This window comes from Noviherbaspirillum malthae (assembly GCF_015352985.1).
Lineage (GTDB): Bacteria > Pseudomonadota > Gammaproteobacteria > Burkholderiales > Burkholderiaceae_D > Noviherbaspirillum > Noviherbaspirillum malthae.
The window spans coordinates 54,656-111,951 of record NZ_JACYXF010000001.1; the positions used below are offsets into that span (position 1 = coordinate 54,656).

The window sequence follows — 57,296 nt, forward strand, 5'->3', positions numbered from 1 at the left end:
TCAATGCGGATTCAATGAGGGTCCCGTAAGGAAGCAATGAAAAACGCAACGAAAGGCGCAATGAGCAAAGCAGGGGAGAAACAATAAAAGTGCGACGCCTCGTGATATGGTTACTGGCGGCGATCGTCAGCATGGCGCTGACGGTCATCGTGTTTTGTCCGGCGTCTTGGATGAGCTTGCTGCTGGAAAGGCAGACCAACGGCCGGCTGACGCTGGGCGACGCCCAGGGCACGCTGTGGAACGGCTCCGGTTTCGTCGGCGGCGCGCCCAGCCGCTCCGATCCGGTGACGCCGCTGCTGCCGGGGCGGTTCTCCTGGCGACTGTCGCCGCTGGTGCTGCTGGGCCAGGTGGATATTGCATTGGAGAACAAGGAAGCGCTGACCCAGCCGGTGCGCATTACCGGCAGCTGGAACCAGTGGCAGGTATCGCCGGGAGGCATGCACCTGCCGGCCGAGCGACTGGCCGGGCTGGGCGCACCGCTCAACACCATCCAGCCCGCCGGCCGCATGCTGCTGAGCTGGACGCCGCTGCAGCTGGCGCGCAAAGGCAATGCCGTCGAAGTCAGCGGCACGACGACGCTGCAGATGGACGACATCGCCTCGCGTCTGTCACCGATCAAACCGCTGGGAGCTTACCAACTGATAATGGATTGGCGCGGCCAGCAGGCACAGCTGGCCCTGACAAGCAAAAGTGGTCCGCTGCTGCTGAGCGGCACAGGTTCGCTGGCCAACGGGAGACTGCGGTTTTCCGGCAAGGCCGAAGCAGAAGAAGGGCAGGAAGAAAGGCTGGCAAATCTCTTGAATTTGCTGGGACAACGCCGACGAGAAAACGGCAAAGATGTTATCGCGCTAGAGTTCAAATGAAAAAAAATCGATCAGCAGAAACATTCCAGAAAACGTCCGGGAAGACCGCGGCAGGCCTGACTGCACCGTGGCGCCGCATCAGCGCTGCCGCATTGTTGCTGTGTGCCATGGCAGGCATGCCGAACGTCAATGCGCAGGACCCGAATTCCAACCAGGCGACGCTCAATTTCGTCGGCGCCGACATCGAATCGGTGGTCAAGGCCATCGGGCACTACACGCGTACCACCTTCATCATCGATCCGCGCGTCAAGGGCACCATCAACCTGGTGTCGGAAAAGCCGGTGAGCAAGCAGCAGGCGCTGCAGATGCTGGCTTCCTCGCTGCGGCTGCAGGGCTTCGCGATGGTCAGGAGCGACGGCGTCACCAAGGTGGTGCCGGAAGCCGACGCCAAGCTGCAGGCCGGCCCCATCCAGTCCACCGGCGACGTGCGCGGCGACCAGATCGCCACGCAGATTTTCCGTCTCAACTATGAGTCGGCCGCCAACCTGGTCCAGGTGCTGCGTCCGCTGATTTCGCCCAACAACACCATCAACGTCAATCCCGGCAACAACAGCATCGTCATCACCGACTATGCCGACAACCTCAAGCGCCTCTCGCGCATCATTGCCGCGCTGGATTCGCCGGCCGTGGGCGACCTCGACGTGGTCCCGGTGCGCAATGCGGTCGCCACCGACGTGGCGGTGATGGTCAACCGCCTGCTCGAACAGAGCGGTCCGGCCGCCGGCGGCGACGCCGGCCGGGTCTCCGTGCTGGCCGATACCCGCACCAATTCGCTGATCGTGCGCGCGCCGTCGGTGGCGCGCGCCAACCTGGCCAAGTCGCTGATCGCCAAGCTCGACCAGCAGACTTCGCAGCCCGGCAACGTGCATGTGGTCTACCTGCGCAATGCCGATGCCGTGCGGCTGGCGCAGACGCTGCGGGCGGTGGTCGCCTCCGACCCGAATGCCCAGGCCAACCTCGGCAGCCAGCAGCAGCCGCAGCAGCTTCAGCAGCAGCCGCAGCAGGTTTCGCCCGGCTCCCAGACCCAGCTCGGCCAGGGCGCGCTGAACCAGAACTCGCAGTCGACCAACCCCTTGCCGACAGGCGGCGCAGGCGGCTTCATCCAGGCCGATCCGGCAACCAACGCCCTCATCATTACCGCCAGCGAAGCGGTCTACCGCAACCTGCGCGCGGTGATCGACCAGCTCGATGCGCGCCGCGCGCAGATCTATGTGGAAACCCTGATCGTCGAAGTCAGCGCCGACCGCGCCGCCGAACTCGGCATCCAGTGGGCCGGCCTGTCGGGCGACGCCAGCAGCAGCTACCGGGTCGGCGGAGCGACAGGGTTTACCACCCAAGGCTCCGGCACCAACCTGATCAGCCAGGCCATCTCGCAAGTAACCAACGGCACGCCGCTGCCTCCGGGCAACGGTTTGAACCTCGGCATCTTCCGCCAGATCGGCGGTTCGCTGACCTTGGGCGTGCTGGCCCGGGCGCTGGAATCCGAAGGCAATGCCAACATCCTGTCGATGCCCAACCTGATCACGCTCGACAACGAGGAAGCCCGCATCATCGTCGGCCAGAACGTGCCTTTCGTGACCGGCCAGTTCACCACGGCGGCCTCCGGCGGCGCTGCCGGCGTCAACCCCTTCCAGACCATCGAACGCAAGGACGTGGGCCTGTCGCTGCGCGTGCGGCCGCAGGTCTCCGAAGGCGGCACGGTCAAGATGGCGATCTACCAGGAGACGTCGAACATCCAGCCGACCAGCAATGCGTCCGACATCATCACCAACAAGCGCTCGATCGAAACCAACGTGCTGGTCGATGACGGTCAGATCATCGTGCTCGGCGGCCTGATCGAGGACCGCGTCACCGACGGCGTCGAGCAGGTGCCCGGACTGGGCAACCTGCCGGTCGTCGGCAACCTGTTCAAGTACCGCAACCGCTCGGGCCGCAAGACCAACCTGATGGTCTTCCTGAAGCCGACGGTCCTGCGCACCAATGATCAAAGCATCAACCTTGCAGCGGACCGCTACGACTACATACGGAACGTCCAGGGCAATGCACAGTCAACCCATCCTCTGCTGCTGCGCGACGTCAACACCCCGGTCGTGCCGCCGCTGCAGAACGGCCGCGCGGTAGGCGGCGGTCTGGTCAATATCGACCCCCGTGCGGAAACTCCCGCCGGCACCGTCGACAACCCGCCGCCCCTGTCGCCCAACCGTGCGCCGCCCGCTCCGCCCGAGCCGATGCCTGCGCCGTCGCAGGGACCGGTGCCGACACCTTCTCCGGTGCCGGGGACCAGCCAGCAGCAGGGCGCCCCCGCAACCAACAGACAATAGACAGTAGGAATGCAGTAATGAGTACAGTTCTCACCGATGCCCGTCTTCTCCCGTACGCCTTTGCCCGCGACCATGCGCTGCTCGCGCGCCGCAGCGAGGCCGCCGGCAATGCCGTCGAAGTTTGGGTATCGGATGCCACCGTGCCCTCGGCAATCGCCGAAGTCAGCCGCCGTTTCGGCCGCGTCAAGCTGAAGTCGCTGCCGCGGGAAGACCTCGAAGCGGCCATTGCCAAGGCCTATGCCGGCTCCGGCAACGATGCCGCGCAGGTGGTCGACGAAGTCGAATCCGATCTCGACCTCGCCAAGCTGATGCTCGACATGCCGGCCATCGAGGACTTGCTGGAATCGGCCGACGACGCGCCGGTCATCCGCATGATCAATGCGCTGCTCACGCAGGCGCTGCGCGAAGAGGCGTCGGATATCCACATCGAGCCCTTTGAACAGATCTCGGTGGTGCGCTTCCGCGTCGATGGCGCGCTGCGCGACATCGTGCGGCCGAAGAAGGCGATCCACGCGTCGCTGATTTCCCGCATCAAGATCATGGCCCAGCTCGACATCGCCGAGAAGCGCCTGCCGCAGGACGGCCGCATCACGCTGCGCGTCGGCGGCAAGCCGGTCGATGTCCGCGTTTCCACGCTGCCCACCGGCCACGGCGAACGCGCGGTGCTGCGTCTGCTCGACAAGGAAGGCGGCCGCATGGACTTGAGCCATCTCGGCATGAGCCCGGACGTCATGCAGCAGTTCGACCACCTGATCAGCCAGCCGCACGGCATCGTGCTGGTCACCGGTCCGACCGGTTCCGGTAAGACCACCACGCTGTATGCGGCGCTGACCAGGCTGAACGCGCCGGCCACCAACATCCTGACGGTGGAAGATCCGATCGAATACGAACTCCCCGGCGTCGGTCAGACCCAGGTCAATGCCCGCATCGACATGACCTTCGCCAAGGCCTTGCGCGCCATCCTGCGCCAGGATCCGGACATCATCATGATCGGCGAGATCCGCGACCTGGAAACCGCGCAGATCGCGGTGCAGGCGTCATTGACTGGCCACCTGGTGCTGGCGACCCTGCACACCAACGATTCGGCCTCGGCCGTGACCCGTCTGCTCGACATGGGCATCGAACCCTTCCTGCTGTCGTCCTCGCTGCTCGGCGTGGTCGCCCAGCGCCTGGTACGCAAGCTGTGTCCGGTGTGCCGCCAGTACGACGGCCAGGAATGGCATGCGGTCGGCTGCGACAAATGCGGCCAGACCGGCTATCAGGGCCGCGTCGGCGTCTACGAATTGCTGACCACCACCGACCAGATCCGCAAGCAGATCCATGACCAGGCGCCGGAAGCCGAAATCCGTGCCACCGCCCAGCGCGACGGCATGAAGACCATGCGCGAGGACGGCGAACGCTGGCTGGCCGACGGCACCACCACGCAAGCGGAACTGCTGCGCGTGACCAAGGACTGAGGCCATGCCCGCATTTCGTTACGAAGCCGTCGATGCCGCGGGTGCCACCCGCAAGGGCGTCGTCAATGCCGACAGCGCCCGCGCGGCGCGCTCGGACCTGCGCGCGCAGGGGCTGGTGCCCATCGTGGTCGATGCCATCGCGGCTCAGGTCGACGAACTCGGCCAGGCCCGCAGCCGCGCCTTCGGCGACAAGCTGTCGACCACCGAGCTGGCGCTGTTCACGCGCCAGCTGGCCAGTTTGCTGGAGGCCAGCCTGCCGCTGGAGCAGGCCTTCACCGCCTTGCTGGAACAGGCCGAGCGCACCTACGTGCGCGACCTGGTGGCTTCGATCCGCGCCGAAGTGATGGGCGGTTCCTCGCTGTCGGATGCGCTGTCCAAGCATCCGCGCGACTTCGCCGACATCTACCGCGCGCTGGTGGCCTCGGGTGAACAGATCGGCCAGCTGTCGCGCGTGCTGTCGCGGCTGGCCGACTACATCGAGCGCCGCAATGCACTGGTGCAGAAGGTGAGGCTGGCCTTCACCTATCCGGCCATCGTCACCGTGGTCGCGTTCGCGATCGTGATCTTCCTGCTGGCCTATGTCGTGCCGCAGATCGTCTCGGTGTTCGCCAACACCAAGCAGAAGCTGCCGCTGCTGACCGTCATCATGCTCGCCATTTCCGACTTCGTGCGCAGCTACGGCTGGATCGTCGCGCTGGTGCTGGTCGGCGCCTACCTGGTGTGGCGCAATGCGCTGAAGAACCCCGCGGTGAAGTACCGCTGGCACAGCTGGCTGCTCACGGCGCCGCTCTATGGCAAGTTCGAGCGCAGCCTCAACACCGCGCGTTTCGCCAGCACGCTGGCCATCACCACCGGTTCCGGCGTGCCTATCCTGCGCGCGCTGCAGACCAGCCGCGATACCTTGTCCAACGTGGCCATGCGCGAGCAGGTCGAGGAAGCAACCACCAGCGTGCGCGAAGGCGTAGGCCTGGCGCGTGCACTGTCTGCGCACAAGCATTTTCCGCCGATGCTGATCCACATGATCCGCGCCGGTGAAGTCACCGGCGAACTGCCCGCCATGCTGGAGCGCGCTTCCAATGCGCAGGAGCAGGACCTGGAGCGGCGTGCGCTGACCATTGCCGGCCTGCTGGAACCCGCGCTGATCCTGGTGATGGGCGTGGTGGTGCTGCTGATCGTGCTGGCCGTGCTCATGCCGATCATCGAGATCAACCAGCTGGTGCGCTGACACCAGTGCCGCGACAGGAACGCCGGGAGGTGCCGAAAATGATAATTAGAACGAGAAAAGGAATGAGATGAAGCGCTTGCCGCTCGCCATCAGTTTTGTGCTGTTCATCCTGCTGTGCGCATCGATCGCATACTGGGGCATGCAGATGTTCAAACCGCCGCTGCGGCCGGTGGCAGCGCCGCCGCGCGCCGCAGCGCCGGAAGTGCGGCCGGAAGGCGCCACGGCGCTGTTCGGCGGACGCACCGCGCCGGCTGCGGTTGCCAGCAACTATCAGCTGCGCGGCGTGATCTTTTCCGGAAATGCCCGCGACAGCGTGGCCATCATCAGCGCCGACGGCAAGCCGCCGCAGGCCATTCGGGTCGACAGTGAAGTGGTGCCCGGCGTCACGATCAAGGAAGTGCATCCCGGGTATGTGGTCCTGCTGGAAAACGGCGCGACCAAGCGGGTGGAGCTGCCGGAAACCGGCAGGGACGCCGGCATTACATCGACCGCAGCGCCGCGTCCGGGAAACCAGCCCACGCCTCCCACGCCCGCAGGACGCGGCATGGCTACCCGTCCGGCACCTGCCGCACCGAACCAGCAGCAGGCAACGCCTGCCGCACAACAGCAGGCGCCTCAGCAGCCGGCATTCGCCGCGCCGCAGCCTGCCGCAGCGCCGCCGGCTGCGACAACCGCACCTGCTGCACCGGCAGCAACACCGCAGGCGCCGGTGACCAATGCGCCGCCGACCGTGGTCGTCAATCCGGCGCCGCAAGCCGGCAACACAGGTGCTGCCCCGGCCGCACCGCCGGCGGGCGCATTGACTCCCACGCCGCAGCCTGCCACACCGGGCTCGATCGGCTCCAGCGGCAGATCTACGGTGCCCGGTTCGCCGCCGCTGCAAAGCCGGTAGGGCCGGACGCTGCGGCTTCAGTATGAATACCGGTCCCGTGCAGCAATCGGGCCGGATCAGGTTCTCGCTTCTTACTTCTCTTCTTCGGAAGATCCTGCAAGCTTGCCGAACAGGCGGGCATGCAGGCTGAGCCCGCCCCCATGCTTGGCGCCGGTGCCGGCGAGCGCCTTGCGCTTGGCTCCGGCCACGACGGCATTGCGGGCCTTCAGAGGCTGTTGCGAGGGTTCGACGCGAATCGTCATCTTCTGCCGTTTCGCGAGCGCCTTGTTTGCCATTGCAGTGTCCTGAGTATCATTCCATGCGCCGGGTCCTTTACATGAGCAGGGGAATTCAGGTCATGCAAAGGGCCGGGATGGTTCTTGAGACAGTTTTTACAGCACGTAGCGCGACAAGTCTTCGTTGATCGCCAGCGCGCCGAGCTTTTCATCGACATAGGCGGCATCGACCGTCACCGTCTTGCCGGTGGACTCGCTGGCCGAATAGGAAATCTCTTCGAGCAGCTTTTCCATCACGGTGTACAGGCGGCGCGCGCCAATGTTTTCCGTCTTCTCATTGACCGAGAAGGCAATCTCCGCCAGCCGCTTGATGCCGTCGCCGGTGAAGTCCAGCTTCACGTCTTCGGTGTTGAGCAGGGCTTCGTACTGCCGGGTCAGGCAGGCATCCGTGCTGGTCAGGATGCGTTCGAAATCGGCAATGGCCAGCGACTCCAGTTCGACGCGGATCGGGAAGCGGCCCTGCAGTTCCGGAATGAGGTCCGAAGGCTTGGCCAGGTGGAACGCGCCCGAGGCGATGAACAGGATGTGATCGGTGCGGATCATGCCGTACTTGGTGTTGACCGTGGTGCCCTCGACCAGCGGCAGCAGGTCGCGCTGCACGCCGGCGCGCGATACGTCGGCGCCGCCGACTTCGGAGCGGGTCGCGATCTTGTCGATCTCGTCGAGAAACACGATGCCGTTCTGTTCGACATTGGCAATCGCCTTCTGCTTCAGCTCGTCTTCATTGACCAGCTTCGCGGCTTCTTCGTCGAGCAGGAGCTTCATCGCCTCGCGGATCTTGACCTTGCGCTTTTTCTTGCGCCCGCCGCCGAGGCCGGAAAACATCGACTTGATCTGCTCGGTCATTTCCTCCATGCCGGGCGGAGCCATGATTTCCATGTGCGCCGGCGCCTCGGCCACTTCGATTTCGACTTCGCGGTCGTCGAGCGCGCCTTCGCGCAGGCGCTTGCGGAAGGTCTGGCGGGTGGCATTGCTGCCGTCGCCTTCGGCTGGCGCGTTGGGCGTGGAACTGAAGCCGAAGTCGCGTGCCGGCGGCAGCAGGATGTCGAGAATGCGGTCTTCCGCGGCATCCTGCGCATGCGAGCGCACCTTGCGCATTTCCGATTCGCGGGTCTGCTTGATGCCGATGTCGATCAGGTCGCGGATGATGGTGTCGACATCGCGGCCCACATAGCCCACTTCAGTGAACTTTGTGGCTTCGATCTTGATGAAGGGCGCGTCGGCCAGCTTGGCCAGGCGGCGCGCGATCTCGGTCTTGCCGACGCCGGTGGGCCCGATCATCAGGATGTTCTTCGGCGTGATTTCATGCCGCAGCGGATCGGCGACCTGCTGGCGCCGCCAGCGGTTGCGCAATGCAATCGCGACCGCGCGCTTGGCGCGCGCCTGGCCGACCACGTGTTTGTCGAGTTCGGAAACGATCTCTTGAGGTGTCATGTTCATGATGGTGTGCGTGACGCGGCGGACGCGTTAATCCAGGGTTTCGATGGTGTGCGACAGATTGGTATAGATGCAGAGTTCGCCGGCGATGGTGAGCGCCTTCTTGACGATCTCCGCGGGCGGCAGGTCGGTGTTTTCCTGCAGCGCCTTGGCGGCCGACTGCGCATAGACGCCGCCGGAACCGATGGCGCCGACGCCGGCTTCGGGTTCCAGCACATCGCCGTTGCCGGTGATGATCAGGGTCGCTTCGCGGTCCGCCACCAGCAGCATCGCCTCCAGGCGGCGCAGGATGCGGTCGGTGCGCCAGTCCTTGGCAAGTTCGACCGAGGCGCGCATCAGGTTGCCCTGGTGCTTTTCCAGCTTGGCTTCGAAGCGCTCGATCAGCGTGAAGGCATCGGCGGTGCCGCCGGCAAATCCGGCCAGTACCTTGCCCTGGTAGAGCTTGCGCACCTTGCGTGCGGTGCCTTTCATGACGACATTGCCGAGCGTTACCTGACCGTCTCCGCCGAGCGCGACGGTGCTGCCGCGGCGTACGGAAAGGATGGTGGTGCCGTGAAATTGTTCCATGGAGAATGCCTCGGATGCTGATAATTGTCCGCAGATGAGGGCAGGACATCAGAATACAAGTGTAAACCCTGGGGGAGGATATGCAGTCTGTGCTGGGCGGAAGTGTGAATCAGTTTTTGCGGGGAATGATGCGGATGATTTCGTTCAGGCCGATTACCATCAGCAGTACGCTGACCAGATGATTGACGTGATGGAATTCGACGACCTTGCCGCTGCCGCAGAAAGGGCTGAGGCCGGTAAGGAAGCGGCTTGCGGCATTGAAATCCATGCGTTCGAGGCATGAACAGTCGATGACGGCGGGATCGTGCTCGTCGGAATAGGCTGCGATCGCGAGTATGAGTTCGTCGACCTGGCCGGAGACGACGGCCGGCATCATGAAATGTTCCGGCGCTTCGGATGTTTCGGAGCGCACCGGCGCCGGCGTTTCGGCCGGTGCCGTCACGATGCTCATCGGGGGTGCGGCGAAGGCTGGCGGCGATACCTCGAACGTCACGCAGTAGTCGATGCTCAGTTCCTCGAATTCGGTTTCACGGTTCAGCAGCTGCAGCACTTCGAGCAGCAGCAGCCAGCAATCCTCGGTGTCGTCGCGGCGCCCGACTTCGATGATGGCGCGAATCCGTTCGGCCAGTTCCGATGCGCCGACAAGGACGAGTTCATGGCCGCTCTTCTGCAGCTTGCGCAGGGCAGCAAGCAGCAGCCGGCAGCCGGCGGGATCGACCTCGGTAACTTTCGCAAATTCCAGGCGCAGGGTACGGTGATGCTCCGCCAGGTTGCGGATGCGTTCCACCTGCTTCTCGCAGCCGACGTCGAGCTTGCCGGAGAAGGGCACCGCCGGCGTGACCGACGCGGGCGCCTGTATCTGCGGCTTGCTGCGCGGCTGTCTGGACGTCCAGGCGGGCGGCGAGGTTTCGAACCGGCTCGCATACTCGATCGCGAGTTCCTCGAACTCGGCCTGCCTGCCGCCCATCTGGTGCAGGTCCAGCAGCATCAGCCAGGCCGTCTGCGGCAATTCGCCGAACTCGTCGGAGGCGATGGCCGCCTGCAGCATCTGGGTCGTGAGCGCCGCCTGGCCGTTGGCATACATGATGGCCGCTTCCTCGACCACGGCGGCCACCTCGGAGGAGGGGGCGGCGATCTTGCTGATGGCAGTCTGGCCGTCGAGCAGGAATTCCGTGGTGCTTCCCGCTTCCGGTCCGAGCGGCTGCAGTGTCGCCGCTGCCGCCTGCGCGGACGGTTTCTCCTGCAGCTGCGGCTTTTTCGCTGCGGGAGGCTCGCCTTGGGGCTTGGCCGGCGCGGCATCGGGAGGAGGGGATTTCGAACGGGAGCGCTGCTTCAGGGGCAGGTTGACGTACTCGATGGACATTTCCGATTCGATCGCATCGATCTTCAATGCGGTCTGGATCGCGGTGTTCGCATCGCGTTTCGCCGTCGCGCCCTTGCCCGTGCTGCGGGAAGCGGCGGAAGACGATGAGGAGGATGAGGAAGAAGATGCCGGCGGGCGCTTTGTGCGGGAAGCATCCCTGTCAGCCGGCTTGGCCGGCTGGCGGTCCTTCTTCCCGAAAAGCGAAAAAATACCCACGTTGTCCCTGGCTGGAAAATGGCGCTTTCAACTCTTCCATTGCCCGCACAGTTGGACCGTCGGGGCGGCTGGAGGAAAATTACAAGTGTGTAAAGGTAACACATCCCCAAGCCGAGTTGTCACGGGGAAGCGGCAAGTGATGACTTTTTGTCACATTTTTGCCGCTTCGCGGTTGCAGCGCTCGCCGCCTGCTCGCGTCAGAAACGGCTGCGCACGCCGACAATCAGGTTGCGGCCCGGCTGCGGCGCGACGTCCTTCAGGATCGAAGTGGAATAGCGGATCTCCTTGTCGAGCAGGTTGCGCACGAGCGCGAACCAGGTCCACTGCACGCCGCCGCCGCGCACCGTATAGGACAGGTCGGCGTTGACCAGGGTGTAGGAGGGCGTCGCCGTGGATTCGAACGCCGCCAGCCGGTCCTGCCGCAGCGCCCGCAGCAGTGACACGCCGCCGCGCCAGGCTGCCTGCCGGTAGCCGGCTTCGGCGCTGAAGCGCGTCGCCGGCTGCAGCGGCAGATTGCCTTCGCCGTCCAGCTTGCCGCGCGACGTATCCGCAAAGGCCCGCAGCGACAGGCCGCTGCCGCGCTGGTTGTAGCTGATCTCCGCTTCCGCGCCGCGGATCGTCGCATTGCCCTGCGTCCAGAAGCGCTGCCTCAGTTCGCCCGCCGGATCCGCCGCGCCGTCGTCATCGACGGTGCCGCCGCCGATGCTGCCGAAGATGTAGTTGCGGATGCGGTTTTCGAACAGGTTGGCTTTCCACTGCACCAGGCCTTCGGTCTTCTGCAGCGTCAGTTCGAGGTTGCGCGACTTTTCCTTGCCGAGGCTCGGGTCGCCGATATCGAAGGTGGCCGTCGATTCATGAGGACCGTTCGAATACAGCTCTTCGGCGGCCGGTGCGCGCTGGGCGAAGGTGTAGGTCAGGCCGGCGCCATAGCCTTGGCCGAAACTCCACAGACCGCCAAGCGAATAGGAATTGAGCCTGAAGCGCCTGTCGCCGAATGCCTCGTCTTCCGGACGGCGCTTCACGGTTTCGGTGCGCAGGCCGGCGCTCGCGCGCAGCGGTCCGAAATCTCGCTCCTCGACCAGGAAGGCGGCGAACGAGGAGGACTTGGTGACGGGTATCGTGTCGGGGCGCCCGGTATCGGCCGACAGGGCGGACAGCTTGCCGTGTTCGCTTTGTAGGCCGAAGGTGCCGCGCCAGCCGGCGATAGGGCGGTGCACGAGTTCCCAGCGCGTCTCGTGGGAACGGTTGGCGAAGTCGGTAGCGGGCGTGCCGTCTTCTTCCTTTTCCGTGTGCCTGTAATCGCTGCTGCTCAGCTTGACGGTGGCCGACTCGATGCCCGCGAAGGGATTTTTGATGTGGGCGGCGATATCGCCGCGCGTCTGCGACAGATCGATGAAGGAGCGCTCGCCGGTCGGAATGCCGTAACGGTCATCACGGGTATCGACCGATGCGCCGATGTAGCCCCAGTCGGCGACATGCGAGAGGCCGAAGCCGAGGCTGCGCGCGCGGGTGAAGGACGAAGGCAGGCGGCCGGACGCCGAAGCGGGGTCGCCGGAGACGGCGAAACCGGGAATGCGGTAGTCGTCGGTGTTGCGCGCACTGCCGTCGAGATGCAGGCCGATGCTGCCGGCCGCGCCGTCCCCCGAAAAGGAAAACATCCGCTCCCTGTCCGCCGAGCCGAAACGCAGTTCGGCTTCGCCGGACGGCCTCGGCAGCAGTTCGACGGGAATGCGGTCGTTGACCACGTTGACCAGTCCGCCGATGGCGCCGGAGCCGTACAGCAGCGCGGCGGGACCGCGCAGGATTTCGATCTGGCGCGCGGTGGCGGCATCCACGGCGACCGCATGGTCATTGGACAGGGTGGACAGGTCGGAGACGGCCATGCCGTTCTGCAGGATCTTCACGCGAGGGCCTTCCAGCCCGCGGATGATGGGACGCGATGCGCCGGCACCGAAACCGGAGGCGGAGACGCCGAGTTCCTGCGACAGTGTTTCGCCCAGCGAGGAGCCGAGCTTGTTGCGCAGCTCGCTGCCGGTCAATACCTTGGCGGGCGCGAGGATCTGCGCATTTTCATCGTTGTTGAAAGGCGCTGCGGTCACGGTGACCGCCGGCAGAACGGGTTCGGCGTTCTGGGCGGCGCAGAGAATGGGGGAGGCGAGCGCCGACAATACGGCGCTTGCCATCAGTGTGCGTTGAATGGCCATGGTCTTTAAAAATGGAATGCGTGAGTGGGCCGCGCCCGCACATCAGGCGGATGCGGCACGAGCGGCATGGGTGCCCTCGGCGGCTTCGCGAGGCGGCGTTGCCGCCACGGTGCCGGGGCAGTTCCGTTCAGGCCATGGGCGGCGCGCGCGAGGAGAAATGGCAGACCGGCGGCGCATCCCAGGAGCGGAATGCAGCCGACAATGCCGGCACCTGCGCGGCGGTCGCGGGAAGGGCGTCAAAAGGAGGTGCGTGAATGCTGTCCGCCATGGCGGCGGCATCAAACGCAAGGCAGGAATGATGAAGCTTGGAGGAGGACTCGGAGAATGAAGCCGTCCCGTGTGCGACTTCATTCAGAAGACGGGCATGCTCCACCCGGTGGACCAGGCCCGACCATTGCGCAAACAGCAGCGCCACCGCCAGCAGGAAGGCGGCGGCGCTGCATGTTCTGCGGCGGCTAGGGCGGAAGGGCATGATGTCTATGGTCGGAGAATCGCGTCTGTGCGGCGCAGGATCATGCGCACGCAGTCAATAGTCAATGACATGGCATTGAGTTGCAACAGAGTTGCATTATATGGCAGATCAGTCAGGTTTCCCTGTGCGATTTGCAATGCATCTGCATCCCGCAAAGCAAACAAGCGTACGAGCCGGGGCATCGTACGCTTGCGGTAGGGGTGGAAGCGGGGCCGAAGGTTGCGGCCCTTCGCAATCAGTCGCCGTAAAGCTTCTGTTTCAGCTCGCGGCGCTGCTGCGCTTCGAGCGACAGTGTCGCGGTCGGTCGGGCCAGCAGACGCGGAATGCCGATCGGCTCGCCGGTCTCCTCGCACCAGCCGTAGTCGCCGGCGTCGATGCTGGCGATGGCCTGCTGCACTTTCTTGAGCAGCTTGCGCTCGCGGTCGCGGGTGCGCAGTTCGAGCGCGTGCTCTTCCTCGATGGTCGCGCGGTCGGCGGGATCGGGTACCAGCACAGTTTCGCGCAGATGTTCGGTGGTTTCGCCTGCGTTTTTCAGCAGATCGCGCTCCAGCTGCTGCAAGCGCGCCTTGAAGAAGGCCAGCTGCGCCTCGTTCATGTAGTCCTTCTCGTTCATCTGAAGGATCTGCTCTTCGGTCAACAGGGTGCCATCCTGGACGGCCGGGGTGGGTTTAGTTGTTTTGGTAGCCACTTCGCTTACTTTCGAAACTACGGGTTTTTCCATTGTATCCATTAATCCGTCCCTTGCATTGTTACCGCTCATGGAAGGGCTGGACGTCTCTTTGGAACCGACCTTTGAAGCGGAAGTACTGGACGACCGTTTCAAATCCGTTGCTGCTGCCTTGCTCGCTTTCGGGGGCGCGTCGGTCACGGACTTTCCATGCGCCTTGCTTGGCGCTGCCGCTTTCGAAATCGTCCCCTTGGCATTCATCACGCCCGCTGTCTTCGCGGCGGGCTTTAAGTTGCTTTTTACCGTGCTTTGGGTAGGTTTGGCAATCGATTTTGTTGCCGTGGCGGCAGATTTGGGCGCGGCAGCGGAATCAGACACGGTGCCGGACGCAGTCTTTTTCCGGGGCTGGGCCGGACTTGCGGCCTTGGCGGCGGCCGTTCGGGCCAGCGCTGCGGTGTTGCCGGCGCTTTTGACGCCGCGCCTGGAGGCGGACTTGGTGACCGTTGCGTTCATGTTGCCCTCGCTGAATGAACCGCCCGACCGTCAGCTCCCCGGCCTGAAATCATCTCTTGCCTGCTCTTGCGGCATTTCAGGCTTCATCAAGCGGTATACGACGTGCTTGCCATCTTGCCAAACCACCATCTCCATTGCATGAAGAAAAATCAAAAACGACAACAGTTTAACCCAAACACTGTTCCAGTCCCTGGATGATGGATTCCTTCGGCAGGTTTTTCCCGATGAAGACCATCTTGCTGCCGCGCACTTCGTCTTCGGCCCATTTCGCGCCGATATCGGTGCCCATCATCTGGTGCACGCCCTGGAACAGTACCTTGCGGTCCGCATCCTCCATCCACAGTACGCCCTTGTAGCGCAGCATGCGCGGCCCGTACACTTGGACCACGCCGCCGAGGAATTCATCCAGGCGGGCGGTGTTGAACGGCCGGTCGCTGCGGAACACGAAGGCCGCGATATCGTCGGAGTGATGCGCATGATGATGGTCGTGATGCGCATGGCCGTGCCCGCAGTGTTCGCCGCAGTCATGATCGTGATCGTGGTGGGCATGGTCGTGCCCATGCTCTTCCTCGGACAGGAAGTCCGGATCGATTTCCAGCTTGTCGTTGAGGTTGAAGCCGCGCAGGTCGAGCACTTCCGAGATCGGCACCTTGCCGAAATCCGTCTTCGATATCGGCGCCCGCGGATTGATGCGCTTCAGGCGCGCGCCGAGCGCCGCCACCGCGTCCTCATCGACGAGGTCGGTCTTCGACAGCAGCAGCTTGTCGGCGAAGCCCACCTGGCGCTGCGCTTCCTCGTGTTCGTCGAGCTGGGCCATCGCATGGCGCGCATCGACCACGGTGACGACCGCGTCGAGCAGGTAATGCCCGGCCACTTCATCGTCCATGAAGAAGGTCTGCGCCACCGGTCCGGGATTGGCCAGCCCGGTGGTTTCGATGACGACATGGTCGAAGTCGAGCTCGCCGGCGTCGCGCTTCTGCGCCAGCGTGCCGAGCGCCACGATGAGGTCGCCGCGCACGGTGCAGCAGATGCAGCCGTTGCTCATTTCGACGATCTGCTCGCGGCGTTCCTGCACCAGGATTTCATTGTCGATGTTCTCTTCGCCGAATTCATTCTCGATGACGGCAATCTTGAGGCCGTGCGGCTCGCGCAGGATGCGGTTGAGCAGGGTGGTCTTGCCGGCGCCGAGAAAGCCGGTGAGTATCGTGGCGGGAATCAGTTTCATCGTCAGTTCTCTTTCTTGCGTCATTGGGCGCAGTCGGCGCACCAGCCCTTGATGGTGAATTCGATATCATGGCTCTGGAAGCCCTTGCCCAGGCTTTCCTCGAGCGCGTCGCGCAGCAGGCCGGCCTCGCCGATGCTGTCAAGGCAGAACACCTTGGCGCAGCGGGTGCATTTGAAGTGGCCATGCTGATGGTGCTTGACCTCGGGATCGAGCGAGGCGGCATGTTCGGTGCCGGCGCTGTAGCGGAATACGCGGTCGTCGCCGGCGATCTTGTGCGCCAGGCCGGCCTCGATCAGGCAGTCGAGCGCGCGGTACAGCGTCACCCTGTCCATGTCGGTAAATGCATCCTGCATGTCCTGGTGCGAGAAGGCGCGCGGCGCATCCAGGAGTGCCGCCAGGACATTGACACGCGCCGCGGTGATGCGTACCGAAGCCTGGCGCAGCTGCGACTCGGCCTTTGCGGCAGTGTCGGCGGGCGGGCCGGCAGGAATTTTCGCTTTCATGCTCTTTGCCATACTGCAAAACAAGTCTGGTTGGAACGGCATGCCTGGGCATGCGCATTGCCGGAGCCGGGATCGGCACCGGTGCCGGAAAAGGGAAATTATGACGCAGTTTGCAATCCAGTTGCAAAACTTGCCGAAAAACGGGGCGCCACGCCATGCCATGCCGGCATGGCGCCGCGCTGCACGCCGCTAAGCCTTCTGCAGCAGCAAGCCCTTCAGATATTCCCCTTCCGGGAAGCTGGTGGTCATCGGATGGTCGACGCCGGCCGACAGCCGCTTCAGGATGCGCGCATCCACCTTCGCGTCATTGGCGGCGCCGGCGACGATTTTCTGGAACAGATCGGCGCTGATCGCTCCCGAGCAGGAATAGGTGAACAGCAGGCCGCCTTCGCGCAGCAGCTGGAAGCCGAGCAGGTTGATGTCCTTGTAGGCGCGCGCGGCGCGGTCCACATGGTCGGGCGAGGAGGCGAATTTCGGCGGATCGAGCACGATCAGGTCGAAGCTGCGGTTCTGCTCGCGGAGGGCGCGCAGGGCCTTGAAGACGTCGGCATCCTGCCATTCGGCGCGGCCGGCGTCGAAGCCGTTCAACTCCACGTTGCGCCGGCCGATGGCCAGCGCTTCGCCGGACGAGTCGATCGAGGTCACGCCGGCCGCGCCGCCCTTGAGCGCCGCCAGCGAAAAGCCGCCGGTGTAGCAGAAGCAGTTGAGCACTTCGCGTTCGGCCGCGTGCTCCATCACGAGGCGGCGGTTGTCGCGCTGGTCGACATAGAAGCCGGTCTTGTGCCCGGTCTTGATGTCGACCGCATAGCGCACACCGTTTTCGGTCACCAGGGTTTCGTCGCCCGGCTCCGCGCCGGCCAGCGTGCCGGTGACGAGCGGCATGCCTTCGCGTTCGCGCACCGAGGCGTCGGAGCGCTCGTAGACGTTGGGGCAGCCGGTCTCGGCGATCAGCGCCTGCACGATCGGCACCTTCCAGGCTTCCACGCCGGCCGACTGGAACTGGCAGACCAGATGGCCCTGCTTGCCGGCATACCAGTCCACGACCAGGCCCGGAAAGCCGTCGGCCTCGCCGAAGATGAGGCGGATCGCATCCGTGTCCTTGACCATGTTCATGCGGTGGGCGAGCGCCTTCTTCACGCGGCGCTTGATCATCGCATGGTCGACCGGCTCGCTTTCACTGAAGGTCCAGACTCGTGCGCGGATCTGCGATTTCGGACTGTAGGCGGCGCGCGCCAGGAACTGGCCGGAGGCCGACTGCACCACGGCGGTGGCGCCGGGCTTGTTCTTCTCGTCGGGCCTGCCCTCGATGCGGTCGATGGCGGTCGGGAAGATCCAGGGATGGCGGCGCAGCAGGCTTTTTTCCTTGCCGGGCTTGAGAGTGATGGTCAGCATGGGTAACTCGGTTCAAAGAGGTGGCGTTGGCGCCGCATCCCGTTAAACAAAAACAAAAAACGAGGGCAGCGCCGGCGACGAGGGCGGATCAGCCCTCCGATTCGGTCTTTTTCCTGGCGCGGGGATGGGCTGCATCATAGACCGCGGCAAGGCGCTGGAAATCGAGCGAAGTATAGACCTGGGTGGCGGCGATCGAGGCATGGCCCAGCATTTCCTGCACGGCCCGCAGGTCGCCGGACGATTGCAGCACATGCGAGGCAAATGAATGGCGCAGCACATGCGGATGGACATTGGCCGGAATGCCGAGCGCCTGCGCATGCTTCTTCAGCCGCGCATGCACGATGCTCGGCGTCACCCGCTTGCCGCGCTCGGTCAGGAACAGCGGATGCGGGTCCAGCTTCACGAGGGTTTCGCGAACGGCGACCCAGGCGCGCAAGGCTTCCAGCGCCGGCTTGCCGATGGGCACCTTGCGCTGCTTGCTGCCCTTGCCGGTCACGTTGACTTCGGCTTCGGCGAAGTCGATCCAGCCGGCGGACTGGTAATCGCCTTCGCGCACATAGCGCAGATCGAGGGAAGTCAGTTCCGAGACCCGCAGGCCGCTGGAATACAGCAGTTCGAACATCGCGCGGTTGCACAGCTGGCCGGGCGCTTGCGCATCCCGCCCCGGCGTGCTCTCGGCCACCACGCGGATCGCGTCGTCGGCCGACAGGGCTTTGGGCAGCGGCTTGCTGCGCTTGGGCGCCTTGACGCCGTCGACCGGATTGGCCGGCAGCGGCTCCTGGTCCGACAGCCATTCGAAGAAGCCGCGCCATGCGGAGAGCTTGCGCGCAATGGTGCGCGGGTTCAGCCCCTGGGCATGCAGCTGGGAAGCGAACTTGCGAATATGGAAATGCCCGACTTCCAGCATCGGCGGCGCGCCGGGCAGCTTGTCGACCATCTCGGCCAGCACCAGCAGGTCATGCCGGTAGCTGGTCACGGTATGCAGCGCCAGCTTGCGCTGCTTTTCCAGGTGATCGAGATAGGCGGCGAGGCGAGCCCGGTTGGTCTCGGAATTCACGGTCCGTGGTCGTTCGTGGCGTAAGTTGTCAGTCGAGCAGGCAGGCCATCGCGGCGCTGCCGATTTCACCGATCTTGGACAGGTAGTCGGTCGCCATCTCGGCGGTGAAGCGCTGCGGATCGGCCGAGCCGAGCACCAGCAGGCCGAAGGCTTCCGGCGCGCCGCCGACGCGCAGCGGCAGCATGGCGATCGACTGCACCGAAGCAGGGTCTTCCAGCCAGGAAGCCGCCTCGAAGTCCTGGTTGGCGCCGCAATAGGGCGCGGTCAGGCCGTTGCAGAAAATCTTGGCGTCTTCCGACACCTCGGCCGCGAACCAGGTGTGGGCATATTCCTCGGCTACGCCCCAGATGCGCAGCGTCGCCTGCGGCACCGAGAAGATGCTCTGCAGGCCGGTCACCAGGGTATGCGGCATGTCGACGTCGTTGCGCGCCAGCAGCAGCGAGCGGGTCCATTGCAGGAATTTCTGCGTGATGGCGTCGTTTTCCTCGGCGATGCGCAGCAATTCCGACAGGCGCAGTTCATGCACCTTGATCTTTTCGCGCAGCACTTCCATCTGGCGCTCCTGCAGCGATACCGCGCGGCCGGCCAGCGGACTGGTGAGCTTGACGCGGGACAGAAGCTCACTGTGCTCTTCGAAGAAATGCGGATTGTCGGACAGGAAATTGGCGACGGCGTTGGAATCCAGTTCGTAAGTCATAGGAGGGAAATTCTGTGATGGTCGCAGCATTCAACAGCCGGGTATGGTTGCAACAGCTGCATGCCGGCCAAAGATCGAGCCGTGATTTTACCCGACAACCCGCCGGAAAATGCACCGCCGGCAGGCGGCGATCCAGTGCTCCGGCGGCCGGCCATGTCAGATTTCTATTTCGCCTTCGAATACGGTGACGGCCGGGCCGGTCATCATCACCGGCTTGCCTTCGCCCTGCCAGGCGATCGACAGGTCGCCGCCGCGGGTCGCCACCTTGACCGGCGAGTCGAGCAGGCCGCGCCGGATGCCCGAGACGACGGCCGCGCAGGCGCCGGTGCCGCAGGCCAGGGTTTCGCCGGCGCCGCGTTCGAAGACGCGCAGCTTGACTGAATGGCGGTCGAGAATCTGCATGAAGCCGGCATTGACGCGTTTCGGAAAGCGGGCGTGGCGTTCGATCACCGGGCCCTCCAGGTGCACCGGCGCCGTTTCGACATCCTCGACCACCTGCACCGCGTGCGGGTTGCCCATCGACGCGACCGAAATCCAGCGGGTCTCGCCGTCGACATCCAGCGGCCACATCAGGTCCTGGTGCATCTGCCTGCCCTGCAGGCCGTTCGCATCGAAGGGCACGCGTTCCGGTTCGAGGATGGGCGCGCCCATGTCGACCGTGATGCCGCCGTCGGCTTCCAGCGTCGGCTCGATGATGCCCGACATGGTTTCCACCCTGATCGCCTGCTTTTCCGTCAATCCCTTTTCGGTGACGAAGCGGACGAAGGCGCGCGCGCCATTGCCGCACTGTTCCACTTCGCCGCCGTCGGCGTTGTAGATCCGGTAACGGAAGTCCACGCCGGGCGACTGCGTTCTTTCGACCACCAGCATCTGGTCCGCGCCGACGCCGAAGCGGCGGTCGGCCAGCGCCTTCCATTGCTCGGGGCTGAAGTCGATCTGCTGGCTGATGGCATCGATCACGACGAAGTCGTTGCCGGCGCCGTGCATTTTGGTGAATTTGAGTTTCATGGCTTCGATTATAGACAGGCGTTCATGCGTTCACATGTTCATGATTCCAGCGGCATCTCGTCCGGACTGCCCTTGGCATACACGCTAGGCACGCCCGGCGGCCGGGTCTTGAAGCGCTTGTGCGCCCAGAAGTATTCCGACGGCGCTTCCAGGATGCGCTCTTCGATGAAGGCATTCATGCGCCGCGTCGCCTCGACCATGTCGCCGCCGGGATAGTTTTCCCAGGCCGGGTAGAACTTGACTTTCCAGCCTTGGTAGTTCGGCAGGTAGGTGGCGATCACCGGAATCACCTTCGCGCCGGTCGCCGCCGCGATGCGCGCAGGGGCGGTCAGGGTGGCGGCGGGAATGCCGAAGAAGGGCACGAATTCCGCATCCTTTTCGCCGAAATCCATGTCCGGCAGCATGAAAAAGGGCATGCCCTGGCGCAGCGCGCGGATGATGGGCTTGACGCCTTCGCCGCGGGAAAACAGCTTGATGTCGGCATTGAAGCGGGTGCGGCCCTTGCGCAGGGCCTGGTCGAACACTTCATTCTGCTGCCGCGTATAGATCGAGCAGGCGGTCGGGCCTTCCATCATCACGGAGAGTCCGGCCACGTCGAGGCAGACGAAGTGCGGGCAGAGCAGGATGGTCGGGCCCGATGTCATTTCGGCCACCGGCATGGACGGTTCGACCACGATCAGGCGCTCCAGGCGCTGGCGCGGCGCCCACCACAGCAGCGCGCGTTCCAGCACGCTGCGCGCATAGTTCTGGAAATGCCGGCGCGCGATCGACCGTCTTTCCGCCTCCGACAGCTGCGGCATGCAGAGACGCAGATTGGTCAGGGTGATGTCCCGGCGCGGCTTCATGATCAAAAACAGCAGGCTGCCGACCGCTTCTCCGAGGCGGCCGAGCACGGGCAGCGGCAGCCAGTGCAGCAGCCACATCAATCCAAGCAAAAGTTTCATCAAGCGGTTTCCTGCAGGTCGGGCGCTGGAACGCCGGGCGGTACCTTGTACCGGTTGTAGCTCCAGAAATATTGGGAAGGACAGCGCGCAATCAGTTGCTCCATCGCGGCGTTGATTGCGCGCGCATGCTGTTCGGGCGTCTCGCCGAGCGTCTGGTCGAAGGGCACGAAGCGCATCACGAAGCCGGCGCCGCGCGGCAGGCGCTCCGCATAGGTCAGGATGATGGGCGCGCCGGACATCTGGTGCAGCTTGCCGGGCAGCGTCATGGTATAGGCGGGCCGTCCGAAGAAGCGGGCCCACACGCCTTCGCCGTTCTGCGGCACCTGGTCGGGCAGCACGCCGACCGGCTGGCACTGCCGCAGCGCCTTGAGCAGCATGCGCACGCCCGACAGGTTGGCCGGCGCCAGGCGCAGGTCGCCGCGCGCCCGCGCGCCCTCGATCAGCGGCTTGAGCGCTTCCTTCTTCGGCGGACGATACAGCACCGTCAGAGGTGTCTTGGTTGCAACAATTTGCGCAGTGATTTCGAAGCAGCCGAGATGCGGGGTCAGGAACACGACGCCCTTGCCGGCATCGAACGCCGCCTGCACCAGTTCCCAATTCTCGATGCGCGTGCTGGCGACGACTTTTTCCTGGGGCGCGCACCAGATGAAGGGCAGCTCGAATATATTCTTCCCGGCTTCACACACCGCCGCCGACAGGTGCGAGCCGAAACCGGCCGTCTCGATGTTGCTTTTCAATCTGCGGCGATAGGAAGGGGAAACCAGGTACACCAGCCAGCCGATCGCTGCGCCGATGGCATGCAGAACGGGCAGCGGCAGCCTGGAAAGCAGGCGGAAGAGGGTGACAAGCATTAAATGTGGCGCGAGAAAATTTGTGATTTTTTTCCAGACGCGTAAAATATCACAACGCTGTACTGTTCATTCCGTGCCAAATGTGCCGATTGTTTTCTTTTGGGAACAATTCTGATGTCAGTCAGCGCCGCCGAGTTAATAGACAACTTGCGAGGCGGCCTAAAAATTTCGCTAAAGCGTCGCAGGCTCAATGGTTTGGCCGCGACATGGTCGAATGCAATTACTACATAGGGAGCCTGCGATGGCAAACGAATATCTCTTTACCTCGGAATCGGTTTCCGAGGGCCACCCGGACAAGGTCGCCGACCAGATCTCCGATTCCATTCTCGATGCGATCCTGGCCCAGGATCCGAAAGCGCGTGTCGCAGCGGAAACGCTGTGCAACACCGGTCTCGTCGTGCTCGCCGGCGAAATCACCACGCACGCCAATGTCGATTACATCAGCGTGGCACGCGAGACCATTAAGCGCATCGGCTACGACAATGCCGACTTCGGCATCGACCACAAGAGCTGCGCGGTCATGGTCTGCTACGACAAGCAGTCGCCCGACATCGCCCAGGGCGTCGACGAAGGCACCGGCATCGACCTCGACCAGGGCGCCGGCGACCAGGGCCTGATGTTCGGCTATGCCTGCGACGAAACGCCGGAGCTGATGCCCGCCGCGATCTATTACTCCCACCGCATCGTCGAGCGCCAGTCGCAGCTGCGCAAGGACGGCCGCCTGCCGTGGCTGCGCCCGGACGCCAAGTCCCAGGTCACGCTGCGCTACGTGGACGGCGTGCCGGTGGCCATCGACACCATCGTGCTGTCGACCCAGCATGCGCCCGAGATGGAGCACAAGGCGATCGAGGAAGCCGCGATCGAGGAAATCATCAAGCCGGTCGTGCCGCAGGAGTGGCTGAAGAATACCCGCTACCTGATCAACCCGACCGGCCGCTTCGTTATCGGCGGTCCGCAGGGCGACTGCGGCCTGACCGGCCGCAAGATCATCGTCGACACTTACGGCGGCGCGGCTCCGCACGGCGGCGGCGCCTTCTCCGGCAAGGATCCGTCCAAGGTCGACCGCTCGGCCGCCTATGCCGGCCGCTACGTGGCGAAGAACATCGTGGCCGCCGGCCTGGCCAAGCGCTGCCAGATCCAGGTGTCCTATGCGATCGGCATCGCCAAGCCGACCTCGGTGATGGTGACCACCTTCGGCACCGGCAAGATCAGCGACGAACAGCTGGCCCAGCTGGTGCAGGAGCTGTTCGACCTGCGCCCGAAGGGCATCGTGCAGATGCTCGACCTGCTGCGCCCGATCTATGCCAAGACCGCTGCCTACGGCCACTTCGGCCGCGAAGAGCCGGAATTCTCCTGGGAGCGCACCGACAAGGCAGCGGCCCTGCGCGCGGCAGCCGGACTCTAAGGCGCAAGGGCATCGCTCTTCATGCAGCAGAGCCGTGTCCGCTTGCCTGTCCTGCAATGCATGCAGGCGGCCGTTGCGCTGGCCTTGCTTGGCGCCGCCGCGGCATGCCTGCCGGCGCATGCCAGGACCGAGCCTGGCCACAAGACCTTGTCCCCTGCCGCCAGGCAGGACTGGTGCGAGAAAGTCACCCCGCGCCTGCCCGGCGTCAGCGTTGCTGATTGCGGGGCAAGTGCGCTGCAGCCCACCGGGGCTGCGTCGCGCAAGGGCGTTCCCATTCTCATGCGCACCGTTCCGGCGAAAACCAGGCCTGCCGAAGCCAAGCGCGTGCTGCTCCTAGGCGGCATCCACGGCGACGAGCTGACGGCTTCCGCCATTGTCTTCCAGTGGATGAAGTGGCTGTCCATGCCGGAGGCGCAGGCGATGCACTGGCATGTGGTGCCGCTCATGAATCCCGACGGACTGCTGGCGGCCAAGCCGCAGCGGGTCAATGCCAACGGCGTCGATCTCAACCGCAATTTCCCGACGCCGGGCTGGGAAAAGGATGCCAGGCATTACTGGATGAAAACCACCGGCAGCGATCCGCGCCGCTTTCCCGGCCAGTCGCCGCTGTCTGAACCGGAAACGCGCTGGCTCGACGAGGAAATGGAACGCTTCCGCCCGGATGTCATCATTTCCGTGCACGCGCCGTTCGGCGTGCTTGATCTCGACGGCCCCGCCAAGGCCCCGCGCAGCTTCGGGCGCCTCTATTTCAACCGCGTCGGCGTGTATCCCGGTTCGCTGGGCAACTACGGCGGCATGCACAAGAACGTGCCGGTCATCACCATCGAACTGCCCAATGCGCTGGCCATGCCCAAGCCGGACGAGGCGCGCCGCATCTGGACCGACATGCTGGCATGGATAGGACGCAGCGTGCCGTCGCAGAAGGCTGGGGCCGGCACCGGCACTGTTGCCAAAGGCCAGCAGGGTTCGCACAAGGCGCTCGTCGAGCATTAAAAAATCAGAGTGTTTTCCTTCGTCCGCCGAGGCTCATGCGCCGGCTGCTGAGGTATAATCCCGGCTCCAAGGAGCGTTGCAGCATGGTGCCTCCGGCATCGTGTCAGGCTTGGATATCTTTTTCGCAACGGCGCTCACGTTACTTTTTTCTATCTTCAACAGGAAAGGAGGGCGTGATGAGCGCCGTTATCTCGAACACAAATTCCCAGCAGGATTATTTCGTTGCCGATCTCAGCCTGGCCGATTGGGGCCGCAAGGAAATCAAGATCGCCGAAACCGAAATGCCGGGCCTGATGGCCATCCGCGAGGAATTCGCCGCATCCCAGCCGCTCAAGGGCGCGCTGATCACCGGCTCTCTGCACATGACCATCCAGACCGCGGTGCTGATCCAGACGCTGGAAGCGCTGGGCGCGCGCGTTCGCTGGGCATCCTGCAACATCTACTCGACCCAGGATCACGCAGCCGCGGCCATCGCCGCCAACGGCACGCCGGTCTTCGCCTTCAAGGGCGAGAACCTGGATGAGTACTGGGACTTCACCCACCGCATCTTCGAATGGCCGAGCGGCGAGTTTTCCAACATGATCCTCGACGACGGCGGCGACGCCACCCTGCTGCTGCACCTCGGCACCCGCGCCGAGAAGGACATCGGCGTGCTGGCCAACCCGGATTCCGAAGAGGCCGTCTGCCTGTTCAATTCCATCAAGAAGAAACTGTCGACCGATCCGACCTGGTATTCGACCCGCCTCGCCAAGATCAAGGGCGTGACCGAAGAAACCACCACCGGCGTGCACCGCCTGTACCAGATGCACAAGGAAGGCAAGCTGGCTTTCCCGGCGATCAACGTCAACGATTCCGTCACCAAGTCCAAGTTCGACAACCTGTATGGCTGCCGCGAATCGCTGGTCGACGGCATCAAGCGCGCGACCGACGTGATGGTCGCCGGCAAGATCGCCGTCGTCTGCGGCTACGGCGACGTGGGCAAGGGTTCGGCGCAGGCATTGCGCGCGCTGTCGGCGCAGGTCTGGGTCACCGAGATCGATCCGATCTGCGCGCTGCAGGCTGCAATGGAAGGCTACCGCGTCGTCACCATGGATTACGCCGCCGAGCACGGCGATATCTTCGTCACCGCCACCGGCAACTACCATGTGATCACGCATGCGCACATGAAGAAGATGAAGGACCAGGCGATCGTCTGCAACATCGGCCACTTCGACAACGAGATCGAAGTCGCGGCGCTGAAGCAGTACACCTGGGAAAACATCAAGCCGCAGGTCGACCATGTGATCTTCCCCGACGGCAAGCGCATCATCCTGCTGGCCGAAGGCCGCCTCGTCAATCTCGGCTGCGGCACAGGCCATCCGTCCTACGTGATGAGCTCCTCGTTCGCCAACCAGACCATCGCCCAGATCGAGCTGTTCACCAATACTTCGGCTTACCCGGTCGGCGTCTACACGCTGCCCAAGCACCTGGATGAAAAGGTCGCGCGCCTGCAGCTCAAGAAGCTCAATGCGCAGCTGACCGAGCTGACGGAAGAGCAGGCCAGCTATATCGGCGTGAAGAAGACCGGCCCGTACAAGCCGGATCACTACCGTTACTAAGAAACGAGTCCGGCGCCTTTTTGCCTGAGGGCAGAGCCGCCGCTCCGCCGCGTTCCCTGCATTGCCGGCAAGAGGAGGTCGACATGCGTTTGCTGCTTACCTGGCTGATCAACGCCGCGGCGTTGTTCATCGTGCCCTATCTGATGAAGACGGTCTACGTCGAGAATTTCGTGGTTGCGCTGATCGCGGCGCTGGTGCTCGGCCTGGTCAATGTGCTGATCAAGCCCATCCTGGTGCTGCTGACGCTGCCCGTCACGATACTGACGCTCGGCCTGTTCATCTTCGTCGTCAACGGCGTGATGTTCTGGATCGTCGCCAACTTCGTCAGCGGCTTCTATGTCGCCGGCTTCTGGTCGGCGATTGCGGGAGCGCTGCTGTACAGCCTGATCTCGTGGGCACTCTCCGCCTTACTGCTTAAAAAATGACACAAAAGAATTTCAGCATCGAGTTTTTCCCGCCGAAGACGCCGGAAGGCGCGGAGAAACTGCGCGCCGCGCGCGCCAAGCTGGCCGAGCTGCGGCCCAAGTATTTTTCGGTGACCTTCGGCGCCGGCGGATCGACCCAGAAGGGCACGCTCGAAACCGTGATCGAGATCCAGCGCGAAGGCCATGAAGCAGCGCCGCACCTGTCCTGCATCGGCAGTTCGCGCGAGAACCTGCGCGCCATTCTCGGCGAGTACAAGGCCAACGGCATCCGCCGCCTGGTGGCATTGCGCGGTGATATGCCGAGCGGCTATGGCGGCGCCGGAGAATTCCGTTATGCCAACGAACTGGTGGAGTTCATCCGCGCCGAGACCGGCGACTGGTTCCATATCGAAGTCGCGGCCTATCCGGAAATGCATCCGCAGGCGAAGTCGCCGCAGGACGACATCCAGAGCTTTGCCCGCAAGGTGAAGGCGGGGGCCAATGCGGCCATCACCCAGTATTTCTACAATGCCGATGCCTATTTCCGCTTCGTCGATGAAGCGCGCAAGGCAGGGGTCGACGTGCCCATCGTCGCCGGCATCATGCCGATCACGAATTACTCGCAGCTGATGCGCTTCTCGGACATGTGCGGCGCCGAGATTCCGCGCTGGATCCGCCTGAAGCTGGCCAGTTACGGCGACGATACGGAATCGATCAAGGCCTTCGGTCTCGATGTCGTGACCGGCCTGTGCGAAAGGCTGCTGGAGGGCGGCGTGCCCGGCATGCATTTCTATTCGCTCAACCAGGCGGCCACGACCACGGCACTGTGGAAGCGGCTCGACCTGTCGAATCGTTAATGCATTAAAGGCCATAAAGACATGACATGGCGGCTGCTATGAGCTCAGGCAGCCGCCATGAAGTCAAAACTCCATGGATTCGGTGATCACCCGATCCAGCGCAATGTCGAATGCATCCGCTTCGAATGCAGTCAGCGACGACGCATACGCAACACCCACCGTAACGGGGCGCGGCAACTGCGCCAGCGTGCGGTCATAGAACCCCCCGCCATATCCCAGCCGGAAGCGCTGTTCATTGAATCCCACGCAAGGCACCAGCACCGCATCGGGACGGACTTCGATGTCGCTCGCGGGAATGCCGATGCCGTATTGATCCTTTTGCATCGCATCGCCCGGCGCCCATGCAATGAAGCGCAGCGGCGCATCCTTGCGCGTCACCACAGGCAAGGCCAGCTTCATGCCGTCTGCGGAAAGTTTTTCATATACGTTTCGCAAGTCCGGCTCGCCGCGTATCGGCCAGTACACGCCCAATACCCGGAAAGGATGGTCAACGCACCAGGCTTTCAGACGTTCTCCGATGCGACTGTCCATTTCGCGCCGAACTTCGGCAGGCATTGCTTGTCTGTTGGCAAGCAATGCCTGCCGAAGTTCGGATTTGGTTGAAATGGCATTCGGCATGGCGTGGTCGATTGGTCGTGATTGCGCATGCTATTCTAGAGCATGCCTTGCGCGCTCCCCCCTGGCTCCGGTTGCCGCGCACTCATGCGCGGATCGGATACGTATTTTTTGAAAGCGGTTTTTGATGTCTTCTATGAAATGGATGGCGGGCGTTGCCATCGCCACAGCCTCGGTCGTGCTGCTGCCTCAGGCGGCTCTTGCAAAGAAGCCTGCGCCTGCACCGCAGCGCGCCGCGCCTGCGTTTGCTTCCGATGACGATGTGTTCATTGCCTTGCGCGACGCTTCGCGCAGCGGCGATCTGGCACGCATCGAAGAGCTCGCCGCCAAGCTCGGCAATTTTCCGCTGCCGTCCTATGTCGACTATTACCGTCTGCGTCCCCGCATCGCTACCGCTTCCGATCAGGAAATCCGCAGCTACCTGACACGCTACGACGGCCAGGCCATCGCCGACCGCCTGCGCAACGACTGGCTGCTCGAACTCGGCCGCACCCGCAACTGGACGCTGTTCGACGAGCAGTATCCGCTGTTCGTGCTCAACGACGATACCCAGCTCAAATGCTATGCGCTGATGTCCAGGGCCCTCAAGGGCCAGAACGTCGCCGAGGAAGCGCGCACCGTGCTGGTCGGCCCGCAGAATTACGGCGAAGCCTGCCCGGCCCTGGTGACGACGCTGGTCGAAGCCGGCCAGTTCACGCAGGACGATGTCTGGGCGCAGATCCGGCTGATCGCCGAGTCCGGTTTTCCCGGCACCATCCGCCGGCTCGCGCTGCTGACCGATGCCAGCGAGACCATGCTGACGCAGGCGCTCGACAAGCCGGATGCGGTGCTTGCGAAAGGCCCCGGCGGCAACCGCGCCGCGCGTGAAATCTTCATCCTTGCGCTGGGACGCAGCGCCAAGAACAATCCCGATCGCGCAGTGGATGCGCTCGTGGCGAATGCCAATCGCCTGAGCGAACGCGAGCGTGCTCAGGCCTGGGCGCAGATTGCGCTGCCGGCTTCGCTCAAGCTGCTGCCCGAGGCGGCGGTGTACTGGCACCGCACGCCGGGCGCGGCGCTGTCGCTGGAAAGCCATCAGTGGAAGGCCCGCGCGGCGCTGCGCGCCGGCGAATGGAAACAGGTGAAGACCGCCATCGAGGCCATGCCGGCGACGCTGGCCAACGACGGTCCCTGGGTTTACTGGCTCGCCCGCGCCTACCGCGCCGAAGGCAAGACCGAAGAAGCGCGGAAGCTGTTCGAATCCATCGCCGACCAGAACCATTTCTACGGCCAGCTGGCGCTGGAAGAACTCGGCAGCAAGATCACCATTCCGCCGCGCGCGCAAGCCGTGACCGCGGAGGAACTGGCACCGATGGCGAGCAATGCCGGCTTCCAGCGCGCGCTCAAGTTCTTCGACCTGAACATGCGTTTCGAAGGCTACCGTGAATGGAACTGGGAACTGCGCAGGATGAACGACCGCCAGCATCTGGCGGCGGCCGAATTCGCGCGGCAGAAGAACGTGCTCGACCGCATGGTCAACACGTCCGACCGCACCAAGGCCGAATTCGATTTCACCCAGCGCTTCCCGTCGCCTCACCGCAACGAGATGCATGCATCGACCGAACGCCTCGGCCTCGACATGGCCTGGGTCTACGGCCTGATCCGCCAGGAATCGCGCTTCATCCAGAATGCGCGTTCCCATGTCGGCGCTTCCGGCCTCATGCAGCTGATGCCGGCCACCGCGCAATATGTCGCCCGCAAGATCGGCATGGAAGGCTTCACCCAGAGCCAGGTCAATGACATCCAGACCAACATCACGCTCGGCACCAATTACCTGAACATGGTGCTCAACGACCTGGAAGGTTCGCAGGCGATGGCGACGGCCGCCTACAATGCCGGCCCCGGCCGTCCGCGCGCATGGCGCTCGACGCTGCAGCGCCAGGTGGAAGGCGCGGTCTTCGCCGAATCCATCCCGTTCAACGAGACGCGCGATTACGTCAAGAAAGTGTTGTCGAATGCGACATATTATGCGGCGCTGTTCGAAGGCAAGCCGCAGTCGCTGAAGGCGCGCCTCGGCACCGTGGCGCCCAAGGGATTCGCGCCCAGCGAACTGCCCTGAGGTCTCAAGAGGTCCTCTGGTTGCGCGCCGGTTTCCAAACCGGCGCAAAAGCATTATCCTCGGATGCCGTGCTGCAGCGACCCGCCGCAGCGCGGCATTTTCGCATGGCAGCTTCGTTAAAATTGGGACAAGACGTATGCAAAGCACAGAACTCGATCCAACCCTTGAGCAAACCCTCGATGCCGCAGGCAGGGCGGGCTTGAAACTGGTCATCGGCAACAAGAATTATTCTTCCTGGTCGATGCGCCCCTGGGTGGCGATGACCGCGTTCGGCATTCCCTTCGAGGAAGTGCGCATTTCCCTCGGCCGCCCCGATACCTCGTCGCGCATTGCCGAGCATTCGACGGCCGGCCGCGTGCCCGTCCTGATCTGCGGCGAAACCAAGGTCTGGGATTCGCTGGCGATCTGCGAATACCTCGCCGAGCAGTTCCCCGACAAGGGCCTGTGGCCGCACGATGCCGATGCCCGCGCCATTGCCCGCTCGGTATGCGCCGAAATGCATTCCGGCTTTGGCGACCTGCGTTCGTCGATGTGGATGAACATCCGCGCCAGCTTTCCGGGCAAGGGCCGCACGCCCGGCACGCAATCGGACATCGCCCGCATCTGCGAAATCTGGGAAGACTGCCTGGCCCGTTCCGGTCCGCACCAGTTCCTGTTCGGCGACTTCTCGATCGCCGATGCCTTCTATGCACCGGTGGTGATGCGCTTCCGCACCTACGGCGTCTGGCTGCCGCCGGCGCTGCAGGCCTACATGGACCGCGTCGTTGCGCATCCCGCGGTTGCCCAATGGATGCGCGAAGCCGTGGCCGAGGCGGACCGTCTCGAGAAATACGACAGTTATCCGGATTGATGGAGCGACGATGAAGACGTATGTGGTCGGCGGTGCGGTACGTGATGCCTTGCTCGGCCTTCCAGTGCAGGACCATGACCATGTGGTCGTCGGCGCAACGCCCGAGGAGATGATTGCCAAGGGCTTCACGCCGGTCGGCAAGGACTTCCCGGTATTCCTGCATCCGAAGACGCACGAGGAATATGCGCTGGCCCGCACCGAGCGCAAGACCGCGCCAGGCTACAAGGGTTTCGTCTTCCATGCGGCTGCCGACGTCACGCTGGAGCAGGACCTGGTGCGGCGCGACCTGACCGTCAATGCGATGGCGCAAGGCGAAGACGGCGTCATCATCGATCCCTTCGGCGGACGGAAGGATTTGCAGGCGCGGGTGTTCCGCCATGTTTCGCAGGCGTTTGCGGAAGACCCGGTGCGCATCCTGCGCGTGGCCCGTTTTGCCGCGCGCTTCCAGGACTTCACGGTGGCGCCGGAAACCAACCGCCTGATGCAGGACATGGTCGAGGCCGGCGAGGTGGATGCGCTGGTGCCGGAGCGGGTGTGGCAGGAACTGTCGCGCGGCCTGATGGAGGCGCGGCCCTCCCGCATGTTCGAGGTGCTGCGGGCCTGCGGCGCGCTGGCGCGCATCATCCCGGAACTCGACGTGCTGTGGGGCGTGCCGCAGCCGGAAAAGCATCATCCCGAAATCGATACCGGCGTGCATGTAATGATGGTGATCGATTATGCCGCGGCACAGGGTTTCGACTTGCCGATCCGCTGCGCGGCGCTGCTGCACGACCTCGGCAAGGGCGCAACGCCGCCCGAGGAGTGGCCGAAGCATTACGGTCATGAAGGCAAGGGTGTGGCGCTGGTGGAGCAGGTCTGCAAGCGGCTGAAGATTCCGAACGACTGCCGCGACCTCGCGGTGATGGCCGCGCGCGAGCACGGCAACGTCATGCGCGCGCTCGAGATGCGGGCCAATACGCTGGTGAGCCTCTTGGAACGCTGCGATGCCTTCCGCAAGCCCCAGCGCTTTCTCGACATGGTGCGGGCTTCTGAATGCGACCACCGCGGACGCACGGGCTTTCACGATACGCCCTTTCCAGAGGCGGCCTACCTCGAATCGGTATTGCGCGCCGCGCAGTCGGTGAACGCCGGCGACGTCGCCAAGAGTTGCGCAGGACAGCCGCAGCGCATTCCCGAAGCCATCCATGCGGCCCGCGTGGCAGCAGTCGGCAGTCTGGTGCGGCCGTAACATCCATAAGTCATCGCGTCCGGCCGCAAGGCAAGTGCATTGCCCGCCGGTCATCGTCCACAAAAAATTCCCGGGAAAAAAGATTCCTGATGGAACGCTTTCAGGCGCTCCGCATCCAACCCCCTTTGTGACTTTCGGTAGGGCGTTTCCAGCGATCCGCTGCATGTTCCGCATTCACCTGTTGACGGGTTGATAAAGGCATCGCGCAGCAGCGGGAAATGGCGGCGTATTACCTCGGTGTTAAGGACATGAAACATATGAGCCTTGCTGTAGGATACCCGCGCCAAGCGCATGCTCTGCCGACTCGTCACCGTGGCATGCAGTCGGGCATTCAACAAGGACTCGGCAGCCGATCATCATTCAGGGATAAATTCAACATGCGCATTACCACTCCGCTGGTCTCGGGAGCAGCCGACTGGCGGATTTCAACGGAAGGACAAATTCACGATACCGCCGACCTGATCGTTGCCTATCTGGCACAGCTTGGCGTCGACTATGTATTCGGCGTACCGGGCGGCGCCATCGAACCGTTCTACAACGCACTCGCGCGCAGCAGCAAGCGCGGCGGCCCGCGGCCGGTACTGGCGCGGCACGAGGCCGGCGCCGCCTTCATGGCCGACGGCTACGCGCGCGAGACCGGCAAGCTCGGCGTCTGCTGCGGCACTTCGGGCCCAGGCGCGACCAATATGATCACCGGCGTCGCCTGCGCCTACGACAACGGCATTCCCATGCTGGTGCTGACCGGACAGCCGGCGCTACCCAATTTCGGCCGGCGCGCATTGCAGGAATCGAGCTGCACCGGCATCGACATCGTCGCCATGTTCAGCCACTGCACCCGCTACAACACGCTGGTCACCCACCCCGAGCAGGTCGAGAACAAGCTGGTCGCCGCGCTGGCGCATGCCACCCGCACGCCGAAGGGCCCTGTCCACCTGAGCATCCCGCTCGACATCATGAAGAGCCCCTTGCCGAGATCCGGCGTGGCCTGCGACATCAACGCCATGCTCAGGCCGGCTTCCCTGATCGACGAGCAGGCAATCGATTCGCTGTGCGGTCAGCTGCAGCAGGCGAAGAATCCGCTGCTGCTGATCGGCGGCTCCTGCGGCGAAGCGGTCGGGGCGATTCTCGACATCGCCGTGCACAGGAACGCCGCTTTCATCGTCGCGCCCGATGCCAAGGGCCTGATCGATCCGCGTCATCCGCTGTACCGGGGCGTGTTCGGTTTCGCCGGTCATGCGTCGGCGGAGATGGCGCTGCGCGACAAGTCGGTCGACCTCATCGTGGCCTTCGGCTGCAACATGAATGAATGGACCAGCGGCGGCTGGAGCGATGCGCTGCTCAACCACCGCCTGGTCCATGTCGATGAATGCGAGGAGCACCTGGTGCGCACGCCGATGGCCAGGCTGCACGTGCGCGGCCATATCGCCGCCACCGCGGCCCGGCTGGCAGAACGCATGGGCGCTGCTGCCGTGCCGGTGCAGCTCGAGACCGGCTCGGTGATCGGTCTCGCCGCATCCGACGGCGCAAGGCCGCAGCTTCAGCAGCCTCAGTCTCAGCAGCCCCGCATGGCGCCGCTGTCCCTGCATGAAGGCAATCACGGCGGTCCGGTCAAGCCGCAGCAGCTGATGCATGAACTCGGCCGGCTGTTTCCCGCACATACCCGCTATCTGGCCGATTCAGGCAACAGCTTCGCCTGGGCCATCCATTACCTGTCGCCCGGCGCTGCCGCATCATCCATACCTTCCGCACCTCTCGCCGGCAAGGGCGGCTGGCTGCGCGTGACCATGGACTTTGCCCCGATGGGCTGGGCCATCGGCGGTGCGGTCGGCACCGCGCTCGGCAATCCGGATGTGCCGGTCGTTTGCATCACCGGCGACGGCAGCATGCTGATGAACGGCCAGGAGATCTCGGCGGCCGTGGCCGAAGAACTGAGCGTGGTTTTCGTCGTGCTCAACGATGCGGCGCTGGGCATGGTCAAGCACGGACAGCGGCTGGCCGGCGCGGAACGCATTGCGCATCAGCTGCCGCCGACCGACTTCGCCGCGCTTGCTCGCGCGCTCGGCGCCCAGGCCTTTACGATCGAGCGCCTGCAGGATCTCGCCGAACTCGACATCGACGCCATCTGCGAACGCCGCGGTCCGACGCTGCTCGACGTGCGCATCGATGCCGAAGAAGTGCCGCCGATGAGCCTGCGCATGCGCGTGCTGGGCACCGCGGTGTAAACCGCTCAATCATGAAAGAGACGCAATGAGCGACAAACCCTTGCCGCAGATCCATACCGAAATCTGGAACGAGGAGCCGGAACCCGACAACCGCTTCGCCACCCGCGCCGCCTACTGCCGCGGCTATGATGTGTTCGGCGAGATGGTCGGCAATGCACGCTGGGTCGAAATGCTGTTCCTCCTGCTGCGCCCCGAACTGCCCGAGCCAAGTGCTCTTGACCTGCTTGAAGCGCTCGCCGTGGCGCTGGCCAACCCCGGTCCGCGCGATCCTTCGGTGCATGCCGCGATGTGCGGCGGCATTGCCGGCTCCAATGCGGCGGCTTCCCTGATGGCTGCGCTCGCCGTCGGCGCCGGACGCTACCACGGCGCGCGCGACGTGCACGACGCAATGCTCGCATGGGCCGCCTGCGGCACCGACATCGAAGCCTGGCGCAAGCACCTGCGGCATGCGCGGCAGGATGACGGCGGCGCCGCGATCGAAGTCTGGCCGGCGCGCGAACGTCCGCCCGGCTTCGAGCCGCATGCGCCGGCCTGCGCCACGTCGACCCGGCAGCTGCTGGAGGCGCTGGCCCGCATCGGGGCTGCGCCCCGCCTGAACTGGCTGGCGGCGCATCGCGAAGCGCTCGAGGATGCCGCCGGCATGCCGCTCGAGCAGACCGGCGTGGCCGCCGCCGCCTTCAGCGATCTCGGCCTTGCACCGGAAGAGGGCGAGATGCTGTTCCTGCTGCTGCGCCTGCCCGGCGCGGCCATGCATGCGCTCGAACAGCAGCGCAAGAAGTACACAGAATTTCCGTTCTATGCGGTCGAGCTGCAGGACGGCCCGGCCGCCGGCAGCAAACAGGAAAGCCAGCAGGAAAGCCACCAGGAAAGCCAACACCATGAATGACCGCCCCATGAAAGGCCCCGGACTGCTCGCCGCCGAAGCCGGCATCCTGCGCACCCGCGTCGGCGCCTGCTGGCCGGGCAGCCATGCGGTGTTCCGCGGCCACGACCTGCACCAGGAATTCCACGATGCCGACTGGATGGACCTGTATGTCTACGGCATCACCGGACGCCGCTTCACGCCGCAGCAGTTGAAGCTGCTGCATGGCATCTGGGTCAATACCAGCTATCCCGATACCCGTCTCTGGAACAACCGGATCGCGGCGCTGGCCGGCAACGTGCGCAGTTCGCCGGTGCTCGGCCTCGCCGCCGCGCTGGCGGTATCGGAAGCGCGCATCTACGGCGGCGGGCCCGGCCTGCGGGCAATCAACTTCTTCTACCGTGCGCGCAAGGCGGTCGACGGCGGCCAGCCGCTGCGCGACTTCGTCAGCGCCGAGCTTGCCTCCGGACGCCACCTGTACGGCTACGGCCGGCCGATCGAGGCCCATGACGAGCGCCTGCCATGGCTGTCCGGCCTGGCGCGCTCGCTCGGGCTGGCGGACGGACCGTATTTCAGGATGGCGCAGGAAGTCGAGGCCATCCTGATGGACCTGGGCAAGCCGGCGCTGCGCATGAACTATGCGGCGATGACGGCCTCGCTGGGCGCCGACATGGGCCTGTCCGTGCGCGAATTCCAGATTTTCAGGGTGCCCCTGTTTTTCGCCGGCATGCCGCCCTGCCTGGTGGAGGCGGCGCAGAAGCCGGAAGGAACGCTGTTTCCGACACCCTGCAACGGTATTGCCTATACGGGAGCTGGAAAACGGCCATGGCGAAAATGATCAGGCTGTCGCGGGCATCTGACGCGGTACTGAATATTTCCCTGGAGGAATGGACTGTTACAAAGCGTTGCACTAGACTGTTACCGCTCTGCACAATAACAGGCCGGAGGAACTCCTTGAAAACCCTGTATGCGCTTCCTCTGACGCTTGCCACGCTCCTGCTCGCCCACGCTCCCGCTGCCCGCTCCGCCGATCTTCACGGCGAAGAGGACGAGCTCGCCATGGTCTACGGCGACAAGTCCACCATCAGCATCGCCACCGGCAGCAAGCAGCAGCTGCGCCGCGCGCCTGCGGTCGCCACCGTCATCACCGCCGAGGACATCGCGGCCATGGGCGCGAGCGATCTCGACGAGGTGCTGGAAACCGTGCCGGGCATCCATGTCAGCAACGCCCCCAACACCTACAGCTCGCTCTACCTGATCCGCGGCATCTACAGCGGCCAGAATCCGCAGACGCTGATGCTGCAGAACGGCGTGCCGATGACCACGCTCTTCCAGGGCAACAAGGGCAACATCTGGGGCGGTTATCCGGTCGAGAACATCGCCCGCATCGAAATCATCCGCGGTCCCGGATCGGCGCTCTACGGCGCCGACGCCTATTCCGGCGTCATCAACATCATCACCAAGAACGCGGCCGACATCGCCGGCACCCATGTCGGCGTGCGCGCCGGCTCCTTCCATACCCGCAGCGCCTGGATACAGCACGGCAGCAAGGCCGGCGAGCTCGACATCGCCGCCTATCTGCGCACCGGCACGACCGACGGCCAGCGGCGCATCATCGAAGCCGACGCCCAGACCGCGCGCGACCGCACGGCCCGCACCTCGGCCAGCCTGGCGCCGGGCCCGGTCAACGTCGGCTACGACGCGGTCGACGCCAACCTCGGCCTGGGCTACCGGAAATGGCGCCTGAATGTCGGCTACAAGCTGCGCGACGACCTCGGCACCGGCGCCGGCATTTCCTCGGCGCTCGACCCGGTCGGCAAGGAAAAGAGCGAACGCTTCAATACCGACCTGTCCTGGACCGATACCCAGCTGGCGCCGGGCTGGGGAGCGGGCGCCACCGCCAGCTATTTCGAATACCGCCAGCGCATTCCGGTCGACCTGCGGCTCTGGCCGCCGGGCACGCGCTTTCCGACCGGGCTGTTCCCCGACGGGATGATCGGCCATCCCGATACCTCGGAAAGGCAGCTGCGGCTGTCCGCCTTCGCGACCTATTCGGGTTTTGCCGGCCACAGCATCCGTGCCGGCGTCGGCCATGACGACCTGAACCTGTACGAAACGGCAACCTACAAGAATTACATGTTCGACGCCGCCGGCGTGCCCATTCCGGCCGGCGCGGTGGCCGACTATTCGCTGATCCAGCCGTTCATGCTGCCGCAGCGGCGCAAGGTCGATTATGTCTACCTGCAGGACGAATGGCAGTTCGCACCCGACTGGGCGCTGACCGCCGGCGTGCGCCACGACCGCTATTCCGATTTCGGCGGCACCACCAATCCGCGCCTGGCGCTGGTCTGGGACGCCGCCCTCGACGTCACCGCCAAGCTGCTGTACGGCCGCGCGTTCCGCGCGCCTTCGTTCTCGGAGCAGTACGGCATCAACAACCCGGTCCAGCGAGGCAATCCGAACCTGAGTCCGGAAACCATCAGCACGCTTGAAGCCGCATTCGCCTGGCAGGCCCGGCGCGATCTCCAGCTCAACCTGAGCGTGTTCAGCTATACGATGGACGATATCATCCGCGCGGTGCCCAATCCGGCGCCGGCGCCGGGCTCGACCTTCAGCAATACCGGTGGCCAGCACGGCCACGGCATGGAACTCGAGGCGGTGTGGGATGCAACCCGCACGCTGCGCCTGTCGGGCAATTATTCCTACCAGCGCTCGATCGACGAATCGACCGGCCGCGATGCCGGCTATGCGCCGCACCATCATCTGTATGCGCGCGCCGACTGGCGCTTCGCCGCCGGCTGGATGGCCGGCACCCAGCTCAACTGGGTCGCCGACCGCAAGCGCGCCGCCGGCGACAACCGTCCTCCGGTGGCCGACTACAAGACCGTCGACCTCACGCTGCGCAGCCTGCGCGGCAGCGGCAGATGGGAATTCGGCGCCACCGTGCGCAACCTGTTCAATGCGGACGTCCGCGAGCCCAGCCCCGCTCCCGGCCTGATTCCGAACGACTTGCCGCTCGCCCCGCGTGCCATTTACCTGCAGGCGGTGTACAGCATGTGACAGCCTGGCGCTGCACGAAACGAAACATCAACGCATCAACCGCGCACGGCCCCACGCCCCGCCCGTGCGCATAGCCAGAGTGGCCGCTGCAATCCAGCCTGCCGCCCGGGAAAAATCATGGATACCAAACCCAGTACCGACTATCAGCCGCCTTTCGTCCGCCAGTTCAACCGCCGCACGCGCGCCTGGAACGTCTTCGGCATGAAGAAAATCGACCTCTCCGAAGCGTCGCTGATTGCCGCCGCGCGCGCCGAAACCGGCCTCGAACGTTTCGGCGACGAAAGCTTCCTGCCGCCGCTGCGGGCCTTGCTGCATTCGCTGGAGACCGAGGCTCAGCTCAATCCCTTCGGCCGCTTCAACGCCCGCATGCGCACCATCCGTTCCCTCAAGAACCGGCTGTGGGCCAATGCCTGCTTCGAGGCGCATCCGGAAATCCTGGAGCGCGAGATCGAAGCGCCCATCGTCATCGTCGGCCCGCACCGCTCCGGCACCACGCGCCTGCAGAGGATGATGGCAACCGATCTCCGCCTGCAGCATCTCTCCACCTGGGAAGGTTTCAATCCGGCGCCGCGCCCCGGCCAGCCTAGCATGGGCCGGCAGGCGCGCTACGAGGAAGTGAAGAATTTCCTGGCGCTCGGCCGCCAGGTGTATGCCGGCGGCTATGTCGCCCATCCGATGGATGCCGACTGGCCGGAAGAGGACATGCTGCTGATGAACCATTCCTTCTGCGGCTTTTCGGTGCTGGGCATGTTCAACATCCCGGGCTATTACCGCTGGTTCCTCGACTACGACAAGACCGAGGTCTACCGCTATACCGCCAAGCTGCTCAAGCTGATTGCCTGGTCGCGCGAGCAGGAGCAGGGGAAAGCACAGCAGCCCGGACAGGGTGACCGCTGGGTGCTGAAGAATCCGCAGCACATGCTCGATCTCGGCACGCTGCAGAAGGTCTTTCCCGACGCCCGCCTGGTGTTCACCCACCGCGATCCGATCAAGACCGTGGGCTCGGTCATGTCGCTGATGTGGTATTTCGCTTCCCAGCATACCGACCTGCCGTGCCGGGCTTCCACGCGCGACATCTGGATGGACTTCTGCGAACAGTCGGCACAGCGCGGCATCGCGCAGCGCGAGCACATTCCCGCCGGCCAGCAGATCGACGTGCATTACGAAGAAGTCAACCGCGACTGGCGCTCGGTCATGCAGCGCGTCTATGCCTTCGGCGGCGTCGAATTCACGCCCGAAGTGGAGCAGGCCATGGCGCAGTGGCTAGCCGACAGCGACAGGGACCAGCTGCATGGCGGACATCGCTACGCGCTCGAGGATTTCGGCACCAGCGCCGCCGAGGTCGACCGCCGCATGATGTTCGTGCGCCAACGCTACGACATTGCGTACGAGGGAAAATGAACAAGGTCACGATCATGCGCCGGCCGGCGCCGGCACATCCGGAGTCGCCGCAGCCGCCGCAGCCTGCAGCACAGCCGGTGTCGTCCCATGTCGCCTGGCAGCAGGGCAAGGTCGATGCGGCGCAGCGCGCCCGGCTGCTCGGTCAGCTGCCCGCGACCGTCTGGCTGACCGGCCTGTCCGGGTCCGGCAAGTCCAGCATCGCCTTCGAACTGGAGCGCCGCCTGGTGGCTGCAGGCCACGCCGCCTATGTCATGGACGGCGACAACGTCCGCCACGGCCTGAACCGCGATCTCGGCTTTTCGCCACGGGACCGCAGCGAGAATATCCGCCGCATCGCCGAAGTGGCGAAGCTGTTCAATGAAGCCGGGCTGATCGTGATTACCTCCTTCATTTCACCGTACCGCCAGGACCGCGACATGGCCAGGCAGATCATCGGCGCGGAACGCTTCATCGAAACGCATCTGTGCACGCCGCTTGCGGTGTGCGAGCAGCGCGACCCGAAAGGCCTGTACCGCAAGGTGCGTTCGGGCGCGATCGCGGAATTCACCGGCATCAGCGCGCCCTACGAGGAGCCGCTGCAGCCCGAATTGCGCATCGATACCGGCCAGACAACGCTGCTGCAGTCGGTCGACGCCGTGCTGCATCGCCTGCAGGACTTCCTGGCGGCCGCGCCGGCGGTCCAGGCCGGCTGAGCGGCCAGGCAGCTTGAGGCGGTTTCATGAAATTGACCACGGAAGGACGGCCGGCTGGCATCAGCAGCCCTGAAAAACCGAAGGCTGTTGCTGGAATGCATGTTTTATCGGCTATGCTGTCCTGTCCGCAGGCAAGCAAGACCCTGAGTAGCAAGACGACTATGACAATGACCGGGAAGACGTTCAGACGCAAGGCAGGCTTTGCCGCGCGCGCATGCTGCGCGGCGCTGGGCCTGCTTGCGGCCGTCGTTTCCTGGCAGCCCGCAGCAGCCGCCCCGGGCGGCGCAACGGCGGAGGCCGGCGAGCAAAGGCGGATGGAGCCCCAGGCTCCCGGCTCGGTTGCTGTGGTGTATCCGAACCTGGGCGAGCCTTATCACAGCATCTTCGCCACTATCATCGACGGCATCGAGGACAATGCCAAGTCGGCCATGCGCACCTATCCGGTCGCCGCCAATACCGACCCCGCCGAGCTGAATGCGCAGCTCAAGCGCAACGGCGCCAAGGTCGTCATCGCGCTCGGCCGCCAGGGGCTCAAGGCCGCCTCCGCGCTCGACCGCGACATTCCGCTGGTCGCCGGCGGCGTGCTGGCCGTGCCGGAAGCCGACAACCGCGCGATGACCGCCATCAGCCTCACGCCCGACCCGTCGCTGCTGTTTTCTCGCCTGAGAAACCTGATGCCCGGCGTCAGGCGCGTCATCGTCGTCTACAACCCGCAGAGCAACGAATGGCTGATCCGCCTGGCGCGCGAGGCGGCGCGCGCCCAGGGCCTCGAACTGGTCGCATACGAGGCGCGCGACCTCGGCAGCGCGGCGCGCCTGTACGAGAGCGCCTTCGCCGCCAGCGACAGCAAGCGCGACGCCATCTGGCTGCCGCAGGACGCCACCACGGTGGATGAAACCACCATCCTGCCGCTGGTGCTCAAGGAATCCTGGAGCCGCAACATCGCCGTCTTTTCCAGCAGCTTCCTGCATGTGAAGAAGGGTGCGCTGTTCGCGCTCTATCCCAACAACCTCGAACTCGGGCGCACGCTGGCCTGGTCGGCGCTCGCCTACCTGTCGGGCGAGCAGCGCAGGAAAGGCGTGCTGCCGCTGCGCGACGTGCATATTGCAGTCAATGTGCGTACCGCCGGCCACCTCGGCCTGACGATCAGTTACCAGCAGCAGCGCACATACGATGCGATTTTTCCCGAACCTTGATGGAGCGGAGATCCGATATGTCCAGACAAATGACCGGCGGCGCAACCGCGCTCCGCTTCCGGCAACCCGGCATGCTGCGGCAACGGCGCGGCGTTGCGCCCACTCCTGTTTTTCCTGCTGCCCATGCTTCGTAACTATCTCAGCCGCACAGGCTTTCGCCGCCAGCTGACCGTCATCGTCAGCGCCGCCATCCTGGGGCTGGCCCTGTTTTCCTCCCTGATGAACTCCTGGGAAGCCAGCCGGCGCATGGAGGACTACATGGTCGAGCAGGGGCAACGCATCGCCGACAATCTCGCGCGCCAGAGCATACTCGCGCTGCTGTACCGCTCGCCGGAAAATGTGCGCGAAGGCATCGCCGCCACGCTGGCCTTTCCGGACGTGCTGCGCGTGGAAATCACCGATGCCACTGGGGCTTCGCTGCATGCGCAGAGCAAGCCGGGTGCTCCTCATGTCATGCCCGCTGCAGCCGCTGCGGAAGAGGGAGGTCACGGTACGAAGGCGCCTTCCGCACGTGCCGTACCCGGCGGAGACGCCAGCGGCGAATGGCATTTCAGCGCACCCGTCTACGGCGGCCAGTCCGACAGCTCGCCCTTCGAACTGCAGGAACGCGAACCGCAGCTGCTGGGCCATGTGCATGTGGTGGTCGGCAAGGGCACGCATAACCGGCTGGTCGCTTCGCTGCTGGTCGGCAATCTCGCCATCACGCTGTCCTTCGCCGCCGTCCTGCTCGGCGTCATGCGCCTGCTGGCACGCCACCTGATCAAGCCGCTCAACGCCCTGTCGAAGCTGATGGGCCGCGCCGAGGCGGGCGAGTCCGGCATGCGCGCCGTGCCCGCGGGACCGCGCGACATCGTCGACATGGCGCATGCCTTCAACAAGATGATGGATGTGCTAGAGGAGCGCGAAGCCGAACTCAAGCAGTCGCGCGACGAAGCGGTGCGCACCGCGCTCGGCAAGACGCAGTTCGCCGCCACCGTCAGCCATGAAGTGCGCACGCCGCTCAACGGCGTGGTCGGCATGCTCGACATGCTCAAGGAAATGCGCCTGACCAAGCGCCAGCAGGAATGCGTGGACATCGCCTGGAACTCGGCGCGCTCGCTGGTCGAACTGATCAACGACATCCTCGACTTCTCCAAGATGGAAGCCGGCAAGCTGGAGCTGGAGGAAATCGACTTCGACCTGCGCAAGGTGGTCGAGGAGGTCATCGAGCTGCTGGCCAAGCAGGCGCAGCAGAAGGGGCTGGAGATCGGCTACCTGATGGCGCCCGGCGTGCCGGAGCGGGTGCGCGGCGATTCGCTGCGCCTGCGCCAGGTGCTGCTCAACCTCATCGGCAATGCCGTCAAGTTCACCGACCACGGCGAAGTCGCCATCCGCATTGCTCCCGCGCCCGACCGCGAGGGGCGGTTCGGCCTGCGCTTCGAGGTGGTCGACACTGGCATCGGCATGAACGTCGATGCGGTCAAGCATGTCTTCGAATCCTTCGCCCAGGCGGACCGATCGACCACCCGCAAATACGGCGGCACGGGATTGGGACTGGCCATCTGCCGCCAGCTGGTGGATCTGATGCACGGCGAGATCGGCGTCGCCAGCGAAATCGGCAAGGGCAGCACTTTCTGGTTCACCGTGCGCTGCGCCGCCGCTGCGGCCCAGCCGCCCGCACGCGAGCATCACAACCTGCAGGGCCTGCGCGTGCTGGTGGTCGATTCCAGCCTGATCGTGCGCAGCTTCATTACCCAGAGCCTGGAGGCGGCCGGCATGCGCTGCCACACGGTGACGAACGGGCCCGAAGCCCTCGCCGAAATCGCGCGCGCCGAGCAGGCGCGCGCAGCATACAGCCTGGTGGTGATGGACGTGGATGTCACCGACGACCGCGGCGCCGACCTGGTGCGCCGCCTGCGCCTCGACATCGGCGCGGTGGTGCCGCGCATGCTGGTGCTCGACCGCTATGCCACGCCCATGGGCAACACCGCGCTCGGCGCCGACTTGTATCTCGGCAAGCCCCTGCGCCTGGAAAGGCTGATGGACGCGGTGCAGCGCCTGCTGCCGGAAGCGCCCGCCGTCTCCGCCGCCGCGCCGGCGCAGAGCCTGCCTGCGCCCGCTGCGGCGAAGAAGGATTACCGGGTGCTGGTGGCCGAGGATAACCGCACCAACCAGATGGTGGCCGGCGGCATGCTGTCGATGAACGGCTGCGAATGCCAGTTCGCCGCCAACGGGCGCGAAGCCGTGGAAGCGGCGCGCACCGGCCGCTTCGACCTGATCCTGATGGATTGCAGCATGCCGGAGATGGACGGTTACGAAGCCACCGCGCATATCCGCAACTTCGAGGAGACGCTGGGCCTGCGCACGCCGATCATCGCGATGACCGCCAATACCCAGCCGGGCGACGCCGACAAATGCCTGGCCGCCGGCATGGACGATTACCTGGCCAAGCCGATCACGCTGGCCGAGCTGCGGCAGAAGCTGGAACGCTGGCTGGCCCGCCTCGAGCCGAGCGGCCGCGCCATGCTGCCCGAAGTGGAAACCAGCGACAGCGACGGCAGCCCGATCAACGACGAAGTCTTCGAGAAGCTGCGCGAGATCCTCGGTCCGGCCCTGCAGCAGACCGTCAATCCCTTCCTGGAAGACACGCCGGGCTACCTCGACCGGCTGGAGCAGGCGGTCCGCGACGGCAACGCCGACATCGCGCGCGCCATGGCCCATTCGATCAAGGGCAGCAGCGGCAATCTCGGCGCCATGGCGCTGGCGCAGCTGGCCAAGGAAGCCGAGGAACTCGCCATCGACAAGCGGCTCGACGCGGTCAGGCCGCTGGTGTCTCGCCTGCGCAAGGCCTTCGATGCCGTGTCGGCGGTGCTCGGCGTGGAAGGCATGCTCAAGGAGCGCAACATTGCGCGCGAAGCCGAAGACCTGCCGCTGGTGCTGGTGGTCGACGACGACCGCAGCACGCGCAGCTCGCTGCGCCATACCCTGCAGCGCGACGGCTTCCGCATCGAGGAAGCGGCCGACGGCGCGCAGGCGCTGCAGATGCTCAAGCGCATCCAGCCCGACGTGATCCTGATGGACGCGGTCATGCCGGTGATGGACGGCTTCACCGCCTGCGCCCGGGTGCGCGAACTGCCCAACGGCAATGCGATACCGGTGCTGATGATCACCGCGCTGGAAGACAACAATTCCGTCGAGCGCGCGTTCGCCGCCGGTGCCAGCGACTACATTCCCAAGCCGATCCATTTTGCCGTGCTGTCGCAGCGCGTGCGCCGCATCATCGAAGCCAACCAGGCGGAGAAACGCATCCGCCACCTCGCTTACAACGACTTGCTGACCGGCCTGCCCAACCGCGCGCTGTTCATGGACCAGCTTGGCCGGCGCATCGAGCAGGCGCGCGTGGCCGGCGAGGCGGTGGCGGTGCTATTCCTCGATCTCGACCGCTTCAAGAACGTCAACGATTCGCTCGGCCACGACGTCGGCGACCGCCTGCTGATCGCGGTGGCCCAGCGCCTGCGCCGCAGCGTGCGCAATGCCGACTGCGTGGCCCGCCTGGGCGGCGACGAATTCACCGTGGTGCTGGCCGAAGTGATCGGACCCAACGCCGCCGTGACCGCCGCGCAGAACATCTGCCGGGCGCTGTCGACGCCGTTCCAGATCGACGGCCACGACATCTTCGTCTCCACCAGCGTCGGCATTTCCATGTATCCGCACGACGCGACCGATGTCGGCACGCTGCTCAAGCATGCCGACACCGCGATGTACCGCGCCAAGAAGACCGGCAGCGGTTTCCAGTTCTTCGAAGCCTCGATGGAGCATTCGATCTCCGAGCATGTGCGCATGGAAAATGATCTGCGCCGCGCGCTCGACCGCGACGAACTCGAGGTGTATTACCAGCCTCAGGCCCGCGTCGAGAGCGGCAGCATCGTCGGCGCCGAGGCGCTGGTGCGCTGGCGCCATCCGACGCGAGGCATGGTCTCGCCCGCCGAATTCATCCCTTTGGCCGAAGAGACCGGCCTGATCAATCCGCTTGGCGAATGGGTGCTGCGCACCGCCTGCCGCCAGCTGCGGGCATGGCGCGATGCGGGGCTGCCGCCGATCCGCATGGCGGTCAACCTGTCGGTCAAGCAGCTTCTGAAAAAGGATTTCGCTTCCAGCATCGAGCAGGCGCTCAATGATACGGGCGTGGACCCGAGCATGCTGGAGCTGGAAATCACCGAAAGCACGCTGATGGAAAATGCCCAGGACACGCTGGAAGCCCTGCATCGCCTGCGCGGCCTCGGCGTGCGGCTGTCCATCGACGACTTCGGCACCGGCTATTCCTCGCTGTCCTACCTGAAGCGCTTCCCGGTGGACATCATCAAGATCGACCGTTCCTTTGTGCGCGATGTGCCGCACGACGCCGACGACGCTTCCATCGTCACCGGCATCATCGCGCTGGCGCACAGCCTGCGGCTGGAAGTGGTGGCCGAAGGCGTGGAGACCGCTTCCCAGCTGGCTTTCCTGCAGGAGCGCTCCTGCGACCTGATGCAGGGTTATTACCTCAGCAAGCCGGTGCCGGCCGAGCAGTTCGCGCGGGAAATGCTGGGGGCTTCGGCGCCGCAGTGGCAGAGCGCAAGGCCGATGCTTCCGGGTTTCTGAAGCGAAACACGAGGCAGCCGGCCCCCTGCCTCGTTTCCTGTCTGCACCGGCCACAGCGCATGTGGGCTTTACGCCACGGATGCCGCGTTCTGCGGTTTTCCACTATTGAGACCGCTCAATGCGTCCGTATATTCAATGACGTCCGCAACCCGCATTTGACGTATCGCCTAAAATGGATTTTGTGCGTCGCACAAAATCATGCAGGAGTTGCCATGAATTCATCCGAACTGGAAAGCCTGATGCCCGACACGATTACCGCCTCTGCCGGCACACAACGTTCCTCCGTCAGGGTCAAGGAGCTGTCCGAACGCGACCGGCGCCGGCTGCTGATGCATTTCCTTGCGCTCGACGAGAGCGACCGCCTGTTGCGCTTCGGCACCGTGCTGCCCGATGAACTGATCACCCGCTATGTGCAGCGCCTGGATTTCTCGCGCGACGCCGTGTTCGGCGTCTACGACGACAACCTGCATCTGCTCGGCGTCGGCCATCTCGCGTTTTCGCCGCGCGAAGCCTCGCCGACGCTGACCAATGCCACGCTCAAGGAGCGCATTGCCGAATTCGGCGTCTCGGTGGCTTCCAATGCGCGCGGCAGGGGCATCGGCTCGCGGCTGTTCGAGCGGGCCGCCATCCACTGCCGCAATGAAGATGTCGACACGCTGTACATGCATTGCCTGTCGTCCAATCAGACCATGATCCATATCGCCGCCAAGGCCGGCATGAAGATTCACCGCGAATACGGCGAGGCCGATGCCTATCTCAAGCTCGAGCCGGCCAGTCCCGTCACCATGCTGGCCGAGGCGGTGGAAGAGCAGTTCGCCTACTTCGATTACGGCGTCAAGGCCAACACCAAGGCCGCGCTCAAATGGCTGCGCAAGCTGCCCAGCTGGAAAAACAAATAAGCCGCCGCTGCTGTATCTACATCAGACCAGCGGCAGCGCGGTCGTTTCCTTGATCTTCTGCAGCGCGAAGCTCGACTTCACATCCGTCACCGCGGGATGCCTGAGCAGGGTTTCCATCATGAAGCGGGAAAAATGCTCCATGTCCTCGACATGGACCCGCAGCAGGTAATCGAGATCGCCGGTCATCGCATAGCAGGCCACCACTTCCGGCCAGTTGGCCACCGATGCGGAAAAATCGGCCAGCGGCGAACGTCCGCCCGTCGCCGGCAGATCGCTGTGCTTTTCCAGCCTTACATTTACGTAAGCCAGCAGCCCGAGGCCGATCTTGTCGGCATCGAGCAGGGCGACATACTGACGGATGACGCCCGACTCTTCCAGATTCTTGATGCGGCGCAGGCAGGGCGACGGCGACAGATTGACGCGCTCGGCGACTTCCTGGTTGGTCAGCCGGCCATCGGACTGCAGGATGGACAGGATTTTCCGGTCGGTCTTGTCGAGGTTGATCTTCGGCATGGAATGTCTCGGGCGGGTTTGAATGCGCAATATTATTGCTCAATTGGGAAAAGGCTGAGCAGATTTCGCAATTTTATGCCTGTGCTCCTTGACTATACTGATCCTATTCGCATTGCACATCGCGTGGCATTGGACCAAGGAGACTCGCCATGAACACCACCGTCGATCAGGCCGACTTTTTCAAGACCCTCGAAGAGAAATCCGACAACGGCGCACTGCGCGGCGACTACAGCCGCTGCGACGCCAACTACGTCGTCCAGCAGGACTGGAATGCCTATACGCCGGAGCAGCATGACCTGTGGCGCCGCCTCTACCAGCGCCAGGCCAGGCTGATGCCCGGCCGCGCCTGCGACGTATTCATCGAAAGCCTGGCGAAAATGGATGCGGCCGACGGCATTCCGCGCTTCGACCAGACCACCGAAGCGCTGCGCAAGGCCACCGGCTGGGAACTGGTCGCGGTGCCCGGACTGGTGCCGGAACTGACCTTCTTCGAGCATCTTGCCAACCGGCGCTTTCCGGTGACCGTCTGGCTGCGCGAGCCGCATGAATTCGACTACATCGTCGAGCCCGACGTGTTCCATGATTTCTTCGGGCATGTGCCGCTGCTGTTCAACCCGACCTTCGCCGACTACATGCAGCAGTACGGCAAGGGCGGCCTGAAGGCGCTCAAGCTCGACGGCCTCACGCATCTGGCGCGGCTGTACTGGTACACGGTGGAATTCGGCCTGATCCAGACCGAGCAGGGATTGCGCGCTTACGGCGCCGGCATCCTGTCGTCGGGAGGGGAAGTGGAGCACTGCCTGACCGATCCGGCGCCGCGCCGCATTCCGTTCGACGTCGAGCGCGTCATGCGCACGCTGTACAAGATCGATTCGTATCAGGAAACGTATTTCGTGATCCGCGATTTCCAGCAGCTGTTCGATGCGACGGCACCGGACTTTTCGCCGCTCTACGAGAAGCTCGGGAGCCAGCCCGACCTGGCCGCCGATACGCTGCTGCCTGGCGAAACCAATATCGCGCCGAACCGCCGCCAGGACGCGTAGTTTCGGTTTGCCCGATGCTTGTCTGCCGCAGCCGCTGCGCTGCGGCGTCATGTCTTGAAGGGTGTTATACCAATCCCAAGGCATAACATGCCATGAGATCGCGTCTTTTTCCGCCTGGCCGCGTTGTGCTCGTCATCCATAGCCCCGCTATGGATTCCTCCCACGCCTTGCCAGACGAAAAAAATTCATCGTTCTCATCCGGCACGTTATACCTTGGGATTGGTATTAGCTCGACAGCCGGCTGCGCAGCAATGCACGGACTTCTTCGCGCGTCAGCTTGCCGTCGCCGTTCAGGTCCAGCTTCTGGAAATGCGTCAGGACACGGTCCATGTGCGCATTTTCCGCTTCCTTCCGGCTTAGCGCCCCGTCTCCATCCTTGTCCGCGGCCTTGAACCGCTCATCGAATTTGGCCAGGTAACGCAAGGGCTTGGCCTGCTCCGTTGCAGGCGGTTGATTGGCTTCGGTTGCAATCGCAAGTCCAGCCCCGAATACCGTGCCAACGGCCATGCATGCCAGGATGAATTGCATTGTTTCCTCCGATATCTGCTACGGCTTACAGATTGAATGTAAGCAGCGGCAACGCCTTTCACGACGGCATTTACGCCTTGTTACATAGTTGTGACGATATATGTCAAAACCGACAAGGCAATGAAACTGCTCGTAACGCTCAGGCCAGCTGATACTGCAGGGCGGACAGTTCGATGTGGGTGAGGATGACGGCGCTCTTCAATTCGTAGTTCATGCCGTCGTAAGGATGCAGCCTGGTCTGTGCTTCGTCGCTGATGCGCGCGAGGTCATCGACCGTCTCGCGCATGCCGTGCTCGTCGAACGAGCGCCAGGCCTGCTGCGCCTGGCTTGAGCACTGGCACATGCGCTTGACGCAGTCCTTCAGTTCGGACGGTACGCTGGCGTCCGAGCCGCAGGCGCGTACCGCATGAAAGATGGTGCGGTCGATGAAGAGCAGGCGTTGCCGGATTTCTTCGCGCGGTGCTGTCATTCATGGCTCCCTGTCGAATTTCATGGAATGGACGAAGCTGTTGAATCCCGGGACGGCCGCGCAAACATGCCGGCCGCTGGAGCAGGCACATGCCGGAAACCCGGTAGAACGGAAGAATCAGGTTCCTGTCCGCATCGTCGCCGGCGCATGGGCATGCGTCTCCATTCTGCCTACGCTTCTGACGCGGATCAATTCGCACTGCACAATGCGATCAAACGTGGTCAAACAGGCAAGGAGAGCCGTGTCACGCAACTCGGCCGGGAATGCCCATGCAAAACCAATCGACATCTTCGTTCATGGTAGGTTGCGCCGGCTGGAGCCTGTCGAGCGCGGTCGCCGCCCAGTTTCCGGAGGAAGGCAGCCATCTGGAGCGCTATGCGCAGGTGATGCCCGCGGTGGAAATCAACACCTCCTTCTACCGGCCGCACCGGCCCGTGACCTATGCGCGCTGGCGCGACAGCGTGCCCGAGGATTTCCGCTTCTCCGCGAAGGTGCCGAAAGCCATCACGCATGAAGCGCGGTTGAAGGATGCGGGCGAACTGCTGGAACGCTTCATCGGCGAGGTCAGGCACCTGGAACACAAGCTGGGCTGCCTGCTGGTGCAGCTGCCGCCCAGCCTGCGCTTCGATCCGCAGGTCGCGCGCCAGTTCTTCCAGAGCGTGAAGCGGCTGATCGATGTCGACATCGTCTGCGAACCGCGCCATCCGACCTGGTTCACGCCAGCGGCGGCCGACCTGCTGCATGGCCGCAATGTGGGTTATGTGGTGGCCGATCCGGCCGTCATGCCGCTGGATAACATTGCCGCCGAATCCGGCGTGGTGTACCTGCGGCTGCACGGCTCGCCCGAGATGTATCACTCGTCCTATCCGGAAAGCTATCTCGATGAGCTGGCCCAGCGCATGCGCGGCGATGCCGGAGCCGGCCGCAAGGTCTGGTGCATCTTCGACAATACGGCAAGCGGCGCTGCGGTGCCGAATGCCTTGTCCCTGCTCGGGCGCCTGAATCAGGCCGCCGCCACGTACTCCCGGTAGCCGCGGGCGCGCAGTTCGCAGGCAGGGCAGGCGCCGCAGCCGTAGCCCCAGTCGTGCAGGGCGCCGCGTTCGCCGAGGTAGCAGGTATGCGTATCCTGGCGGATCAAATCCACCAGCGGCTGGCCGCCGAGATCATGCGCCAGCTTCCAGGTTGCCGCCTTGTCGATCCACATCAGCGGCGTCTCAAGTTTGAGCCGCGTGGCCATGCCGAGGTTGAGCGCGACCTGCAGCGCCTTGATGGTGTCGTCGCGGCAGTCGGGATAGCCGGAGAAGTCCGTTTCGCACATGCCGCCCACCAGCACGTCGAGACCGCGCCGGTAGGCCACCGTCGCGGCCACCGTCAGGAACAGCAGGTTGCGGCCGGGGACGAAGGTGTTCGGCAGGCCGTTGTCCTGCATGGCGATGGCGACGTCGCTGGTGAGCGCCGTATCGGAGATGGCGGAAATCAGCGACAGGTCGATCATGTGGTCTTCGCCGAGGCGGGCATTCCAGTCGGCCGACAGGCCGCGCGTCTTCTGCAGCAGCGTCGGCCGCACCTGCAGTTCCACCGCATGGCGCTGGCCGTAGTCGAAGCCGATGGTTTCCACGCGGGCATAGCGCGACAGAGCCCAGGCGAGGCAGGTGGTGGAATCCTGTCCGCCGCTGAACAGGACGAGTGCGCCGTTGTTTGGTGTCATGAAGTGAATGAATCCGAAATGTTGATTGCCGGGAGCGAGCCCGCAGGCCCGCGGGTCAGCAGGATAGCCGATCAGCGCAGTGCGGACATATGCGTCTTCATATGGTCCGCACCGAGTCCGCTTACTGGCGGCTGACCTTCTGCAGCGTCTGCTCGATATAGTCGCCGTTGTCCTCGCTGTAGCGCAGGCGCGCCGGATACCACTCCAGCGAAGGCGCCAGCCAGATGTCGAGGCGCTGGTCCTTGTCGTTCTCGGGCGCTCTCTGCAGATGCACGGTATTGAGTTCGCCGAGCGGCGTGGAGATCTTTTCCTGCTTGACCACCTTGAAGGTCCATGCGTCGACATCGCGCTGCCCCGCCACCGACACGTTCCACGAGGCGCCGGGCTTGAACTTGCCGGGTGCGGCGCGGGCAATGGAGATCATCTGCCAGATCACGCTGTTGCGGTCCTGTTCGCCGCCCTTGAGCGGCTGGGCCTGATCCGCTGCGCTGAAGCGGATGGTCTTGCCGGCGCGGTCGAAGCTGGTGGTGGTCGGCTCGCGGCGCAGGCGCTTTTCCGTGAAGGCGTCGGGCGCAAGGCCGAAGGCATCGATGCCGCCTTCGCTGCGCGTATCGAGGATCTTGCCGATCAGCGCCGCGCGCGCCTCATTGCTGGTGGCGAAGCGGCCCGCGCCGGATTGCCAGCGCACGATCGCATCGCCTTCGACCGGTATGCCTTTCTGCTTGGCCTTGATCGCATAGCTCAGCTCCGCATTGGGCGGCGGGCTGATTTTCTGCCTGGCGGCCGGCACGCCTTGGGCGTGGACTGCCTGGATGGAGAAAGCGGCGCAGAGCAGCAGTGCGGCGGAAGACTTGCTCAGGAAAGAAATCATCATCGGTTGATTGTGTCAGCGTTGAATGCCGGCGAGCGTCATGTCGAGCATGTCGCCGCTGGGCGAGCTATAGCGGATGCGCAGCGGATACCATTCCTGCTGCGGCGCCAGCCAGAACTCGACGGTTTGATCGTAACTCTTCGCGCGCGGCGCACGCACCAGGTGCCATGCAACCGCCTTGCCCTCGGAGGTCGTTATTTCTTCCAGGCCGAGCACGCGAATGCGCCAGGGTTCGGCATCGCGCGCGCCGGCAACGAAGACTTCGAATTCCGTGCCGGGCGCGAAGCGCTCGGGTTCGGCCCTGCCGATGCCGGCAATCTGCCACATGACGCTGGCGCGGTCCTGCGCGCCTCCCTGGTAGGGATAGCTTTTCTCGGACGCGGAAAAACTGATCCTGCCGCTGTCAGCCTGAAAGTGGGTATGCGTGAGCGACTTGTTGCGCGGCTTTTCGCTGTACAGCACCGGCGCGATGCCGTACTGGTTGATCCTGCCTTCGCTGCGGAAGTTCAGTACCGTGATCTTGACCAGCAGCAGCGAGGTGCCGGCTTCGCCGCTGACGCTGTAGCCGTCGGGGCCGGCTTCCCAGCGGAAGGTGCCGCTGCCATGCCATTTCTGTCCCTTGACCAGGGCTTCGACATCGTAGTCGAGCCGGGCGGACGGCGGCGGGTCGACCTTGTAGGGCGCTGGCGCATCCGGCGCGGACTGTGGGGACTGTGGGGACTGTGCGGACTGTGCGGCAGGCGGCATATCGTCGGCCTGTCCGGCTGCGGCAGGATTGCCGGCATTGGTATCGGTGCTGGTATCGGTAGTGGCATCGGTGCCCGCTGCCGAGGCAAAACTGTCGGGCACGAGAAGCGCCGGCGTTTCGGTGCTGGTGCCCGGCGCCTCCATTCCCGCAGGAGGAAGGACGGCCGGAGTCTCGGGTTTCGGCGCGGCGGCCTGCTCCCTTTGCACCGGCTTTTTTGGCGCCGGCCTGGGTTTCTTCGGCAACGCAGCCGGTTTCGGCGGCACTGCGGCAGGTATCGCCGGCGGCGCGGATACCAGCGACACCGTGGTCACCGCCGGTTCCGGCGGGCTGCGCCATGCCGGCATCTCCAGCCGGCCTTCGGCCCAGCGGAATGCGCACAGGTGCACCAGAACCGATGCGCAGACCAGCGCCGCCGCACGCCGCCTGCGCTGCCGCCGCTTCACCTCCTGTGCATCGTTCACATCCGTCGAAAGAAAAATCGCCATGCCGCTAGTGTATCAACCTCCGGACCATTCACCCGCACGCCTGACACTGCGTTGCTCCCATGCATTGCCAGGCTGGCATGAACCTGAGCCGGGTTTGCGTGGCCGCACATGACAGGCCCGGCGGTCGGGTGCATACTCTGGTGGTGTTGCATTGTTGTTTTGACCAATCATCGATGCAGTCGTCGATCAGGCAGTTTTAACAAGCGGAGGTTTTCATGAGCAAACCAGACACGCCGAATTTCCCGGGCATGTCGGCGATGACCGACTCCCTGGACTTCGTCAAGACCCTGTGGGGCAGCATGGGCATTCCCGGCATGAACATGCCCAGCATGAATGCAACCGGCATGAAAATGCCCGGCATGGGCATTCCCGGCATGGTGATGCCAACCCTGTCGGTCGAGGAAATCAACAAGAAGATTGCCGACCTGAAAGCGGTGGAGAACTGGCTGACGCTCAACATGAACATGCTGCGCGGCACGATACAGGCGCTGGAAGTGCAGGCGGCCACGATCTCCACCTTGCAGACGATGAGCGAAAGCTTCACCGCGTCGATGCAGCCGGCGGCGAAGGCCGGTGCGGCAACTTCCGGCCATGACCAGGGCAACGGCAGGGCGGCTTCGCCGGCCTTTTCCGGCAATGGAAGCGGCAACGGCAGCGCCAATGGCACAGGTCACGCGGGCAACGGCGCCGAGGCATCGACGGGCGGCGCAAAGACGCATGGCGCGCCCGAGCCGACCAGCAAGGACCAGAGCGATGCTGCCAACCTGACGGCGCCGCTGGTGAATGCGGCGGCCTGGTGGAACATGCTGCAGGACCAGTTCAAGCAAGCCGTCAGCACTGCGATGACCGAGGCGCCCAAACCTGCGGAAAGCGCACCGAAGACCGGCGCCAAGGCCTCATCCAAGCCCAAGGCCGAGGCTGACAGCAAGGAAGCCGGTTCAGCCAAGCCGGCATCGGCGCCGCGCAAGCCCAAGGCGCCGAAGTAGGCCGGCGCCGGTTCGCACTTCACACGGAGTGCGAACCAGCCTCAGCTCGCCTGCACCGCAACAGCGGACGGCTGCGCAACGCTCAGCCGCCGCACCACCAGGAGGCTGGCAATGCCGCAGGCCACCGCAAGATAGCCGACCAGGTTGAAATGCTCGATCTGTCCCGCCGGATTGCGCGAAATGATCAGGCCGGCCACCAGCGACGCCAGTCCCGACGACATCATCTGCACCGACGAACCCAGGCTCATGAAGGTGCCGCGCACCTGCGGCGCCGATGCCGCGGTGATCATCGCCATGCCGGGAATGAAGCGGCCCGGCACCAGGATGAAGAACACGGTCGAATTCATCAGCACCAGCCACCACGGCACCGGCACCAGATGGGTGGTCACCAGGATGGGTACGAAGGCAGCCACCGCAATGATGCGGAACACGCGCTGCTTGCCGTGCCGGTCGGCGAGCCGGCCGATCAGCCGCGACGTGAAGAAGGTCGCCGCGCCGCCGCACAGGTAGACCAGCGCGATGAAGTTGTCCTGCAGCCCGAGGTTGGCGGTGTAGTACAGCGCGATATAGGGCACCACGGTGAAGCCGCCGAACATCAGCAGCGACATGAACAGGTAGGCGCGCTGATGGTTGGGTTCCTTCGCCACCGCATGGATCTGGCGGAACACATTGCCCTGCGGCCCCCGCTGCAGATGCGAGGTCAGCGAAGGCAGCCAGCGGTGCGCTGCGATGAATACGGCGCCGGACAGCAGCACGATGAAGAAGAAGGGCGCGCGCCATCCCAGACCGCCCATGTGCGATGCAAGAAACAGCCCCAGCGGCACACCGGCCACGGTGGACAGCGAAAAGGCCGCCATCACCGTTCCCATCGCCTGGCCGCGCCGCTCGAAGGGAATCACGTCCGCCACCATGGTCTGCACCATCGCGCCGAGAATGCCGCCGAAGGCGCCGGCCAGCGCACGCGCCACCAGGAGGAAAGTGAAATTCGGCGCCAGCCCGCAGCACAGCGTGGCGAGGATGAACAGCCCGTACAGGCTCAGCATCAGCGTGCGGCGGTCGAAGCGATCGACATAGGCCGCCGCCAGCAGGCCCGAAGCCGCCGCGGTGAAGGTATACGACGACAGCAGCAGGCCGAACTGATGGGTATCGATCTGCAGCACCCGGATCAGCTGCGGTCCGAGCGGCATCATGATCATGAAGTCCAGGATATGCGTGAACTGGATGGCGGACAGCACCAGCAGGAAGTGGCGTTCCTGTTTCGGTGGAAGAGAGGATGAAGAATTCAAGAATCGATCAGTCTGGTTGGGCCTTCATGGCCTGCGTGATGCGGCATGAAAGCGGTTCGTTGTCATGACAGGTTCGGAGGCGGTTCTCGCGGGCCGGCAATGTGCAGGGTGGTGCCGGTGCAGGCGAACTGTGCATTCTCCCATCATTGGCACGGCTTGGCTTGAAAGTCCGGTATCGTCCTATTCATAAGACAATCCCAGTCCCTCGTATAGCTCCCTCATGTTGGTGGTATTCAGCAATGCGTCAAAGTCTAAAGGAGACGATGGGCCATCGATCGCAGGAGGAGAAGGATGCTGTCCTTGTCGATCCGCCGAAGCGGCAGGCGGTGTCGCATGCGATTCGGGAGCGCCGGAAGCGGGCGCCTGATTTCCGGTTCCACCTTCCTGCAGCAAGGTCTTCGCCTTCCGTAAGTCTTTCTTGGCCTCCAGTCTCGTGCCGCGCGACCGCCTCAGGAACGGTTGAGCGCCTGCCTGCATCGGGAGACCTGCAATCACAGCAGCGCTCTGCCTGGCGCCAAGCCCGACCACGCCTGCGACATATCGGGCCTTGTCCTTTTTCTTCGCGTGAGCGAAATACATGTCATGAAGGGCTTTTGAATTGCCCAGGCTGATGTCGATGGCCATTTCCGGGGGCGGAGCCGCGGTGCTTGAAGGACCGGCCTCGGCGTGCACGCCGAATTGCAGGTGCAGTGTTTGGGGAATGAACGTCCTGCCTGCCATTGCATTGACGATGCGAGCGACCTGCTCATCGAGTTGCGTCTCGAATCCGGTCTTCTCGCCTTCAGTCTCGTTGTTTACTTCCGTCGTATTGAAGACCGGCAGAATCATTGTCAATGCGGGCTCTTCGTCAAGCGAGCCGTCTTTCGGGGTGATCAATGCCCGCAGCGGATCGATCTCCCTCTGCTGGATCGCGGTCCGGTCCCCCGTGCTGAGCGGCGCGGAGGGTGTGGCGCCGGCCTGCATGTGATTCACGAGCTTGTAATCATTGTATAGGGGGCCGCTATATCTGCCGTCCGCCTTGTCGGCGGTAATCTGCAGGTCGGCGACCTGTACACCCGTGGCAACGAGCGTGGTGGCTGCATTGGCGCCGGTGTTGAGCCAGGTATAGCGCTCGACATCGCCCATCTGCGTCTTCGACGCCAGCATGGCCTTGACCTGCTGCATGCCGTCGCCGCAGAACAGCATGTGCATGCTGCTGTCGTTGACCCTGGCGAGCGCGGCCTTGGCCAGGGCCAATTGCGGAGGTTGCTGATTCGGTTCCTGGCCTGGCTGCTTGGCATTTGCGGCGTCTTTCAGCAGATGCTGCGCCAGCGCGAAATACACCATGTCTTTCAAATGCCGCTTCAAATCGTCTTGAGCCGATTTCAATTTTACGTCCTGCCGGGTTCGCTGCTTTACATGCCGGTTTTCCATCAGGCGATGAATGGATTGCGGCGTTGAGAATGTTAGCCGTCCCGCTTCCGATGACTGGCGCGGAGCATCCTGCATCAACGAACGATGCAGTTCTATG

General features: G+C 64.2%; 51 protein-coding genes and 1 riboswitch (1 of these 52 cut by a window edge). Of the genes, 26 read left to right on the top strand and 25 right to left on the bottom strand.

Translation table 11 applies throughout. The features are described 5' to 3' along the window. Positions 1–89: 89 nt before the first annotated feature. The 5 genes from IGW03_RS00295 to IGW03_RS00315 all read left to right on the top strand — a co-directional run bounded on the left by IGW03_RS00295 (position 90) and on the right by IGW03_RS00315 (position 6,758). A complete protein-coding gene (locus IGW03_RS00295) occupies positions 90–863 on the top strand; it encodes a type II secretion system protein N (protein WP_194720519.1) in 774 nt (257 codons plus the stop codon). Next, complete coding sequence (gene gspD / locus IGW03_RS00300) at positions 860–3,184, top strand: type II secretion system secretin GspD (protein ID WP_194720520.1); 2,325 nt, start codon at positions 860–862, stop codon at positions 3,182–3,184. The genes IGW03_RS00295 and gspD overlap by 4 nt, the downstream gene beginning before the upstream one ends. 17 nt (positions 3,185–3,201) lie before the next feature. Continuing rightward, entirely contained in the window at positions 3,202–4,641 is a 1,440-nt protein-coding gene (gene gspE, locus IGW03_RS00305) for a type II secretion system ATPase GspE (RefSeq protein WP_194720521.1), read from the top strand. Between the two features lie 4 nt (positions 4,642–4,645). After that, on the top strand, positions 4,646–5,866 hold the full coding sequence (gene gspF, locus IGW03_RS00310; protein WP_194720522.1) for a type II secretion system inner membrane protein GspF: 1,221 nt from the start codon (positions 4,646–4,648) through the stop codon (positions 5,864–5,866). Between the two features lie 67 nt (positions 5,867–5,933). Continuing rightward, positions 5,934–6,758 carry a type II secretion system protein N gene (locus IGW03_RS00315; RefSeq protein ID WP_194720523.1) on the top strand — a complete coding sequence of 275 codons (825 nt, stop codon included), beginning with the start codon at positions 5,934–5,936 and terminating at the stop codon, positions 6,756–6,758. Positions 6,759–6,829: 71 nt separating this feature from the next. Here the strand turns inward: IGW03_RS00315 and IGW03_RS00320 are convergent, their stop codons facing one another. The 7 genes from IGW03_RS00320 to dksA form a co-directional block, all read right to left on the bottom strand. After that, complete coding sequence (locus IGW03_RS00320) at positions 6,830–7,033, bottom strand: hypothetical protein (protein ID WP_194720524.1); 204 nt, start codon at positions 7,031–7,033, stop codon at positions 6,830–6,832. A 96-nt stretch (positions 7,034–7,129) separates the two neighbouring features. Next, positions 7,130–8,473, bottom strand: a complete 1,344-nt coding sequence (gene hslU, locus IGW03_RS00325) for an ATP-dependent protease ATPase subunit HslU (protein ID WP_194720525.1) — start codon at positions 8,471–8,473, stop codon at positions 7,130–7,132. 27 nt (positions 8,474–8,500) lie between these two features. Further along, complete coding sequence (gene hslV, locus IGW03_RS00330) at positions 8,501–9,037, bottom strand: ATP-dependent protease subunit HslV (protein WP_194720526.1); 537 nt, start codon at positions 9,035–9,037, stop codon at positions 8,501–8,503. Positions 9,038–9,146: 109 nt separating this feature from the next. Continuing rightward, positions 9,147–10,616 carry an STAS domain-containing protein gene (locus tag IGW03_RS00335; protein WP_194720527.1) on the bottom strand — a complete coding sequence of 490 codons (1,470 nt, stop codon included), beginning with the start codon at positions 10,614–10,616 and terminating at the stop codon, positions 9,147–9,149. 197 nt (positions 10,617–10,813) lie between these two features. After that, positions 10,814–12,820, bottom strand: coding sequence for a TonB-dependent receptor (locus IGW03_RS00340; protein ID WP_194720528.1), 2,007 nt, complete (start codon positions 12,818–12,820; stop codon positions 10,814–10,816). Positions 12,821–12,947: 127 nt separating this feature from the next. Beyond that, positions 12,948–13,292, bottom strand: a complete 345-nt coding sequence (locus IGW03_RS00345) for a hypothetical protein (RefSeq protein WP_194720529.1) — start codon at positions 13,290–13,292, stop codon at positions 12,948–12,950. Between the two features lie 235 nt (positions 13,293–13,527). Further along, a complete protein-coding gene (dksA, locus tag IGW03_RS00350) occupies positions 13,528–14,022 on the bottom strand; it encodes an RNA polymerase-binding protein DksA (RefSeq protein WP_192804995.1) in 495 nt (164 codons plus the stop codon). A gap of 28 nt (positions 14,023–14,050) precedes the next feature. On the opposite strand from dksA, the gene IGW03_RS00355 reads away from it, so the two are divergent. Continuing rightward, entirely contained in the window at positions 14,051–14,614 is a 564-nt protein-coding gene (locus IGW03_RS00355; RefSeq protein WP_194720530.1) for a hypothetical protein, read from the top strand. A 24-nt stretch (positions 14,615–14,638) separates the two neighbouring features. Here IGW03_RS00355 and IGW03_RS00360 read toward each other — a convergent pair whose 3' ends face one another. From IGW03_RS00360 to IGW03_RS00395, 8 genes are all read right to left on the bottom strand, one after another. Next, on the bottom strand, positions 14,639–15,697 hold the full coding sequence (locus IGW03_RS00360) for a CobW family GTP-binding protein (protein WP_194720531.1): 1,059 nt from the start codon (positions 15,695–15,697) through the stop codon (positions 14,639–14,641). 20 nt (positions 15,698–15,717) lie between these two features. Then, positions 15,718–16,200: a Fur family transcriptional regulator gene (locus IGW03_RS00365; protein WP_228534846.1), complete on the bottom strand. Its 483-nt coding sequence runs from the start codon at positions 16,198–16,200 to the stop codon at positions 15,718–15,720. 189 nt (positions 16,201–16,389) lie between these two features. Beyond that, on the bottom strand, positions 16,390–17,592 hold the full coding sequence (locus IGW03_RS00370) for a class I SAM-dependent rRNA methyltransferase (RefSeq protein ID WP_194720533.1): 1,203 nt from the start codon (positions 17,590–17,592) through the stop codon (positions 16,390–16,392). An 88-nt stretch (positions 17,593–17,680) separates the two neighbouring features. After that, entirely contained in the window at positions 17,681–18,649 is a 969-nt protein-coding gene (locus tag IGW03_RS00375; RefSeq protein ID WP_194720534.1) for a tyrosine recombinase XerC, read from the bottom strand. A 28-nt stretch (positions 18,650–18,677) separates the two neighbouring features. After that, positions 18,678–19,346 carry a DUF484 family protein gene (locus IGW03_RS00380; protein ID WP_194720535.1) on the bottom strand — a complete coding sequence of 223 codons (669 nt, stop codon included), beginning with the start codon at positions 19,344–19,346 and terminating at the stop codon, positions 18,678–18,680. 156 nt (positions 19,347–19,502) lie between these two features. Continuing rightward, the gene (dapF, locus tag IGW03_RS00385; protein WP_194720536.1) at positions 19,503–20,354 is read right to left on the bottom strand and encodes a diaminopimelate epimerase; all 852 of its coding nucleotides are present in this window, start codon (positions 20,352–20,354) and stop codon (positions 19,503–19,505) included. 38 nt (positions 20,355–20,392) lie between these two features. Then, positions 20,393–21,298, bottom strand: a complete 906-nt coding sequence (locus IGW03_RS00390; protein ID WP_194720537.1) for an LpxL/LpxP family acyltransferase — start codon at positions 21,296–21,298, stop codon at positions 20,393–20,395. Continuing rightward, positions 21,298–22,149, bottom strand: a complete 852-nt coding sequence (locus IGW03_RS00395) for a lysophospholipid acyltransferase family protein (protein WP_194720538.1) — start codon at positions 22,147–22,149, stop codon at positions 21,298–21,300. The genes IGW03_RS00390 and IGW03_RS00395 overlap by 1 nt, the downstream gene beginning before the upstream one ends. A 241-nt stretch (positions 22,150–22,390) precedes the next feature. Here IGW03_RS00395 and metK point away from each other — a divergent pair, with 241 nt between their 5' ends. The 5 genes from metK to metF all read left to right on the top strand — a co-directional run bounded on the left by metK (position 22,391) and on the right by metF (position 27,406). Further along, entirely contained in the window at positions 22,391–23,554 is a 1,164-nt protein-coding gene (gene metK, locus IGW03_RS00400; RefSeq protein WP_194720539.1) for a methionine adenosyltransferase, read from the top strand. 42 nt (positions 23,555–23,596) lie between these two features. Beyond that, positions 23,597–24,547, top strand: coding sequence for a M14 family murein peptide amidase A (locus IGW03_RS00405; RefSeq protein ID WP_228534848.1), 951 nt, complete (start codon positions 23,597–23,599; stop codon positions 24,545–24,547). Between the two features lie 64 nt (positions 24,548–24,611). Next, positions 24,612–24,690: riboswitch (S-adenosyl-L-homocysteine riboswitch) on the top strand. Positions 24,691–24,723: 33 nt separating this feature from the next. Further along, positions 24,724–26,145 carry an adenosylhomocysteinase gene (ahcY, locus tag IGW03_RS00410; RefSeq protein ID WP_228534850.1) on the top strand — a complete coding sequence of 474 codons (1,422 nt, stop codon included), beginning with the start codon at positions 24,724–24,726 and terminating at the stop codon, positions 26,143–26,145. 83 nt (positions 26,146–26,228) lie between these two features. Further along, positions 26,229–26,570 (top strand): phage holin family protein, encoded by a 342-nt coding sequence (locus IGW03_RS00415; protein ID WP_194720541.1) that lies wholly within the window; start codon positions 26,229–26,231, stop codon positions 26,568–26,570. Next, positions 26,567–27,406 (top strand): methylenetetrahydrofolate reductase [NAD(P)H], encoded by an 840-nt coding sequence (metF, locus tag IGW03_RS00420; protein WP_194720542.1) that lies wholly within the window; start codon positions 26,567–26,569, stop codon positions 27,404–27,406. Before IGW03_RS00415 ends, metF begins: the two co-directional genes overlap by 4 nt. Before the next feature lie 63 nt (positions 27,407–27,469). Here metF and IGW03_RS00425 read toward each other — a convergent pair whose 3' ends face one another. Next, positions 27,470–28,024: a 5-formyltetrahydrofolate cyclo-ligase gene (locus IGW03_RS00425; protein WP_228534852.1), complete on the bottom strand. Its 555-nt coding sequence runs from the start codon at positions 28,022–28,024 to the stop codon at positions 27,470–27,472. Positions 28,025–28,148: 124 nt separating this feature from the next. Between IGW03_RS00425 and IGW03_RS00430 the strand changes: the two genes are divergently transcribed. The 3 genes from IGW03_RS00430 to IGW03_RS00440 all read left to right on the top strand — a co-directional run bounded on the left by IGW03_RS00430 (position 28,149) and on the right by IGW03_RS00440 (position 32,197). After that, positions 28,149–30,119, top strand: a complete 1,971-nt coding sequence (locus IGW03_RS00430) for a lytic transglycosylase domain-containing protein (RefSeq protein ID WP_194720543.1) — start codon at positions 28,149–28,151, stop codon at positions 30,117–30,119. Between the two features lie 136 nt (positions 30,120–30,255). After that, on the top strand, positions 30,256–30,969 hold the full coding sequence (locus tag IGW03_RS00435) for a glutathione S-transferase family protein (protein ID WP_194720544.1): 714 nt from the start codon (positions 30,256–30,258) through the stop codon (positions 30,967–30,969). Between the two features lie 10 nt (positions 30,970–30,979). After that, positions 30,980–32,197: a multifunctional CCA addition/repair protein gene (locus IGW03_RS00440; RefSeq protein ID WP_194720545.1), complete on the top strand. Its 1,218-nt coding sequence runs from the start codon at positions 30,980–30,982 to the stop codon at positions 32,195–32,197. A gap of 50 nt (positions 32,198–32,247) precedes the next feature. Here the strand turns inward: IGW03_RS00440 and IGW03_RS00445 are convergent, their stop codons facing one another. Continuing rightward, complete coding sequence (locus tag IGW03_RS00445) at positions 32,248–32,532, bottom strand: hypothetical protein (protein WP_194720546.1); 285 nt, start codon at positions 32,530–32,532, stop codon at positions 32,248–32,250. A gap of 42 nt (positions 32,533–32,574) precedes the next feature. On the opposite strand from IGW03_RS00445, the gene IGW03_RS00450 reads away from it, so the two are divergent. From IGW03_RS00450 to IGW03_RS00490, 9 genes are all read left to right on the top strand, one after another. Further along, positions 32,575–34,419 (top strand): thiamine pyrophosphate-binding protein, encoded by a 1,845-nt coding sequence (locus IGW03_RS00450; RefSeq protein WP_194720547.1) that lies wholly within the window; start codon positions 32,575–32,577, stop codon positions 34,417–34,419. A 25-nt stretch (positions 34,420–34,444) separates the two neighbouring features. Continuing rightward, a complete protein-coding gene (locus tag IGW03_RS00455; protein WP_194720548.1) occupies positions 34,445–35,305 on the top strand; it encodes a citrate synthase family protein in 861 nt (286 codons plus the stop codon). Then, positions 35,298–36,119: a citrate synthase family protein gene (locus tag IGW03_RS00460; RefSeq protein ID WP_228534854.1), complete on the top strand. Its 822-nt coding sequence runs from the start codon at positions 35,298–35,300 to the stop codon at positions 36,117–36,119. Before IGW03_RS00455 ends, IGW03_RS00460 begins: the two co-directional genes overlap by 8 nt. Positions 36,120–36,235: 116 nt before the next feature. Continuing rightward, the gene (locus IGW03_RS00465) at positions 36,236–38,341 is read left to right on the top strand and encodes a TonB-dependent receptor plug domain-containing protein (RefSeq protein ID WP_228534856.1); all 2,106 of its coding nucleotides are present in this window, start codon (positions 36,236–36,238) and stop codon (positions 38,339–38,341) included. 117 nt (positions 38,342–38,458) lie between these two features. Then, positions 38,459–39,742: a sulfotransferase family protein gene (locus tag IGW03_RS00470; protein WP_194720549.1), complete on the top strand. Its 1,284-nt coding sequence runs from the start codon at positions 38,459–38,461 to the stop codon at positions 39,740–39,742. Beyond that, complete coding sequence (gene cysC / locus IGW03_RS00475) at positions 39,739–40,434, top strand: adenylyl-sulfate kinase (RefSeq protein WP_228534858.1); 696 nt, start codon at positions 39,739–39,741, stop codon at positions 40,432–40,434. Before IGW03_RS00470 ends, cysC begins: the two co-directional genes overlap by 4 nt. Before the next feature lie 161 nt (positions 40,435–40,595). Next, positions 40,596–41,630: an ABC transporter substrate-binding protein gene (locus IGW03_RS00480; RefSeq protein WP_228534860.1), complete on the top strand. Its 1,035-nt coding sequence runs from the start codon at positions 40,596–40,598 to the stop codon at positions 41,628–41,630. A 123-nt stretch (positions 41,631–41,753) separates the two neighbouring features. Then, a complete protein-coding gene (locus tag IGW03_RS00485) occupies positions 41,754–46,250 on the top strand; it encodes an EAL domain-containing protein (protein ID WP_194720550.1) in 4,497 nt (1,498 codons plus the stop codon). Between the two features lie 212 nt (positions 46,251–46,462). Then, the gene (locus tag IGW03_RS00490; RefSeq protein ID WP_194720551.1) at positions 46,463–47,149 is read left to right on the top strand and encodes a GNAT family N-acetyltransferase; all 687 of its coding nucleotides are present in this window, start codon (positions 46,463–46,465) and stop codon (positions 47,147–47,149) included. A gap of 21 nt (positions 47,150–47,170) precedes the next feature. Here the strand turns inward: IGW03_RS00490 and IGW03_RS00495 are convergent, their stop codons facing one another. Further along, the gene (locus tag IGW03_RS00495; RefSeq protein ID WP_194720552.1) at positions 47,171–47,662 is read right to left on the bottom strand and encodes an Lrp/AsnC family transcriptional regulator; all 492 of its coding nucleotides are present in this window, start codon (positions 47,660–47,662) and stop codon (positions 47,171–47,173) included. Between the two features lie 149 nt (positions 47,663–47,811). On the opposite strand from IGW03_RS00495, the gene phhA reads away from it, so the two are divergent. Next, entirely contained in the window at positions 47,812–48,705 is an 894-nt protein-coding gene (phhA, locus tag IGW03_RS00500) for a phenylalanine 4-monooxygenase (RefSeq protein WP_194720553.1), read from the top strand. A 225-nt stretch (positions 48,706–48,930) separates the two neighbouring features. On the opposite strand, the gene IGW03_RS00505 is transcribed toward phhA, so the two are convergent. Beyond that, on the bottom strand, positions 48,931–49,233 hold the full coding sequence (locus tag IGW03_RS00505) for an EF-hand domain-containing protein (RefSeq protein WP_194720554.1): 303 nt from the start codon (positions 49,231–49,233) through the stop codon (positions 48,931–48,933). A gap of 139 nt (positions 49,234–49,372) precedes the next feature. Then, the gene (locus IGW03_RS00510; protein WP_194720555.1) at positions 49,373–49,702 is read right to left on the bottom strand and encodes a hypothetical protein; all 330 of its coding nucleotides are present in this window, start codon (positions 49,700–49,702) and stop codon (positions 49,373–49,375) included. Between the two features lie 269 nt (positions 49,703–49,971). Here IGW03_RS00510 and IGW03_RS00515 point away from each other — a divergent pair, with 269 nt between their 5' ends. Then, entirely contained in the window at positions 49,972–50,733 is a 762-nt protein-coding gene (locus tag IGW03_RS00515; RefSeq protein WP_323744912.1) for a DUF72 domain-containing protein, read from the top strand. Here the strand turns inward: IGW03_RS00515 and queC are convergent. From queC to IGW03_RS00530, 3 genes are all read right to left on the bottom strand, one after another. After that, positions 50,706–51,410 carry a 7-cyano-7-deazaguanine synthase QueC gene (queC, locus tag IGW03_RS00520; RefSeq protein WP_194720557.1) on the bottom strand — a complete coding sequence of 235 codons (705 nt, stop codon included), beginning with the start codon at positions 51,408–51,410 and terminating at the stop codon, positions 50,706–50,708. The two genes, IGW03_RS00515 and queC, sit on opposite strands and share 28 nt — an antisense overlap. Before the next feature lie 121 nt (positions 51,411–51,531). Then, a complete protein-coding gene (locus tag IGW03_RS00525) occupies positions 51,532–52,284 on the bottom strand; it encodes a DUF3108 domain-containing protein (RefSeq protein ID WP_194720558.1) in 753 nt (250 codons plus the stop codon). Positions 52,285–52,296: 12 nt separating this feature from the next. Beyond that, positions 52,297–53,514, bottom strand: a complete 1,218-nt coding sequence (locus tag IGW03_RS00530) for a DUF3108 domain-containing protein (RefSeq protein WP_194720559.1) — start codon at positions 53,512–53,514, stop codon at positions 52,297–52,299. 215 nt (positions 53,515–53,729) lie between these two features. Here IGW03_RS00530 and IGW03_RS00535 point away from each other — a divergent pair, with 215 nt between their 5' ends. After that, positions 53,730–54,500 (top strand): PhaM family polyhydroxyalkanoate granule multifunctional regulatory protein, encoded by a 771-nt coding sequence (locus tag IGW03_RS00535; protein ID WP_194720560.1) that lies wholly within the window; start codon positions 53,730–53,732, stop codon positions 54,498–54,500. A 41-nt stretch (positions 54,501–54,541) separates the two neighbouring features. Here IGW03_RS00535 and IGW03_RS00540 read toward each other — a convergent pair whose 3' ends face one another. After that, complete coding sequence (locus IGW03_RS00540) at positions 54,542–55,786, bottom strand: MFS transporter (protein ID WP_194720561.1); 1,245 nt, start codon at positions 55,784–55,786, stop codon at positions 54,542–54,544. Between the two features lie 180 nt (positions 55,787–55,966). After that, positions 55,967–57,296: the final stretch of a hypothetical protein gene (locus IGW03_RS00545; protein WP_194720562.1), read on the bottom strand. It continues 1,445 nt past the right edge of the window; only the last 1,330 of its 2,775 coding nucleotides appear in the window; the start codon falls outside the window, past its right edge; the stop codon is at positions 55,967–55,969.

What these genes read in the sequence shown, in the direction of transcription:
- IGW03_RS00505 (WP_194720554.1), bottom strand. Translation starts at nt 49,233, where the DNA reads ATGCAATTCATCCTGGCATGCATGGCCGTTGGCACGGTATTCGGGGCT.
- queC (WP_194720557.1), bottom strand. Translation starts at nt 51,410, where the DNA reads ATGACACCAAACAACGGCGCACTCGTCCTGTTCAGCGGCGGACAGGAT.
- IGW03_RS00340 (WP_194720528.1), bottom strand. Translation starts at nt 12,820, where the DNA reads ATGGCCATTCAACGCACACTGATGGCAAGCGCCGTATTGTCGGCGCTC.
- IGW03_RS00485 (WP_194720550.1), top strand. Translation starts at nt 41,754, where the DNA reads ATGCTTCGTAACTATCTCAGCCGCACAGGCTTTCGCCGCCAGCTGACC.
- IGW03_RS00430 (WP_194720543.1), top strand. Translation starts at nt 28,149, where the DNA reads ATGTCTTCTATGAAATGGATGGCGGGCGTTGCCATCGCCACAGCCTCG.
- IGW03_RS00415 (WP_194720541.1), top strand. Translation starts at nt 26,229, where the DNA reads ATGCGTTTGCTGCTTACCTGGCTGATCAACGCCGCGGCGTTGTTCATC.
- IGW03_RS00440 (WP_194720545.1), top strand. Translation starts at nt 30,980, where the DNA reads ATGAAGACGTATGTGGTCGGCGGTGCGGTACGTGATGCCTTGCTCGGC.
- IGW03_RS00495 (WP_194720552.1), bottom strand. Translation starts at nt 47,662, where the DNA reads ATGCCGAAGATCAACCTCGACAAGACCGACCGGAAAATCCTGTCCATC.
- IGW03_RS00455 (WP_194720548.1), top strand. Translation starts at nt 34,445, where the DNA reads ATGAGCGACAAACCCTTGCCGCAGATCCATACCGAAATCTGGAACGAG.
- gspF (WP_194720522.1), top strand. Translation starts at nt 4,646, where the DNA reads ATGCCCGCATTTCGTTACGAAGCCGTCGATGCCGCGGGTGCCACCCGC.
- IGW03_RS00365 (WP_228534846.1), bottom strand. Translation starts at nt 16,200, where the DNA reads ATGAAAGCGAAAATTCCTGCCGGCCCGCCCGCCGACACTGCCGCAAAG.
- IGW03_RS00535 (WP_194720560.1), top strand. Translation starts at nt 53,730, where the DNA reads ATGAGCAAACCAGACACGCCGAATTTCCCGGGCATGTCGGCGATGACC.
- hslV (WP_194720526.1), bottom strand. Translation starts at nt 9,037, where the DNA reads ATGGAACAATTTCACGGCACCACCATCCTTTCCGTACGCCGCGGCAGC.
- IGW03_RS00525 (WP_194720558.1), bottom strand. Translation starts at nt 52,284, where the DNA reads ATGATGATTTCTTTCCTGAGCAAGTCTTCCGCCGCACTGCTGCTCTGC.
- gspE (WP_194720521.1), top strand. Translation starts at nt 3,202, where the DNA reads ATGAGTACAGTTCTCACCGATGCCCGTCTTCTCCCGTACGCCTTTGCC.
- IGW03_RS00320 (WP_194720524.1), bottom strand. Translation starts at nt 7,033, where the DNA reads ATGGCAAACAAGGCGCTCGCGAAACGGCAGAAGATGACGATTCGCGTC.
- hslU (WP_194720525.1), bottom strand. Translation starts at nt 8,473, where the DNA reads ATGAACATGACACCTCAAGAGATCGTTTCCGAACTCGACAAACACGTG.
- IGW03_RS00530 (WP_194720559.1), bottom strand. Translation starts at nt 53,514, where the DNA reads ATGGCGATTTTTCTTTCGACGGATGTGAACGATGCACAGGAGGTGAAG.
- metK (WP_194720539.1), top strand. Translation starts at nt 22,391, where the DNA reads ATGGCAAACGAATATCTCTTTACCTCGGAATCGGTTTCCGAGGGCCAC.
- gspD (WP_194720520.1), top strand. Translation starts at nt 860, where the DNA reads ATGAAAAAAAATCGATCAGCAGAAACATTCCAGAAAACGTCCGGGAAG.
- IGW03_RS00315 (WP_194720523.1), top strand. Translation starts at nt 5,934, where the DNA reads ATGAAGCGCTTGCCGCTCGCCATCAGTTTTGTGCTGTTCATCCTGCTG.
- IGW03_RS00345 (WP_194720529.1), bottom strand. Translation starts at nt 13,292, where the DNA reads ATGCCCTTCCGCCCTAGCCGCCGCAGAACATGCAGCGCCGCCGCCTTC.
- dapF (WP_194720536.1), bottom strand. Translation starts at nt 20,354, where the DNA reads ATGAAACTCAAATTCACCAAAATGCACGGCGCCGGCAACGACTTCGTC.
- IGW03_RS00515 (WP_323744912.1), top strand. Translation starts at nt 49,972, where the DNA reads ATGCAAAACCAATCGACATCTTCGTTCATGGTAGGTTGCGCCGGCTGG.
- IGW03_RS00395 (WP_194720538.1), bottom strand. Translation starts at nt 22,149, where the DNA reads ATGCTTGTCACCCTCTTCCGCCTGCTTTCCAGGCTGCCGCTGCCCGTT.
- IGW03_RS00425 (WP_228534852.1), bottom strand. Translation starts at nt 28,024, where the DNA reads ATGCCGAATGCCATTTCAACCAAATCCGAACTTCGGCAGGCATTGCTT.
- IGW03_RS00510 (WP_194720555.1), bottom strand. Translation starts at nt 49,702, where the DNA reads ATGACAGCACCGCGCGAAGAAATCCGGCAACGCCTGCTCTTCATCGAC.
- IGW03_RS00480 (WP_228534860.1), top strand. Translation starts at nt 40,596, where the DNA reads ATGACAATGACCGGGAAGACGTTCAGACGCAAGGCAGGCTTTGCCGCG.
- IGW03_RS00360 (WP_194720531.1), bottom strand. Translation starts at nt 15,697, where the DNA reads ATGAAACTGATTCCCGCCACGATACTCACCGGCTTTCTCGGCGCCGGC.
- IGW03_RS00460 (WP_228534854.1), top strand. Translation starts at nt 35,298, where the DNA reads ATGAATGACCGCCCCATGAAAGGCCCCGGACTGCTCGCCGCCGAAGCC.
- IGW03_RS00450 (WP_194720547.1), top strand. Translation starts at nt 32,575, where the DNA reads ATGCGCATTACCACTCCGCTGGTCTCGGGAGCAGCCGACTGGCGGATT.
- IGW03_RS00380 (WP_194720535.1), bottom strand. Translation starts at nt 19,346, where the DNA reads ATGACTTACGAACTGGATTCCAACGCCGTCGCCAATTTCCTGTCCGAC.
- IGW03_RS00390 (WP_194720537.1), bottom strand. Translation starts at nt 21,298, where the DNA reads ATGAAACTTTTGCTTGGATTGATGTGGCTGCTGCACTGGCTGCCGCTG.
- IGW03_RS00470 (WP_194720549.1), top strand. Translation starts at nt 38,459, where the DNA reads ATGGATACCAAACCCAGTACCGACTATCAGCCGCCTTTCGTCCGCCAG.
- IGW03_RS00490 (WP_194720551.1), top strand. Translation starts at nt 46,463, where the DNA reads ATGAATTCATCCGAACTGGAAAGCCTGATGCCCGACACGATTACCGCC.
- phhA (WP_194720553.1), top strand. Translation starts at nt 47,812, where the DNA reads ATGAACACCACCGTCGATCAGGCCGACTTTTTCAAGACCCTCGAAGAG.
- ahcY (WP_228534850.1), top strand. Translation starts at nt 24,724, where the DNA reads ATGAGCGCCGTTATCTCGAACACAAATTCCCAGCAGGATTATTTCGTT.
- IGW03_RS00435 (WP_194720544.1), top strand. Translation starts at nt 30,256, where the DNA reads ATGCAAAGCACAGAACTCGATCCAACCCTTGAGCAAACCCTCGATGCC.
- dksA (WP_192804995.1), bottom strand. Translation starts at nt 14,022, where the DNA reads ATGGATACAATGGAAAAACCCGTAGTTTCGAAAGTAAGCGAAGTGGCT.
- IGW03_RS00370 (WP_194720533.1), bottom strand. Translation starts at nt 17,592, where the DNA reads ATGCTGACCATCACTCTCAAGCCCGGCAAGGAAAAAAGCCTGCTGCGC.
- cysC (WP_228534858.1), top strand. Translation starts at nt 39,739, where the DNA reads ATGAACAAGGTCACGATCATGCGCCGGCCGGCGCCGGCACATCCGGAG.
- IGW03_RS00355 (WP_194720530.1), top strand. Translation starts at nt 14,051, where the DNA reads ATGGAAGGGCTGGACGTCTCTTTGGAACCGACCTTTGAAGCGGAAGTA.
- metF (WP_194720542.1), top strand. Translation starts at nt 26,567, where the DNA reads ATGACACAAAAGAATTTCAGCATCGAGTTTTTCCCGCCGAAGACGCCG.